The sequence below is a fragment of the Lelliottia nimipressuralis genome (genome assembly GCF_004402045.1).
GTDB lineage: Bacteria > Pseudomonadota > Gammaproteobacteria > Enterobacterales > Enterobacteriaceae > Enterobacter > Enterobacter chinensis.
The window spans coordinates 169,148-226,103 of record NZ_SOMG01000014.1 but is presented as its reverse complement, the minus strand read 5'-3'; the positions used below and the strand labels follow the sequence as shown (position 1 = coordinate 226,103).

Here is a 56,956-nt window from a genome sequence, read left to right as displayed (position 1 = left end):
AACAGGCGGGCAAAGTCGCCCTGCAGCGCGGTCCGCTGGTCTACTGCCTGGAAGAGGCCGATAACGGGGCGAACTTACATAACCTCTCCCTGCCTGCTGGCAGCGAATTTCGGGTCTTTGAAGGGCGCGGGATATTTGCACACAAGATGCTGATTCAGACAGAGGGGATGGGGGGTCACGTGAAGGATACGGATGCGCTGTGGCAGTATGATCGCTCGCCGGTACAACGTCAGCCCCAGACGCTGACCTTTGTTCCCTGGTTCAGTTGGGCAAACCGGGGAGAAGGGGAAATGCGGATTTGGGTAGATGAAGGCTGAATATCTGCGGCCTGTTGCCCTCACCCCAACCCTCTCCCACGGGAGAGGGAGTAATAAGGCGAAGCCGCCACCCGGCTTTACTGCATCAGAAACGCCAGGTCAGGCCGGTCATCAGCGCGAAGCTGTCGTCGCGGTCGATCATCGGGCTGTTCTTCACGTCGTCAGGTAATACGGTATAAACCGCGCTGGCGTTGAGATACAGCTTCTGGGTTAACTGATATTTAGCCGCCAGGCCGACGTATGGCGTCCAGCTGTCGCCGGCGGTGTATTCATCCATACCCGAGCGGCGAGACTCGCTGCCGGATACACCGTAGTAGTAGTCGTTATAGCTTTCATCGCTGTAGAAAACGCCGATCGATGGCGTCAGAGTCAGGCGTTCCATTCTGATTGGACGGAAGTACGATACTTCGCCCATCACGCCGCCGCTTTCATCCATCGCATCACCAGAGACGGCTACTTTCAGAGAACCCCAGCTCTCGTGGCGGTAGTAGGCGCCGCCGAGGAAGGCGGATGCTTTGCGCTCATCCAGCTGCTTCATCTGATGGTCGTCGTTATCATCAGGATCAAAATGCAGCGGCATCCACGACGCGGTCAGGCTGAATTCATTTTTTGCATCTTTCCACAGGATCCATCCGCCCGTGGTCTGGCGAACATAGAATCTGTCGCCTTCGTAGCTAATTAACGGTACTGCACTGGTATTTTCATTATATCCTTTGTAAGGAGACTCATTAAATACAGCCCCCGCTCCAAGTGAAAAGTCACCGGCCATTGCAGAGGATGTTGCAAATAACGTGGCAGCGATGAGTAAATTGTATTTAATAGTCATTACATGTAATCCATTTAAATGCCAAACAAGCGAGGCGAATAATAATGGTTACAAATTTGCCAATGCAACGCTGCGGTTTATATAATATTATATATAAAATCATATAGATGGGTGCGCATGATGAGTAAATTACAGCTAAAGCCACGCGAATTAAAAATTATTTCCGTCATTGCCGCAACCCACAGCATTGGTGATGCCGCCGCCCTGCTGGGCATGGCGCAGGCCAACGTCAGTAAATATCTGTCTGATTTTGAAACGCGGGTTGGGCTCAAGGTATTCGAGCGCACCACTCGTCAGCTGGCCCTTACCCAGTTTGGCGAAGCGTTACTTCCCTACGTGAATGCTACGCTGGATAAGAACAGTCAACTTGTTAACTTCATTGCTGATTACAAGCATGAAAAGCGCGGAAAAGTCACGATCTATGCCCCAACAGGTATCGTGACCTATCTTGCGCGCCACGTGATCCATCAGATAGAGGACATTGGTGACATCCGCATCTCCCTGAAAACCTACAACCTGGACCGTAATGAATTTTCAGAAGGTGTTTCCTTTCCGGATGACTGCGATATTTTAATTACCTATGCTCAACCGAAAGATGAAAGCCTGGTCGCCAGCGTGTTGACAAAATATTCCGTTACGGCATTTGCAACCGTTGAATATTTAAATAAACATCCCCTGACGGGACCTGAAGAGTTAATTAATCACTCCTGCATTCTCATTGACTCCATGCTGGTCGATGATGCAAACATCTGGCGCTTTCGCGTGCACGGCAGTGATAACGTGCATGATTACCGGGTAACCGGTAATTATATTTGCGACAATACGCAGACAGCCCTGGAGCTGGCAAGAAATAACCTTGGGATTGTTTTTGCGCCAAAAGAGAGTCTGAAAAAAGAATTAACAACAGGGATGCTGGTTCCCTGCTTCCCGCATCAGGAGGAGTGGTGGCTCGATCTGACGGCCATTTTCCGCAAACGCGAATACCAGCCCTGGCGTGTGCAATACGTTCTGGATGGCGTCCTCAACTGCCTGCGCCAGCAAATTGCTCAGGCCGCCCATGGACGGCCTGAGCTGGGCGATTAGAACAGCCCCAGCGGTTTATCAGAGTAGCTGACCAGCAGACATTTCGTCTGCTGGTAATGCTCCAGCATCATCTTATGGGTTTCACGACCGATGCCCGATTGCTTATAACCCCCAAAAGCCGCGTGTGCCGGATAGGCGTGGTAGCAATTGGTCCATACGCGCCCGGCCTGAATACCTCGACCCATTTTATACGCCAGATTACCGTTGCGGCTCCAGACGCCCGCCCCCAGGCCATACGGTGTGTCGTTGGCAATTTCCAGCGCCTCCTCCATCGTTTTGAAGGTGGTCACGGCCAGCACCGGTCCGAAAATCTCCTCCTGAAAAACGCGCATGTTGTTCTGACCGAACAGGATCGTCGGCTCAAGGTAATACCCTTCCTGCAGATCCCCACCCAGCATTTTACGGCGACCACCGGTCAGAATATCCGCGCCCTCTTTCTTGCCGATATCAATGTAGTTGAGGATAGTTTCCAGCTGTCCATGCGAGACCTGCGCCCCCATCTGCGTGACGTTATCGAGCGGGTTACCGCTGCGGATAGATTCGACGCGGCGAATGGCACGCTCCATAAAGCGCTCATAGATGGACTCCTGCACCAGCGCGCGGCTTGGGCAGGTACAGACTTCGCCCTGGTTAAACGCAAACAGCGCAAACCCTTCCAGGGCTTTATCGAAGAAGGCATCTTCTTCTTCCATCACGTCTGCGAAGAAGATGTTCGGGGATTTCCCGCCCAGCTCCAGGGTCACCGGAATGATGTTCTGCGTGGCGTACTGCATAATCTGCTGACCCACTTCCGTCGAGCCGGTAAACGCCACTTTGGCGATACGTTTTGAGGTGGCCAGATATTCACCTATCTCACCGCCCGCACCGTTCACCACGTTAATCACGCCCGGCGGCAGAAGATCGCCGACGATTTCCATCAGCAGCAGAACCGAGAGCGGGGTCAGACGCGCCGGTTTAAGCACAATACAGTTTCCGGCCGCCAGCGCCGGCGCCATTTTCCAGCTCGCCATCAGCAGCGGGAAGTTCCACGGAATAATTTGCCCGACCACGCCCAGCGGTTCATGGAAGTGATACGCCACGGTGTCGCTGTCAACCTCACTTATTCCGCCCTCCTGCGCGCGAATACAGGAGGCAAAATAGCGGAAGTGGTCAATGGCCAGCGGCACGTCTGCCGCCATGGTTTCCCGGATCGGCTTGCCGTTATCCCAGGTTTCTGCCGTCGCCAGCAGCTCCAGATTTTGCTCCATCCGGTCGGCAATTTTGAACAAAATGGCCGCACGGTCCTGAACGGAGGTATGGCCCCATTTATCTTTCGCTTTATGCGCCGCATCCAGCGCCAGATCGATATCGCGCTTGCCGGAGCTGGCTATCTCACACAGCGGCTGGCCGGTAACGGGGGTCAGGTTGGAATAGTATTCGCCGTCGACGGGAGCGACCCAGTCGCCGCCGATAAAGTTGTCATAACGGGGCTTCAGCTTGAGGGGAAAACCATACTCGCCGGGCTGGATACGCGATGAGGGAGGATTGTTTGTCATGACCGTCTCCTTGCTGTTGGTGTACAACAAGGGTAGTTCCGGCTGGCGATTTTCTCGCCAGCCGGTAACGGTGTTTACGACAGGGGTCACGGAGTTTCAGGAAATAACAGCGAATCTCGCAGGACATGATCGTTACCGCGACGGCGGGTAAAGCCGATGCGATTAAAATACTCCAGGATCTGAATCGCCAGCTTGCGGCCCACGTTCAGTCGGTCGCGGAAATCAGCGGCGCAGGTTGAACCCCGCTCCTGATCCAGCTCGCGGATCAGGTTCGCAAACGCAACAATACGATCGTTACGGTAATAACGATCTTTCACGATCGCGACTATCAGCCCCTGCTGCGCCGCATGGCGCAACACCTGACGCATCACCTGCTCGTCGGCGTTCGTTTCGCGAGCCAGATCGCGAACCCACCACGGCTCATCGCCAAACAGCGGGGCCACTTTTTGCCATATAGCCTCTTGCTCTGCGGTGAATCCGGCCTTGTGATCCGGCAGATGTAGCCAGCCGTGGTGGCTTTTGATCGCCCCACTTTCGCGCATGTTTTCAATCAGGAGCAGCACCAGCGCATCGTCTTCCATCGGCAGCGCCATGCGTCGCAGACGTTCACGACCCGGGCCAGGCTCATCCTGATGCTGTTCATGGTAAGTTGCGAGCGTGTTCAGTATCTTACGCTGCCAGTTTGCCGCAACCGGGGCGTTGAGCAAGCTGTTTCCGGCCTGAATAAAGCCCGGCTCCTGGGTCAGCTGACGTAAACCTTCCCCGCTCAGCTGGCGTGCCCATGCAAAATCCTTAAGGCTCACCGCACCGCGCTCAAGATGCACCTGTAGCGCGGCGCTATCCTCTCTGGCCTGCGCCAGCGCTGCCAGCCATTGCAGATATTCAGGTTTACGCTTGCCGCGTCGCGGTGGGTTAAGCACCACCACCCGCGCCCCGGCCAGCGTTTCGCGCGCGGAAATATCACGCAGTACCAGACGATCGTTGTCTGCAAGCCAAAGCGGCGAATCGAAAACCAGTTCGGCAAGGTCGTTTTCCAGCAGCGACACGCGCCCGGTGATATGGCTGGCCGCGTGGTGGATATGCAGCGGCTGCCATTGGCTCAGGGGCGCGTGCGTCTGCAGGGAGACAATGACGCGTTCAGACGGTTCAGGTGGGGCGTCGGCGAGCAGCCAGTCGCCGCGGTTAAGCTGCTCTTTTTCCGCATCCCCGGCAATGTTAAGCGCGATCCGCTGCCCGGCGTGGGCCTGCTCTGTGGGCTGGTTTTGCGCATGCAGACCGCGCACGCGCATCGGTTTGTTAACGCCCGTCAGCCACAGGCTATCCCCCACTTTTACTTCACCGCTCAGCGCCGTACCGGTAACCACCAGACCCGCGCCTTTGACGGTAAACGCCCGGTCAATGGCCAGACGGAAACGGTGATGGCTGGCGTGGCTACGTGACGAAAGGTGCTGTAAATGGTGGCGAAGTTCGTCGATACCTCGCCCTTCTGTTGCCACGGTGACAAAAAGCGCTGCATCGGCAAAACCATATTCTCGTAAGGTTGCCTGCACCGTTTCGCGCACCTCGCTGACGCGCGCGTCGTCCACGCGATCGGCTTTGGTCAGCGCCACGGTCAGCTGCGGGTTGCCGGTCAGCTGCAGGATCGCCAGATGCTCGCGGGTTTGCGCCATGACGCCGTCATCACAGGCCACCACCAGCAGGGCATGATCGATGCCCCCCACACCCGCCAGCATGTTAGACAGAAACTTTTCATGCCCCGGTACATCAATAAAACCCAGAACGCGACCATCGGGCTGGGGCCAGTAGGCATAGCCGAGATCGATGGTCATGCCGCGCTTTTTCTCTTCCGGCAGGCGGTCGGCATTTACGCCGGTAATCGCCTGCAGTAACGTGGTTTTTCCGTGGTCGACGTGACCGGCGGTGGCAATAATCATTTCAACAACATCTCCAGAAATCGCTCTTCATCTTCAAGGCAGCGCAGATCCAGCCACATTCGGCCGTCGTAAATCCGCCCGATAAGCGGCGTCGGCAGACCGCGCCAGCGCGACGACAGGGCGTCAAGGCGGCTGCCGCGCCCGTCACGCGGGGTGAACGTAAGCGCTTCACTCGGCAGCCTGTCCACCGGCAGCGAACCGCTGCCAATCTGAGACTGGCAAGGCTCAATGCGCACGTCAAAATCGGGGTAGTGCGGAGCTACGCGCGGCAGCAGTAACTCGGCCTGGGCGCGAATCGAGGCGGCATCACGGGTTAGCAGACGCAGCGTGGGCAGGCTGTCGGCCAGCTTCTCGGGATGCAGATAAAGCCGCAGCGTCGCGTCCAGCGCGGCAAGGGTCATTTTATCGGCACGCAGGGCGCGCTTGAGCGGATGCTGCTGCAGCTTCGCAATCAGCTCGCGTTTACCCACGATAATCCCGGCCTGCGGCCCGCCCAGCAGTTTGTCGCCGGAAAAGCTGACCAGGCTGACGCCCGCTGCAATCATCTCTTGCGGCATCGGCTCTTTTGGCAGACCGTACTGGCTCAGATCCACCAGCGAGCCGCTGCCGAGATCGGCAATCACCGGTATATTCAGTTCGCGCCCAATCGCCGCCAGCTCGGCCTCTTCAACCGTTTTGGTGAAGCCTTCGATATGGTAATTGCTGGTGTGGACCTTCATCAGCAGGGCGGTATTTTCATTCACCGCCGCGCGATAATCTTTCGCATGCGTACGGTTAGTGGTGCCCACTTCATGTAGCGTGCAGCCCGCCTGGCGCATCACGTCCGGGATGCGAAACGCCCCGCCAATTTCCACCAGCTCGCCGCGGGAAACCACCACCTCTTTGCCGCTGGCGGTGGCCGCCAGCATCAGCAGCACCGCCGCAGCGTTGTTATTCACAATGCAGGCATCTTCCGCGCCGGTCAGCCGGCACAGCAGCTCCGCCAGCGCGCGATCGCGATGCCCGCGCCCGGCGCCGTCCAGATCGTACTCCAGCGTCACAGGCGCGCGCATGGCCTGCACGACCGCAGAAATGGCCTCTTCCGCCTGCTGTGCGCGGCCCAGGTTCGTATGCAGGACGGTACCCGTCAGGTTGATCACCGGGCGTAACGCGCTTTGCGCTTTCTCGTCCAGCCGGTGTTCAACTTCCTGCTCCCACGCTGCACACCAGTCGGGTAAGGCGTTTTCTGACTGAATAGCGCTTCGGGCTTCATCCTGAAGCAGGCGTAACATCTCCACCGTCGCGGTATGGCCAAAACGCTCAACGGCAGCATGAATGCGGGGCTCGCGAAGAAGACGGTCGGTAGCGGGGATCTGGCTGTACAGCGAATGATGAGTAGTCATGAAAGCGCCTGGCGAGTAAATATCTTCCCCCCTCCCGACGGGAGAGGGAGTTAACATGTGGAGAGATTGTACCGCCTCCAGCGGCGAAGTGTTATAACCCGCATCAAGCCTTTGGTGGTTCGGTACGGGCAAAGCTCTCGCGGCTAAAAAGCGTGTCTGCAAGCTTCACCAGCAGCGGACGGTCTACGCACCAGCCAGGGGAAACGCGGCGGAAGTTGAGATAGCCAATGGCGCAGGCGATGGCGATTGTCGCCAGGTTCAGGCTGTCGGTTTCGATCTTCCCCTCCCGGATAAGCTGTTCACACCTGTCCAGGCTGCGGCTGATTTTTTCCCGCTGGCGCAGTAGTTCGTTTTCTGACTGCTGGGCGGCAGGCCTTGCCTGTTCACGCACGGAGGTGAGAGCCGCATCCATGATGCCATCGGCCAGGGCTTCAATTTGCTTCACCGCCAGCGCCGCTTTTGGGTCAGCAGGTAGCATTGCCGGGGCAACGCCCAACAGCTCGATATACTCCGCAATAATGGGGGAATCGAACCAGTATTCACCCTCGTCCGTCACCAGTGCCGGGACTTTCCCCAGCGGGTTGTACTGCGCGACGCCATTTTCGGCGTTGTAGGGCTGTTCATTGATGAATTCAAATTCAATCCCTTTCTCCAGCAGGAGAATCGAAATTTTTCGCACGAAGGGACTGGTGTAGCTGCCGATGAGTTTCATTGCCTGATCCTTGATGCCGGAAAAAACGTCAGTATGGATCAAGCGATGAAAAAAGGGCAGGTATGCGTGTCGCATTCCTGCCCTGGAGGGATTAGTGATCGAGATAGAGGTAGTGCATCCAGCTGGTCATACGCAGCAACACTTTACGCATGACCGACACGTGGGCGAAATGGTCCGAATAGACGGCCACCTGGGCATAGATACCGTCTGGCAGCGCATCGACGTCGGCGTTAGGCTCCAGCTCAATCAGCGCTTGTACGCCATCCGTACCCGGGACGACGCTCAGTGCCTGCAGCGCGCCCTGAGCCTGATACGACCCGCCAGGCACCACCGGCAGAACGCTGGTGAGCTTACCGGTGAACACCTGGCCCGGCAGCGCGTTAAACACCACTTCCGCTTCATCACCCGGCTTAAGACGCAGCAGCGAGTTCTGGCGGAACTGGGCCACGATCTGACGCTTCTGTTCAGGGATAAAGACCATCACCGGGCGCAGAGGCAGCGCGGCGGCATAGGTTCCCGGACGGATCAGCACCTGGGTGATATAGCCATTGCTCGGCGCACGCACCACGGTCTGATCCAGGTTGTATTTGGCTTCAGCAAGCTGAGCGCGCAGGGAGGCAATCTGCGACTGCTCGCCGTTCACCATGCTGTCTAACTGGCTTTGAATCTGCACCTGTTCAGCAACGGAGCCTTTTACCAGCGCATCCTGTGCCAGATAGTTCTGCCGCGCGTTGTCGATATCGCTTTCAGAGAAGGGATTCACCTTCGCCTGGCTGCCTTTCAGGTAGCGCTGATAATCTTTGTACAGGCGATCGCGCTCAGCGGAGACGCGCGTGGTATTGGCGACGGCTTCCGCCAGCTGCGCTTTCAGATTATCGATGTTGTGCGTCGCGGTCACCAGGTCAGCCTGGAGTCTGTCAACGCGCGCCTGATAACGGCCTGGATCCAGTTTAAATAACACTTCGCCTTTTTTAATGAGCTGGTTATTTTTATCGGTTACTTCACTTACCACGCCAGTCACCTGCGGCGTGATCGGAATAGAAATAACCGCTTTTTGCGCCGTAAAGGTATACGGATGGTTATAGTTCATTAGCAGAATAAGTCCGGCAACAATAAACACACCACCTAATGTCGCGGTGGCAAGCGTCCACTGGTTTACCGGAATACGGAATATTTTAAAAATCACCCAGGCAAATGCCACATAGGTCAAAATAATCAACAGATCCATGATTAGCGCTCCAGCGTGTTCTTATCAGCAGTAGGCTGTACTACGGCCAGCTTTTGTTCGAGTTCCGCCACGCGTTTGGCCAGCGCATCCATGCCCGGGACCTCATCAGGCTTTGTAATATGGTTTTGCATGCCCCAACCGCGGTCTTCACGGTACAGCGTGGCCCAAATCCACAGGAACGGCCAGATGGCATGAAGCGTAAACAGGCTAATCCACCCTGCCGTATGAATCGCATCGGCATGCGGATGGTTACGCTTTTTGGCCATATTGTAAGGTATGTCATGAATGGCGATGATTCCGTAAAAAAGGACCAGAAATACAAAAATCAATACGCCAAGCGCAAAATAGTTGAGAAACATATTCTCCTCACTTAAACAACGTCAATTCATTAAATTAATATAACAGTACGCAACCTAATTAATTTTTATAAAAACGGGGTGGTACTTATTATTTCCAGAGCCGGGGAGTATGGGTTTTTATAATATCTCCATGCAAGTTTATAAGCGTGTCAAAATATATCCTGAATAATAATAGACTTAACCTTACAATATGAGCGTAATCCACCTTTTAACTTTTCGCCATACCACACATCAAAAGTGGTTTTTTAGCTTTACGTGTTGCGCTATGCCATCCTGAAGCAGAATCGCTAAGCAAAGTTTGCCGCCGATCGCAGCTGGAGAAATCTGCATAAAAATATTTTGTGAAATCAGTCACAATCCAGAAACAAACACACAATATCAAAACGTGACAACAATCACATAAACAGGTGGTTTTTGCGTTATTTCTCGTCATCGTATTTTTTTTGTCCACTGTTTTTGTGATTCAGATCACCTCATTGAATGCCACACCCCCTACATTTACGTGATGCGCATCACACAAATTTTCGCTATCTGGACAGTTGAACGATTCAGTGCCAGATTTCACAGCATCAGAACAGGGTCCGGCTACCTCTGCCGCCGCACATTAACGATAAACCTCGGGCCGCAAGCCTAAGCGTAAACATAAGAAGGGGTGTTTTATGTCATCCGATTTCAAGATCAAAGTTCAAAGCTTTGGTCGTTTCCTCAGCAACATGGTGATGCCAAATATCGGCGCGTTTATCGCGTGGGGTATCATCACTGCATTGTTCATTCCGACAGGGTGGTTGCCTAACGAAACGCTGGCGAAACTTGTTGGCCCAATGATTACCTATCTCCTGCCGCTGCTCATCGGTTTCACCGGTGGTCGTCTGGTGGGCGGTGACCGTGGTGGCGTCGTGGGGGCTATCACCACCATGGGTGTTATCGTCGGTGCGGATATGCCGATGTTCCTCGGTGCGATGATTGCCGGTCCTCTGGGCGGCTGGGCGATTAAGAAATTCGACGTCTGGGTTGATGGTAAGATCAAATCCGGCTTCGAAATGCTGGTGAACAACTTCTCTGCGGGCATCATCGGGATGATCCTCGCGATTCTGGCGTTCCTCGGCATTGGCCCTGCGGTTGAAGTGCTGTCTAAAATTCTGGCAGCAGGCGTTAACTTTATGGTGGCGCATGACATGCTGCCGCTGGCGTCTATCTTCGTTGAACCGGCGAAAATCCTGTTCCTTAACAACGCCATCAACCACGGTATCTTCTCGCCGCTGGGTATTCAGCAGTCTCATGACCTCGGCAAGTCCATCTTCTTCCTGATTGAAGCGAACCCAGGTCCGGGTATGGGCGTTCTGCTGGCGTACATGTTCTTTGGCCGTGGCAGCGCGAAACAGTCAGCTGGCGGTGCGGCTATCATTCACTTCCTGGGCGGTATCCACGAAATTTACTTCCCGTACGTGCTGATGAATCCACGTCTGATCCTGGCCGTTATCCTCGGCGGTATGACCGGCGTGTTCACCCTGAGCGTGCTGGGCGGTGGTCTGGTTTCTCCTGCCTCCCCGGGTTCCATCCTGGCGGTACTGGCGATGACGCCAAAAGGGGCTTACTTCGCGAACATCGCGGCCATCTGTGCGGCAATGGCGGTCTCCTTCGTTGTCTCTTCTATCCTGCTGAAAACCAGCAAAGTGAAAGAAGACGACGATATCGAAGCGGCAACGCGTCGTATGCACGACATGAAAGCCGAATCCAAAGGCGCGACCCCACTGGCGGCGGGCGACGTATCTAACGACCTGAGCCACGTGCGTAAAATCATCGTTGCCTGTGATGCCGGTATGGGTTCCAGCGCAATGGGTGCAGGCGTGCTGCGTAATAAAGTGCAGGATGCGGGCCTGACCAACATCTCCGTGACCAACAGCGCCATTAACAGCCTGCCACCGGATGTTGACCTGGTGATTACGCACCGTGACCTGACCGAACGCGCCATGCGCCAGGTACCGCAGGCACAGCACATCTCACTGACCAACTTCCTCGACAGCGGTCTGTACACTAACCTGACCGAACGTCTGGTTGCCGCGCAGCGTCACGAAGACAACGAAGTGAAAGTACGCTCCAGCCTGCAGGACAGCTTTGACGAGAGCAACGCCCACCTGTTCAAACTGGGTGCCGAGAACATCTTCCTCGGTCGTACAGCGGCGACCAAAGAAGAAGCGATTCGCTTTGCCGGTGAGCAGCTGGTAAAAGGCGGCTACGTTCAGCCTGAATACGTCGACGCGATGCTGGAACGCGAAAAACTGACGCCAACCTATCTGGGTGAATCCATTGCGGTGCCACACGGAACGGTTGAAGCGAAAGATCGCGTCCTGAAGACCGGCGTCGTATTCTGTCAGTACCCGCAGGGCGTGCGCTTCGGTGAAGAAGAAGATGACATTGCCCGTCTGGTGATTGGTATCGCCGCCCGCAACAACGAGCACATTCAGGTGATTACCAGCCTGACCAACGCGCTGGATGATGAGTCCGTCATTGAGCGCCTGGCACAGACTGAAAGCGTTGAAGAAGTTCTGGCACTGCTCAACAAATAACGGTACTCCTCCCTCTCCCCCATGGGGAGAGGGCTAGGGTGAGGGGAAAAAGTTCCTCACCCCAGCCCTCTCGGGTAAAAACATTGATAAAGGTTAACACTATGAAAGCATTACATTTTGGCGCAGGTAATATCGGTCGTGGTTTTATCGGTAAACTGCTGGCAGACGCGGGCATTACGCTGACATTCGCCGATGTGAATCAGGTCGTCCTGGATGCCCTGAATGCCCGTCATAGCTATCAGGTTCATGTGGTAGGAGAAAACGAGCAGGTTGAGACGGTATCTGGCGTCAACGCGGTAAGCAGCATCGGCGAAGATGTTATCGACCTGATCGCCAGCGTCGATCTGGTGACCACTGCCGTGGGCCCGGTCGTGCTGGAGCGCATCGCCCCTGCCGTCGCAAAAGGTCTGGCAAAACGCAAAGCACAGGGCATCGACACCCCGCTGAACATCATTGCCTGCGAAAACATGGTGCGCGGCACCACGCAGCTGAAAGGCCACGTGCTCAACGCTGTAGCAGACGAAGACAAGGCCTGGGTTGAAGCACACGTGGGTTTTGTCGATTCCGCCGTGGATCGTATCGTGCCGCCGTCAGAATCCGCCACCAATGACCCGCTGGAAGTGACTGTCGAAACCTTCAGCGAGTGGATTGTCGATAAAACCCAGTTTAAGGGCGCGCTGCCGACCATTCCGGGGATGGAATTAACCGATAACCTGATGGCATTTGTCGAACGCAAACTCTTCACGCTGAACACCGGGCATGCTATAACCGCGTACCTCGGAAAATTGGCCGGTCATCAGACCATCCGTGACGCGATCCTCGATGAGAAGATCCGTGCGGTGGTAAAAGGGGCAATGGAAGAGAGCGGTGCGGTACTGATCAAACGCTACGGTTTTGATGCTGAGAAACACGCAGCATACATCCAGAAAATCCTCGGTCGCTTTGAAAACCCGTATCTGAAAGATGACGTTGAGCGCGTTGGCCGTCAGCCGCTGCGTAAACTGAGCGCCGGCGACCGCCTGATTAAGCCGCTGCTCGGCACGCTGGAATACGGTCTGCCGCACGCCAACCTGGTGAAAGGGATTGCCGCCGCGATGCACTACCGCAGCGAACAGGACCCACAGGCGATTGAGCTGGCTCAGCTGATTGATGACAAAGGCGCACAGGCTGCGCTGGCGCAGATTTCCGGTCTGGACGCCAACAGCGACGTGGTTGCGGAGGCGGTTAACGCATACAACGCAACCAAATGATGCACAATGTGGCGCAGGTTAGCCTGCGCCCAGATAACAGATTGTCAGATATGCAGGCAATAATGGAACAAACCCAGGCCTTTGAAAATCGTGTGCTTGAGCGTCTGAATGCTGGCAAAACCGTACGAAGCTTCCTGATTGCTGCCGTCGAGTTACTGACCGAGGCAGTGAATATTCTGGTGCTTCAGGTGTTTCGCAAAGACGACTACGCGGTAAAATATGCTGTAGAACCGTTACTGGACGGAGACGGACCGCTGGGCGATCTCTCCGTGCGTCTGAAGCTGATTTATGGTCTTGGCGTGTTGAACCGACAAGAGTATGAAGATGCGGAGCTGTTAATGGCGCTGCGCGAAGAGCTCAACCATGACGGTAACGAGTACACCTTTACCGACGATGAGATTCTGGGGCCCTTCGGCGAGCTGCATTGCGTTACCGCACTCCCCCCTGCTCCGCAGTTTGATAATAGCGATCCAGAGCTATATGCGATGCAAAAGCTGCGTTATCAACAGGTTGTCCGTTCCACTATGGTTCTCTCCCTGACTGAGCTGATTTCCCGAATCAGCTTAAAAAAAGCGTTTCAGAAGTAAGCCTGCTCACATTGGTGTATCCTTCCCTGTAAATTCCCCGTTTTCAGAGTTATTTGTCATGAAAGAAGTCGAAAAGAACGAAATTAAACGCCTGAGCGACCGCCTGGATCTCATCCGCCACCAGATGGCTGGCCTCTCGCTGGTCGAGTCCGCCGAGAAGTATGCCGAGCTGGAAAAAGAAGCCGCCACGCTGGAGACAGAAATCGAGCGCCTGCGCGAAGTCAAAGGCCAGAAGCTGAGCAAAGAAGCGCAGAAGCTGATGGACATGCCGCACCGCCGTGCGATCACTAAAAAAGAGCAGGCCGACATGGGCAAGCTGAAAAAAAGCGTCCGTGGTCTGGTGGTCGTGCACCCGATGACCGAACTTGGCCGCGAAATGGGCCTGAAAGAGATGACGGGTTTTTGTAAGACCGCGTTCTGATACTCTTACAACCTCTGCCTCTGGCAGAGGTTGTATTAAGCCAATCAACGCATATCGAGAACCAGGCTAATATTTGACGCAGGTATACTGCAGCGAGTAAGGACTACTCACAGTGAATATACTGTCTCTTATGTTCTTGATATTAAGCGTTAAAGTTTTATTGTCACTGGTGTTTTCTAGCCACATTTGATCAAATGTATTATCCGAGGTCGTATCAAGCGGGGCTGCGACGATTCTATTGATTTTATAAGTGAACGTATCTTTATCGATTTTAATACCATTAGAAAGATATATTGTGCGCTCGAGATACATATTTGCGTCTGGTGATTTCACATAACCATTGAAATGGATCATACCCTCTTTTCTTTCATTATAGAGCTGTAAATTTTCAACAATGGAAAAGACTAAAGGGCCATTTTGCACATCAATCGTTGCTCTGCTAAATGCCTTGCATTTCAGAGGGGACACCGTTTCATTGCTTCTCAGGAAAAGGGTAAGAGAGATCAACATAATCGTTGCCAACAATCCCACACTCAGCCATATTGTCTTCATTGCGTTTTATCCCATCTGTAGCGGTAGAAATTATCACATGAAATAACAACGCGGTCTTTCCCGGCATGGCAATACGACAAGACCTCTCTTGAATCAACTTTATCAGACAGACTCGTTTCACTGTTATAGATGATCACATCATTTTTCTTACATTGAATGCCATTATTTTTCATGATGCTCATGATTTTGCTTAATGCTTCTTTCTTTTCTTCATCAGAAATATATTTTAGATAATAAATATCGCATTCATTGTGTTGTTCATGAAGCACCGTCGCACCGTTATTTGTATCACCATAATAAAAGTATCCGAAAGCCGCCCCTATAAGCAAAGTAAGAATAATACTACCAATGAAAAAATGGCGCTGGAAATGGCCAGAAGGCGTAACAATGGATGGGGACGGGTCCGGAGAAGAAGGATCCGTTTCCAGAATCTCAATGCTGATAGCCGCATTCAGCCTGAACCCCAGTTTCGGCAAAGTAATAATGAGTTCATGACAGCCAAGCAGAGAAAGGTTACGGCGAAGAATACTGACGTATTGATTTAAGTTATTTCCAGAGGCATGCAAGCCATGCTTATCCCAGACGGTTTCCAGAAGATATTCACGCGTCAGCTCTCTTCCTTCAGACGACAAAAACGTCTCCAGCAATCGTGCAGCAGGTAAAGCCAGCCTGATTACATCCTCGCTGGAAGGCAAATGCAGGGTGCCGTCGTCGGTATTAAATACAACTAATCTATCAATGAGATATTTCATTTTGCCCTGATCTACATGCCGCATCTGCAAGAAGTATACAGGTTAAATGTCGCGATCTGAACTCTGCCATCCACTGCAATGGGAGATCGGGAATGCCTTACAAGACAAAATATAAAACCAATAAAACATAACGCACCGAAATAAAAATCTATATATTTAGTCATTCATGAATTAAATTGCTTGCAAACTGCAATTATTGTTTCCTGATCCAGCGGCTAGAACTGCAGGCGAAAGCTAAAAAAAATGCTTTTGAACGGGAACATAATTGTGAATATTGCATTAACTGATTTTTTAACTGGCTTTTCCATAGCGCTCGACCGGCTAACTCCAGAAAGTGGAAACCGAGGATTACGACGCGCTTTTATCGCTATGACTCTTTTACGTCAGCAAGGCGCCAGTGAGTCTGTACAACAAAGGGTATATGTTGCAGCATTACTTTATGAACTAGGTTCGAAAAGAAGCTGGGGTTTATCCGCTTGCCAAAAAGCTTTTATCCAGGTATCGATAATATCAGACAGTATGCCTCTTATATTTGAAAAAAATGAACCACATCCCCATTGTCGTTTACTCGACCTGGTTGATAATTTTGATCTCCTCACCTTGAATGAACATCATCCAGGTCAATATCCTACATCAGCCATTGAAACCTTGTGCGATTCTATCGGCTCCCGCTACTCACTGGATGACATCCTCTCTCTGCGTGAACTTGAATACTATCCTGACATCTGGGGGAAGCTCGCCTCACCCAGCTTATTAAATGATGTTCGGGCACTGTCTCCCTTTTCATCCCGAACGCTGACTGAGGATGACCTGAACCAGGTCGCAACTCTCATCGCCAGTATAGTTGACCTCCATTGCCTGTATAGCGTGCCCTATTCACCTCTGGTGGCTAAATATTGTGTAAAACTTGCTCAAATGTACGGCTTCTCGCAGTCGGGAATTAAGGAGCTGCGTCTGGCTGGCTTGCTTCATGGGCTAGGAAGACTTGCTTTTCCCGCCGGGCTTCTTACGAAGTCGTGCGCTTTGCCTGATAACACCATGGCATATTTAAAAGCGTACCCAATGACGACTCGCGAAATCCTTTCCTCAATACCGGGTATGTTCAGGACAGGAATGATTGCAAGTAGCCCTCATGAACAGCCTGACGGTAAGGGGTTTCCTGAGGGTTTATACGGCACACAGCTAGATCTCAGTGCCAGAATTATTTCAGTCGCCTGTGAGTATGTCTCTCTGCGTTTTAGCGCTAACGGCCGTTCACAATGCTCAACTACAGATGCAATCAGCCAGATGCAAATAAAAGCGGCAGCCGGTTCACTGGATCCTGACGTGGTTAACGCACTGAACATGGTTATTAAAGACGAAGATGTGAATGCCTATAAAAGCATCAAGTTTGATGAGTTACTGGAAGGAATAAATAATGTTAAGGATTATATTTGAAGTTTTTACGGTATTAATTTCGTTCTGGTACATCATATGGATATTGCTGATAAGTTCCGGGAAATTCTAACGCCTGCTTATGCCGCTTACCCGGTGAGCCATTAGCGGTAAAAGGCAACAAGTAATCCTTTAGTACGTGCGGTGTTCAGCCACTTTAACTGCATATGACCGACATTTCCTGGCAGGGCGAACGTCTGGTTATCTACAGAAGAAACATGATAAGAAGCCGTATGGTGTGCATTCTGTTTAGTGCAGTTTGAGCTGATATTGCCGTGTGACGTAGAAATGTGACATACCGCCTCGGTAATCATCCCCTGAAATGAGACGGATGTTTGTGATGCTGCTGAACAGTTGGTAGCGAAAGCAAAAATCATCAGGGCCAGGAAATAACGCATCATATTCATCTCTTTTAGAAAAATCTGGTTGGCTGCACTGCCAACCTCTGATGCATCTATATAACCATACATCGCCATCAAAGTGGTATCTTATGCTGCACAGCTAAAACATATAGATATTTATATTGGTTTTTAGACTGCTAACAATAAAAACAAGCATTAAATGCTTGTTTTCATCTCCTGAGAGATTGCTAAATACCACTACTCCTGGACATTTATCATCAAAATGAGTGCATCTGGAGATGTAAGGGGCGGCAAGCGAAGAAATTACCGTAACAACGTAGCCATTGTAAGCCACCGGGAAGTGATTACTGGAGAACGATACAGAGAGAACGGGCAAACTGTCTCAGATGAACAGCATCCAGGGGTATAAAAAGAATGTAGTCATCCCTCAGACTGCTGCAAAAGTGCGAGTTGTTCGGGATTTGTCAGCGGCGCTACACGTACAAAAGGCGACAAATAACAGCGCTATTTATTGATGATGATGAGAGGGGCGAGGGATGTGCCATCCGGCAAGAAAGGCGATTGATAAACTGATAACCAGGTTTGCCACACACCGCAGGGATGAATTCATCCCAGTGGTATTGTGGCTTTCATCAGAAAAAATTATTTAGTAGCCGTTGCAGGTAAAAATATAGCTGAGGGGCGTGCCGATGAGATAAAGATTCTCAGACAGGTGGTTGATATCAAGAGAAATAAGGGAACTGTCTCCTGTTAGCTCCATCAACAATGGCTCAAATTCCCGATCGCTTAACGTATCGTTTACAGATTTATGAATATTGGTAATGTTAAAGAGCCACGAGTGTTTGTAGGCTTTTTTCCCATTGTTCATGTAGATTATGCGATGCAGTTTTTTTCGTCCCTCACTCGTTGAAGCATATCCTTCCAGCGTAAGATAAGCTGTATCGTGCCCCGATACCCGTAGATCCTGATTAACCATGATTTCTTCATTCTCAAGGAAATAGCGCGTTGGCCCATTGCAGCGGAAATCCTCGTATTTATCATCACTTTTAGTTTCAAAGAATGAAAATACAACCCCCACAAGAAAAAGGGCACTCAGGAAGAGGATGGCATATTTTTTTCTATTCATGATGTCTTTTCCAGTCCGAATAAAAAAAGTCAGTACAATTTGCTAACGTTTTTCCGCTCACATTATGGCAATACGAAAAGAAAGTCCGTCCATAGTCATTTTCATCCGGGATGGGGTCGACATTGTCAAACAGAAGAGTATTTCCTGCATCGCACTTAAGTTTCAGGTCCTTAAGCATCTCATTAATTTGAACTTTCGCGCGGATTTTCTCATTCTCGCTAAATTTATGTAAATAAAGCGCTTTACAGCCCGGAGCAACTTCAACCAAATCGCTGCTGACAATATCGTAGTGGGACGTAGACTGCTTGAGGGCGATGAAAACGGCTAAGGGTACGAAAATACATAGAAAAGCGATAACCAGAATCTTAAGATCTTTACCGTTTTGTTTACGCATTGGTCTATTTTCAGGTTCATTTACCTGATCACCGGGACCACTACGCGTTTCAATCTTGATATCAGTATTAAGACGAAAACCAATTTTTGGGATAGTGATAAACAGATTATCACACCCATGATTGGCAAGCGTTCGTCTAAGCATGCTCATGTATTGATTGAGATTGTTGTTGGACCCTCTTAGCCCATTTTTATCCCATACCTCTGTCAGCAAGTAATCACGGGTAACTAACTCACCTTCCGACAAGATAAGCAGCTCCAGCAACTGACTTGCAGGTATACTGAGCTTAATAAATTCATCATTATCACCGCATTCGATCGTATGGTCGGCGGGGTTAAATAACATGTTGTCAGATATGTAATAAAGCACAGTCGCAATCACTGAAAAAAAGTGGAGTCGAACTTTATCAGATCCCCTAAGAGAGAAAACGATCGGTAGCTATACGAAACCTAAACAACAATAAACACCCTCGCTCCTTTACGCCATGAGGTAACATTCACCCACTACATTTTACAATCTCTTAATGTGGGTAGATTTATTACTACGTTTATCTTTCATGAAATACACAGATCATAAAATTTATAGAACGATAAGCAATAGCCCTCCGGTAAGAACCAATCCAGTGCCAAGCAACCTTAAACGAGACAATTTAAGATTTCCATTTAAAGCAACCCAGATCATATTCATACACAAGCAGGCGCCTGCTATGGTGATGCAGATAAGTGCAAAATCCAGGTAAGCGACATAGCTTGATAACGTATAATAAGACAACAATAAAGTGACTACATAAATAGAAAACGCCATTTTTCTGTCCAATCGCTGAGAGCCGGAGAGCAATGCCACCCCTAAAGAACGCGTCATGATGGTAACAATAAAATAACAGGTTAAATGTACGGTTTGCATCAATTAAAATCTTCTACTTTTGTCTTCATCAGGATGAAAAAACCAGCCAGTAGCATTATCCAGGCCAGACATGCTCCTGGAGACGGTTTTATATCGAAGAATACATAGTTAGCCACGACTGCCGTAAGCATTATTGCCCCGGTAATAATTGCGCAACTAACAATGCTGCCTTCCCGATCGTCTTTTTTCTTCGACCATGAAATGACGTAACCACCGCTCATCTGGACAAATGCACTGCACCAAAAAAAGAGATCGCTGGAGGAATAAACGGCCCACGCCATCAGGCACGTTGCCACAACGCTGCTGAAGATGGTGATAAGTAAGCCATATTTACTACTACTTAACCACATGATAGCTCCCAGAATTATCATTTTCGTCGGGCTCAAATAACACCACTGGCCGCTGCTTACAGCAAGATAAAAAGGTCCATCGAATATAATTAGATTTTTATCCTGTATTTAGAACATGATTTACAAATTAGCTCTGATGTTATGAGGAGATAACAGAATCCAGTACCAGCACAAGAACGTATGCCATCCAGGATGACATACGATTTAACTGATTGATTTTTGTTCTACTTGAGCGTGATGAGAACCGTGGCATCAGCGGAAAATCTTCCGTAATGGGCGGTCTCTCCGGGGACAGTAATTAAACGCGCGCGATAGGAAAAGGACGGGGAAGCATGGCTGATCACGGTATTAAACACCACCGGCATATTGTGGTCATCGGCAATCTGAATGCCAATATTGCCAAGTTGAGTCGGTAGCGTATTGCTATCGATAAGATCGCCATGGTAGGTGAACTGTAGATCAACTTTTCCATAATCATTGGGGTTCAGGCAAATAACGGGGATTTTAAAGCCGACACTGGGTAAATTTTCTCCGTTCTTATTTAGCGTGAAGGACGGGAAAGTGACTTTGATTCGCTGAGTTGTCACCCCGCAAAGCGTGGTATTAACAATCAACGCGGGTGGGTTTATGCGCAACAGCGGATGTGTCTTACCGTAGATGCTCAGTGACGGTATCGCGTACCGTCCCCCATGGAGATTACCAATTTTATAGAGACGAAGAGAGAGACTTTCTCCTGGGATCCAGTCTGAAAGACTCGAAATACATCGATTGTTGTCTTTATCGCAAAGGCTGAAACCAATTCCCGGTACAGTTGTTTTAAAAATACTTCGTGAGGTGTCCCACATCCCGGCATCGGTGGCAATGGAAAGCTGTGTTTCATTTAACGCACTGGCAGCCAGGGAAGAGAGGGGTAATGTTTTTAACAGGGTTCCATCCTCTTGTCCTGCCATATTTTGCAATGTTATTGCTGGCATATTTTGCATCAGAGTCGTGGCAGAGGTGGAGAATGAGACAACCAGCGCCAGCAGAGCGCCGTTTTTTATCGGCATTGTAATTCCCATATGTGCTTTTTCTTGTTAACTCCATTGAGATCAATAGTACAGACGGCATGAGTAGACGAGTCGCTGGCATGATAGGGCCAGCGATGTTGAAGAATATCCAGCGCGATTAATCCCCCGGCTGAAACGATCCCGACACGTTGATTATCAGCATCATAAATTTGCGACCCAAACGGTTCAGGATCGCCCTTCGTACTGTAAATGTGCGCATATTGAATCTGTACCCGCCTGGCTTTGGTATCGACTTCCACAATGGCCCCCGCGCGTGGAGCGGTTTGATAGATGTTACTGTCGATCTCGATCTGTTGATTTAGCCCCTCGGAAGAGAGTGATGTTTCGTTATAGCGATATGGTGAGACGTCATTCACAATCGCGTTGCCGAAATAATCCGTCGTGACGTCATTAACGTCAGTGATATGCAGCCCTGATATACGATCGGTGTGGACTAAGATGCTACTCACACCAAGGGGTTGTCCAAAGGTAATGCCATGATGATGAACGACCATGGAGCCATTCAACCCGATGCTCAGCTCTTTGCTGTCTCCCCCCTGGCTCCAGCCCGCGCTGAGGTTTCCTTTACTGGCGCTCCAGTTCAGCGAGGAGTCATATTGCTGCTGCCCCGCCGTTGACGATACGCCAGAGTCGAAATTCAGGCTGTCGTCATCGAGCAAACTCCCCGAGAGCGAAAGGCGGCTATCTGTTGCTGTCCCATGTGACTGGCTATAGTTGACGTAATATTTTTCCTCTTTACCCAGCGGTATTGAGGCATTGAACGAGACACTGTTTTCAGAACTGTCGCCATAGCGATGGGTAATATTGGCAATGAATTGCATATCCCGGAGACTAAAGACCATGCTGCCGCCCATCTCCCTGCTCGTTTCACGCTTAAATCCATACTGCTGCGTGTAGTTTAGCGTCAGGTTTACAGCGCCTAACTGCTGGCTGAGCTGTAAGGCATATCGCGATTTATAATCACTTTTAGGCGAAGCCCTTACCGCATCTTCGAAGTCGGAATAGCCCTGGGATAATTTATTTTCCGCGGTAAAATAGAGATAGCTGTCTGTCAGGCCAATGCTATGCGTCAGGCCAGATTTAATGACATAACCTTGTTTCTTCTGTATGAAATCACTTTGGCTTTTATTTAACGTCGCGTAAATACCACCCAGCCATCTGATATTTGCTCCCGTGCCAGCAGCAACATTCAGGTAGTGGTTTGCATATTGAAAACCGTTGATGAGTGTTATCGCGTTCGAAACACCGTACAGGCCATTAGCTTCGAGTAATTGTGGAGCAGAGGATAACGTCCGGTTACGTCCAAGGTAGACGCTGTAGCGAAAGACGTTTTCAGGCACCAGAACGTTGACGGAATTGTAAGGCTGGATGAAGTGTCGGTTTTCGCCGTTTGCCTCGATAACTGAAATATCCAGATCCCCTGCATTTGACGAGGCTGGGATATCTTTTAAGGCAAAGGGACCAGGCGTGACCTTCCGTGTAGCGATTACCAGGTCGTTTTGCTTAATAATGACAGTAGCATTCGATTTTGCTACGCCCGAAATCACCGGAGCATAGGTTCGCTGAGCGTTCGAGAGCATATCAGTGCTTGTGGCGAGTTTCACACCACGAAGATTCTGGGAGGGAAACAGATCGCCCGAGGTAAAGAAATCACCGGCAACGGCTGTACTTCGTAATGCATCCACATCATGACTGATATAACTTGTGCTGCTGACGTAATGCATTCCAGAGTCGTCGGATTTTGTCATAAATCCGTTGTTTCTGAACTGAAAGCTAGCCAGATTAATACCATTAGTAAAATTTCCGTAAAATGATTTAACATGCGTCGTGCTACGCGTATCATCGTAATTAAGGTTATAGGTGGTAAACGCTGAATTGATACCATCCTGCCATTTTTCAGGAGGCGCGATATCATTTATCGAGGTAATATTTAGGTATTTCTGCGGGATCGTAATTGAGAGTGTGTTTTCACCCTGATCCAGTTGCATGCTGGTTTCTGGAATATAATCCTCTAGCGGTCTGGGATCGTCATAGCAGTGTTCAATTACCACGCCCCACTGCTTGAGGGTGTTACAGGAAAAAACTGCGCTAATTTTATCAGCGCTGATTTTTTTATATGTAATCTGTTGCTCCGGTAGTTCTTTATCATTCAGATAGACGGTCAGGGAATATTCACCTGGTAACACGTCATTTCCTTTATCAAACTCAGCAGCATCCTTTATGCTTACACCGCCAACATCCTCGAAGAAAGAGAGGTCATATTTTTCTTCTGAGTGGGCGGTTGAAAAAATAAAGAAAACAAGAGAAAAAATAGCATTTTTCTTCATGTGATGCTGTTCAGCTTAAATATTAATCAGGTACAGAAGAGCAGCAAATAACCCTGCCGCTTACGTGGCAGGGGCCATCCGTTTATTTATAATATATTTCAAATACAGCATCGGTAGCGAGTTTACCACCAGTAACATCGCCCGATGCACGAACGTATTTCGTGCTAAGTTGAAGTGTATTATCATTGTTCAGGAAGGCGTTAGTGAGGCCTGCAGTATCGCTATTTAGCTCTTGCCCGATTGGCAGGACGGTATTTCCGTCGCCGCTAAAGATCTGCAGCCCCATTCCTTTCGCTGTACCGTGGGTATTTTCAAGAATATTGTTCTCTCCTTGCCCCGTAATTTTCATATGCATCCTGCTGGCTTGAAATTGATCTGCACATGAAATATGGAGAGAAAAATCTTTCTTTTGCGTATTTAATGCTGGCTGTCCCTCTGCCAGTTTATCAAATGCCGCAGTACTCACCACAGGCAGCACCACCTTCATCGATTTACCTTTAAAAGAACACGTCGGTTCTTCAACTAACCCGTTAAAATGAACGGTAGTTGAAGCGTGCAGAGCTGTCGCATTGGCGTTGTCTGTCGACGTGCCTGCAAAAGCAGAACCGGCAACACCAGTGAGAGCAAACGCCATTGCCAAAGAAGTCAATTTTTTCATTATATATCCACTTTTTTATAAAGAACTCATCGAATTTGTGATGAAGCCATCTCTGTTACGTCACCAAAATCGCTGATAGCGTTCCAGGAGATAGAATTAACTTTTGCCATACCTTGCAGCTGCACAGCTTTTGTTGAAAAGGGAGAAATCATATCGACGTCAATCTTTGTATGACCATCAATCATCGCGTGATCAATGGTGATAAAATAAGGGGTCGGATTATTTACCTCAATGTTTTTACCCGCGCGCCGCCACGTTAATTTTTTCCATGCGTCGCCAGATTCAGGTTCAATACCTGCAGGGCGATAAAATACTTTTATCTTTGTTTGCATCGCCAATAACAGTTCAGAACTCGAAGAGTTGGCATCAACACGAGGGATCTCTTTCACGTTGAGCCAGAAGAGTTGCTCACTTTTATTATTTTTTAAAGCTGGGTCGACCAGGCTAAATCTTAACTCAACTTTATGATTAGCTTTTATTTGTGCGACAGGCGGCTCAACCAAAATATCTTGCTGCGGTTTACCTGCGCCATCTTCCACCCAGCTCTGCATTAAATAATCATTGTCTGTCGGGTTATCAACTTTTATTGACACCTGGTTTTCGCTTGCCGGAAATATAACCCTTGTTCCACTCAGCACCAGCGCCGCTCTGGCGTTAAAAAACGGCAGCAGCACCGCTATAACCAGCAGTGCTCCGTTGCGTAAACGTTTCCAAGAAAACATATCGTTAACCTATCTAAATACCGGGAAGATGCCTGGAAGCAGTTCGCTCTCATCACAAAATAGAAATTTCGCCTTTTAAGCAGAATAGGTCTTTCGGAAAGAAGTTTCCTAAACGATTCAAAAATAGTTTTTATGGAGGCTGTGCCGGGTGAACGTTTATCAGCATAAGTGAAACTATCAATACCTAAATGTTAAAAAAATCGCACTACGAAAACATGCCATCCTGATATTGGTCCTACCAATAGACGAAAAAAATCCCCATGATTCACAAAACCATCGTTTACATCACAAAACCATTGCCGACATTCAACATTTAGTTAACCATTTATTGTCATTAACCCTACAACACAACATTGGCAGGACCACTTTTACACAGGCTGTGACGCAGAGATGAGCGGAGACTCGCCCGCAGCGCAGGCTGTCTGGTCCCCAGGAGACCTGCATGAGCCTCTGGCAACAAAACTACGACCCGGCCGGCAATATCTGGCTCTCGAGCCTGATCGCATCGCTTCCGATCCTGTTCTTCTTCTTTGCGCTGATTAAGCTCAAGCTGAAGGGCTACCTCGCCGCGACATATACCGTTGCCATCGCCCTGATGGTGGCGCTGTTCTTCTACAAAATGCCGGTCGAACGCGCGCTGGCCTCTGTCGTTTATGGTTTCTTCTACGGCCTGTGGCCGATTGCGTGGATCATCATCGCGGCGGTGTTTGTCTATAAAATCTCGGTGAAAACCGGGCAGTTCGACATTATCCGCTCGTCGATTCTCTCCATCACGCCGGACCAGCGCCTGCAGATGCTGATTGTCGGCTTCTCCTTCGGAGCGTTTCTGGAAGGGGCGGCAGGTTTTGGCGCGCCGGTGGCGATCACCGCTGCGCTGCTGGTTGGCCTGGGCTTTAACCCGCTGTATGCCGCGGGCCTGTGTCTGATTGTGAACACCGCGCCTGTAGCGTTTGGCGCGATGGGTATTCCGATTCTGGTCGCAGGCCAGGTGACCGGGCTGGACAGCTTTGAGATTGGTCAGATGGTTGGCCGCCAGCTGCCATTCCTGACCATTATCGTCCTGTTCTGGATCATGGCGATTATGGACGGCTGGCGCGGCGTGAAAGAGACCTGGCCTGCGGTAATGGTGGCGGGCGGTTCGTTCGCTATCGCGCAGTACCTCAGCTCGAACTTCCTCGGCCCGGAGCTGCCGGACATTATCTCTTCGCTGGTCTCTCTGGTCTGTCTGACCCTGTTCCTGAAACGCTGGCAGCCGGTACGTATTTTCCGCTTCGCCGATATGGGTGCTTCGCAGGTGGATCAAACCCTGGCGCGTACGGGCTATACCGCAGGCCAGGTGGTACGCGCCTGGTCGCCGTTCCTGTTCCTGACCGCAACGGTCACGCTGTGGAGCATCCCGCCGTTTAAAGCCCTGTTCGCCCCGGGCGGCGCGCTGTACGACATGGTGATTAATATCTCTGTGCCGTTCCTCGACAAGATGGTCGCTCGTATGCCGCCGGTGGTGCACGCCACCACGCCGTATGCCGCGGTCTATAAATTTGACTGGTTCTCTGCCACCGGTACCGCCATCCTGTTTGCCGCACTCCTTTCCGTGGTGTGGCTGCGCATGAAGCCTGCAGCCGCGGTGCAGACCTTTGCGGCGACCATTAAAGAGCTGATGCTGCCGATTTACTCCATCGGCATGGTGCTGGCGTTCGCGTTTATCTCGAACTACTCCGGCCTGTCATCGACCCTGGCACTGGCGCTGGCCCATACCAGTCACGCCTTCACCTTCTTCTCGCCGTTCCTCGGCTGGCTGGGGGTGTTCCTGACCGGGTCAGATACCTCGTCTAACGCCCTGTTTGCCGCCCTGCAGGCTACAGCCGCACAGCAAATCGGCGTATCAGATGTGCTGCTCGTGGCGGCTAACACGACCGGCGGCGTGACCGGCAAGATGATTTCGCCGCAATCCATCGCCATTGCCTGTGCGGCGGTAGGTCTGGTCGGTAAAGAGTCGGATCTGTTCCGCTTTACCGTGAAACACAGCCTGATATTCACCTGCATGGTTGGGGTGATCACCACCCTGCAGGCCTATGTCTTAACCTGGATGATCCCATGATAGTGATGCCCAGACGCCTGTCCGACGAGATTGCCTCTCGCGTGCGGGCGCTGATTGAAGAACAACAGCTGGAAGCGGGCATGAAATTGCCCGCCGAACGCCAGCTCGCTGCCCAGCTTGGCGTATCACGTAACTCATTGCGTGAAGCGCTGGCCACGCTGGTCAGCGAAGGGGTACTGGTGAGCCGTCGCGGCGGCGGCACCTTTGTGCGCTGGCAGCATGACGACTGGTCCGAGCAAAACATCGTTCAGCCGCTGAAAACGCTGATGGAAAACGATCCGGACTACAGCTTCGATATCCTTGAAGCGCGTCACGCCATCGAAACCAGTACCGCCTGGCACGCGGCCATGCGGGCAACCGACGCCGACAAAGAGAAGCTCATCGTCTGCTTTGAGGCCACGCAAAGCAGCAACCCGGATATCGCCTCCCAGGCGGACGTGCGCTTTCACCTGGCGATTGCCGAGGCGTCGCACAACGTGGTCCTGCTCCAGACCATGCGCGGATTCTTCGACCTGCTGCAATCCTCCGTGAAGCAGAGCCGCCAGCGCATGTATCTGGTTCCGCTGGTGTTTGCCCGGCTCACAGAACAGCACGAGGCGGTGCTCAACGCCATTCTGGCGGGTGATGCCGAGGCCGCGCGCAAAGCGATGATGGCGCATCTGGGCTTCGTGCACACCACGATTAAACGATTCGATGAAGACCAGGCCCGACAGGCGCGTATTACCCGCCTGCCTGGCGACAGTGATATTTCCAGGGAGAACAAAGCATGATCATTTCAGCAGCCAGTGACTATCGCGCCGCGGCGCAGCGCATTTTGCCGCCGTTCCTGTTCCACTATATCGACGGTGGTGCGTATGCCGAATACACCCTGCGCCGCAATGTGGAAGACCTGTCTGAGGTGGCGCTGCGCCAGCGCGTGCTGAAGAATATGTCCGATCTGAGCCTTGAGACAAAACTGTTTAACGAGACGCTCTCCATGCCCGTGGCCCTTGCGCCCGTTGGTCTGTGCGGCATGTACGCCCGCCGGGGCGAAGTCCAGGCGGCCGCAGCGGCGGATGCCAAAGGCATTCCGTTTACCCTCTCTACCGTGTCCGTCTGCCCGATCGAAGAGGTCGCCCCGACCATCAAGCGCCCAATGTGGTTCCAGCTGTACGTCCTGCGCGACCGCGGCTTTATGCGCAACGCGCTGGAGCGCGCCAAAGCGGCGGGCTGCTCCACGCTGGTCTTTACCGTCGATATGCCGACACCCGGCGCGCGCTACCGCGATGCGCACTCCGGCATGAGCGGCCCGAATGCCGCCCTGCGTCGTTACTGGCAGGCAATGACCCACCCGCAGTGGGCCTGGGATGTCGGCCTGAACGGTCGTCCTCACGATCTCGGGAACATCTCGGCTTACCTCGGGAAACCTACCGGGCTTGAAGATTACATCGGCTGGCTGGCAAACAACTTCGATCCGTCCATCTCGTGGAAAGACCTGGAGTGGATCCGCGAATTCTGGGACGGCCCGATGGTGATCAAAGGGATCCTCGACCCGGAAGATGCCCGCGACGCGGTACGCTTTGGGGCAGACGGGATTGTGGTTTCTAACCACGGCGGACGCCAGCTTGACGGGGTACTCTCTTCCGCACGCGCCCTTCCGGCAATTGCTGATGCGGTAAAAGGCGATATCGCTATTCTCGCCGACAGCGGCATTCGTAACGGGCTTGATGTGGTGCGCATGATTGCACTCGGCGCGGACAGCGTACTGCTGGGCCGGGCGTATCTGTATGCGCTGGCGACGGCGGGCCAGGCAGGCGTGGCAAATCTACTTAACCTGATCGAAAAAGAGATGAAGGTCGCGATGACGCTGACCGGTGCGAAAACGATCGGTGAAATCAGCAAAGACTCTCTGGTGCAGGAATTAAGTCAGTTACCGGCGGCGCTGGCTCCGCTTGCACAGGGTAACGCGGCCTGAATTGTCCCACCGTTAACACCTCTTTTTCACGCGCCCGATTCCCCATCGGGCGCTTTTTTATGCCAAAAATAACATCCAGATAACATATTGGATAAGAAAATTTGACATCCACCTGCCGTCCGCAATTGTATAGACAAGCAAATACAAGAACACAAAAACAACATCAGATTGGAGGGGAGCGCATGACGTATTCAGGTAAGGTGGATATTCAGCAGGTAATCGACGACAGTCCCTTTTCACGGTTTCACTGGCTTCTCATCGTGCTGGGCTTTCTCGTTCTGGCGATCGATGGTTTTGATACAGCGGCGATGGGCTACATCGCGCCTACGCTGTCGGCAGAATGGGGGATACATAAACAGGATCTGGGTCCGGTACTGAGCGCTGCGCTGTTGGGGCTGTCGCTGGGTGCGCTGATCGCAGGTCCGGTATCGGACCGGGTGGGACGCAAGCGCGTGCTGGTTTTCTCCTGCCTGTTCTTCGGCCTCGCGAGCCTGGGGACAGCCTGGGCGCAAAGTCTGAATACCCTGACGCTGTGGCGCTTCCTGACCGGCCTGGGGCTGGGTGCCGCCATGCCGAACGCCATTACGCTTATCTCCGAGTTTGCCCCCCAGCGCTGCCGCGCCATGGCGATTAATACCATGTACTGCGGCTTCCCTCTGGGTGCGGCGGGCGGCGGCGCGATCTCTTCCTGGCTTATTCCTCACCATGGCTGGCGAAGCGTGCTGCTGACCGGCGCAATTGCTCCGCTGATTCTAACGCTGCTGCTGGCGCTGTTTTTGCCGGAGTCGGTGAAGTTTCTGGTGCAGCGCGGGAAAGACGTCATGCAGGTTCGTCGTATCGCCAGTCGATTCTCCCGCAGCACGCTGGAGAGCGTCACGCGCTTTTTCCTGGCAGAGGAGAAAGTCACGTCTAAAAAAGGGAGCGTGACGCAGCTGTTTTCCATGCCCTGGCTGCCCGGCACCCTGATGCTGTGGGTGACCTATTTTATGGGACTGGTGATTTACTACGTCCTGCTGAGCTGGATGCCGACGCTGATGCAGGGAATGGGTTATGCTCTGGCGGAATCCGCATGGCTGACTTCGCTGTTCACCTTCGGCGGTACCGCAGGCATTCTGCTTGCAGGCTGGATGATGGACCGCTGGGAAGCGCACAAAGTGGTCGCGGGCGGGTTTGTCCTGACGATGGGGCTGATCCTGCTGCTCGGCATGGAGCATAATCATATCGCCCTGTTTGGCGGGCTGATCTTCCTGATGGGGATCGCGATGAACGGCGCGCAATCGGGCATGCAAACCCTGGCCGCCACCTTTTACCCTACCGAGTGCCGTGCGACGGGCATCGCCTGGATGCAGGGGATCGGCCGCTTTGGCGGCGTGGCGGGAACCATGACCAGCGCTCAGCTTCTTTCCATGCAGTGGCAGGCAGACAGTATTTTAATGATCCTCAGCGTGCCCGCACTGGTGGCTGCTGCGGCAACTGTCTACAAAATGCTGTATAGCCGCTCGCAGGAACCCGGCGTCGCGTAGTCCTTCTCTTTTCTGCTATTCTGCCCCCGCAATTAAGGGGGCAGCATGCTTAACATCGTTTTATTCGAACCAGAAATTCCGCCGAATACCGGCAATATCATCCGCCTGTGTGCAAACACCGGTTTTCGCCTGCATATCATTGAGCCGATGGGCTTTACGTGGGACGACAAACGCCTGCGTCGCGCGGGGCTGGATTATCATGAATTTACCGCCGTGGTTCGCCATCATGATTACGCCGCATTTCTGGAAGCCGAAAAGCCACAGCGCATGTTCGCTCTGACCACCAAAGGTACGCCAGCACACAGCGCCGTGAGCTATCAGGACGGTGACTATCTGATGTTTGGTCCGGAAACGCGCGGCCTGCCAGCCACTATTCTGGATGCCCTGCCCGCTGAGCAGAAAATCCGTATTCCAATGATGCCGGACAGCCGCAGCATGAACCTGTCGAACGCGGTGTCGGTGGTGGTCTATGAAGCATGGCGCCAGTTGGGTTACCCGGGCGCCATATTACGGTAGGCCCGGTAAGCGCAGCGCCACCGGGCAAAATCTCAGATGCCGTCACCATACTCGAACGTATGGTGGATGCCGTTGAAGTGCTGATCCATGTCCATGGACGGCTTATCGCTGTCGGGTTTACCAACGATGCGCGCCGGCACGCCAGCGGCAGTAGTGTGCGGCGGCACAGGCTGGAGCACAACAGAGCCCGCGCCGATCTTCGCGCCGCGTCCTACTTCGATGTTGCCGAGGATTTTGGCCCCCGCGCCAATCATCACCCCTTCACGAATTTTCGGATGGCGATCGCCGCTGGTTTTACCGGTACCGCCCAGCGTTACCGATTGCAGAATAGACACGTCATCTTCAATGACCGCCGTTTCACCGACAACAATCCCGGTGGCGTGGTCAAGCATGATCCCGCGGCCGATTTTCGCCGCCGGATGGATGTCGACCTGAAAGGTCACGGAGACCTGGTTTTGCAGGAAGATCGCCAGCGCGCGGCGGCCCTCGTTCCATAACCAGTGGCCGATGCGGTAGGCCTGTAAGGCGTGAAAGCCTTTCAGGTACAGCAGCGGCGTAGAATATTTGTCGACTGCCGGGTCACGCGTGCGCACGGCCTGGATATCACAGGCGGCAGAGGCGATCATTTCCGGGTCTGCGGCGTAAGCCTCTTCCACCACTTCACGAATAGCGATAGCAGGCATGATCGAGGAAGCCAGCTTGTTGGCGAGCATATAGCTCAGCGCGCTGCCGAGATTTTCGTGCTTAAGTAGCGTTGCGTGGTAGAAACTGGCCAGCATAGGCTCGCAGTCGGCCAACGCCCGGGCTTCGGCTTTAATATTGTTCCAGACGATATCCAGTTCTTCACACGGCATTGCTTACTCCAGACGATAGTTAATGACCAGCCAGTTCTGCGCTGGCTGGGTCATTCAGGTGACAACGGTTCCGACTAGTTACTGCTGCGCTCGTCCTTTCGCGCACGACCTAATAAGGTCAATGCTGCCTCGCGCGCATTTTTTCCGCAATACAATACCTGATAAATTTCCTCGGTTATTGGCATTTCGACACCAAACCGGTGCGCCAACTCGCGAACTTCTTTGGTATTGCGGTAGCCTTCAACCACCTGACCAATCTTCTCCTGCGCGCCTTTTACATCGCTGCCCTGTCCGAGCATCATGCCAAAGCGGCGGTTACGAGACTGGTTGTCGGTACAGGTCAGCACCAGGTCGCCCAGGCCCGCCATCCCCATAAAGGTGGCCGGATCGGCGCCCAGCGCTTCGCCCAGGCGGGACATCTCGGTCAACCCTCGGGTGATCAGTGCAGTCCGCGCGTTGGCTCCGAAACCAATGCCGTCGGACATCCCGGCACCAATCGCAATCACGTTCTTCACCGCACCGCCCAGCTGTACGCCGATAAAATCGGGGTTGCTGTAAACGCGGAAGCTCTTGCCGCAGTGCAGCAAGTGTTGCAGATCGTCGGAGAAGGTCTGATCGGTTGATGCCAGCGAAATCGCCGTTGGCAGGCCAGCGGCCAGCTCTTTGGCAAAGGTCGGGCCGGAGATCACCGCCAGCGGGATATCCTCACCCAGCGCTTCGCGGGCAACATCCTGCAGCAGGCGTCCCGTTTCAGCTTCCAGTCCTTTTGTCGCCCATACAATGCGCGCATCCAGGCGCATCAGCGGCTTAATCTGACGCAGCACTTCGCCAAATACATGGCTCGGGACCACAATCAGAATGTTGCGGCTGGCCGCCAGCGCGGTCGCAAGGTCGCTTTCAAGGTGCAGGGAGTCGGGGAACGGAACGTCCGGGAGAAACGCGACGTTGCAGCGGTCGCGCTGCAGCGTGGCGATATGTTTTGGATCGTGGCCCCAGAGAACCACTTCGTGACCATTTCTTGCCAGCGTGATGGCAAGAGCGGTGCCGTATGAGCCGGCACCGATCACAGTCATTGACGCATTAACAGTACTCATCAGGCATCCTGATGTTGTTCAGTACCTTCGCCAGCTTGCTGCTGCAGATAGTTCATGAACAGCGCATCAAAGTTAACTGGCGCAAGGTTCAGTTGCGGGAATGTACCGCGAGAAACCAGGCTGGTGATGCATTCACGCGCGTACGGGAACAGGATGTTCGGGCAGTACGCACCCAGGCAATGCGCCATCTGGTTGCCTTCGATACCGCCGATAGAGAAGATGCCGCCCTGCTGTACTTCACACAGGAATGCAGTTTCTTCGCCCAGAGACGCGGTAACGGTCACACGCAGTACGACTTCATACACATCATCTGCCAGTTGGGTAGATGCGGTATCCAGATCAAGTTTAACCTCTGGCTGCCAGTCTTTCTGGAAAACATGTGGTGCATTTGGCGCTTCATAAGAAACATCTTTGGTGTAGATGCGCTGGATCTGGAAAGTCATTTCGGTGTTGTTTTGTTCTGACATGGAAAAACCCTTTTAAATTGTCCTAAAGTCTCTTAGCTCAGCAGCGGATCGAGTCCACCACGAGCGTCGAGCGCATACAAGTCATCACAGCCGCCAATGTGCTGCGCATCAATAAAAATCTGCGGAACCGTCGTACGACCACTACGTTTGATCATCTCTTCGCGTTTGATCGCGTCACCGTCGATTGGCAGTTCCTGGAACGTCACGCCTTTGCTGTTCAGCAGCGCTTTCGCACGATGGCAGAACGGGCACGTCGCTTTGGTATAGATCTCAATATTGGCCATGACTGAACTCCTTATTTACCGCGTACCAAAGGAAGATTTTCCCCGCTCCAGCCGGAAATACCTTCTTTCAGCACCGTTACGTTTTCGAAGCCTGCTTTATGAAGCGCGCTGGCAGATTCCTGTGCCTGCATGCCGGTCGCATCAACAACGATAATCGGCTGGGCTTTGTGTTTCTCAAGCTCACCGACGTTGTTCGCTTTGATTTCAGCTGGCAGCAGGTTGATTGCGCCCGCAATGTGACCTTTGCGGAAATCGTCACGCTGACGCAGATCGACGACGACGGCATCTTCTTTGTTAATCAGACGCGTCGCTTCACCACGGGTGATAACCTTAATCTTAGACGTCAGGCTCTTAAATGTGGTGAACAGCACAGCAGCCAGCAGGCCAATCCACGCGATGCTCAGAACCGGATGGCGGCTAACGAATTGCATAATTTCTTGCATGGAGGGTAACTACTCCCGACTAAGTGATAAAAAAAACCAGGACAGGAGTATACCTGTGCGTTCTGGCAAATACAGCCAGCGACCATAACCTAATCCATTTTCTGCGGCATGCCACCTAAAAAATGCCTCAAAATGGTCTGGTCTCCCCCTTGCCCCTGCGCTTTCTTTGATCTTCTGCGGCTATTTGATCGATTCAGCTGTAGTAAAATTACGCAAATTTTGACTCTTGAGCATGAGGTTGTCGCAATGTCGGTTTCTAAAAAACCTATGGTACTGGTGATTCTGGATGGCTATGGCTACCGTGAAGACAGCCAGGATAACGCTATTTTCAACGCCAAAACTCCGGTCATGGATTCGCTGTGGGCAAAACGTCCGCATACGCTGATTGACGCATCTGGCCTGGAAGTGGGCCTGCCGGACCGCCAGATGGGCAACTCGGAAGTGGGTCACGTTAACCTGGGCGCCGGGCGTATCGTGTATCAGGATCTAACGCGTCTGGACGTTGAAATTAAAGAACGTACCTTCTTCTCCAACCCAACGCTGTCTGGCGCGGTCGATAAAGCCGTCGCTGCTGGCAAGGCCGTACACATCATGGGTCTGCTCTCTGCAGGCGGCGTACACAGCCACGAAGATCACATCATGGCGATGGTTGAGCTGGCCGCTGAGCGTGGTGCTGAAAAAATCTATCTGCACGCCTTCCTCGATGGCCGCGATACCCCCCCGCGCAGCGCGAAAGGTTCTCTGAAAGCCTTCGAAGACAAATTTGCCGCACTGGGTAAAGGCCGCGTGGCATCCATTATTGGTCGTTACTACGCCATGGACCGCGACAATCGCTGGGATCGCGTAGAACAGGCCTATGACCTGATGACCTTGGCAAAAGGTGAATTCCAGTTCGCGACCGCCGTGGAAGCGCTTGAAGCCGCTTACGCGCGTGATGAAAATGACGAGTTTGTGAAAGCGACCGTTATCCGTACTGAAGGCCAGGCCGATGCCGCCATGGAAGATGGCGACGCGCTGATCTTCATGAACTTCCGCGCTGACCGCGCGCGCGAAATTACCCGTGCGTTCGTCAACAGCGACTTCGATGGTTTCGCCCGTAAGAAAGTCGTAAATCTCGACTTCATCCAGCTGACCGAATACGCCGCCGATATCAACGCCCCATGCGCTTACCCGCCGGCCTCGCTGGCAAACACCTTCGGTGAGTGGATGGCGAAGAACGATAAGACACAGCTGCGTATCTCTGAAACCGAGAAATATGCGCACGTGACCTTCTTCTTTAACGGTGGCGTTGAAGAGCCGTTCAAAGGCGAAGACCGCATTTTGATTAATTCGCCTAAAGTCGCCACTTACGATCTGCAGCCAGAAATGAGCTCTGCCGAACTGACTGAAAAACTGGTTGCGGCCATTGAGAGCGGCAAGTACGACACCATCATCTGTAACTACCCGAATGGCGACATGGTCGGCCATACCGGGGTAATGGAAGCCGCGGTTAAAGCGGTTGAAGCGCTGGATCACTGCGTTGAGCAGGTCGCGAAAGCTGTTGAATCCGTTGGCGGCCAGCTGCTGATCACCGCTGACCACGGTAATGCTGAACAGATGCGCGACCCGGCGACCGGCCAGGCGCACACGGCCCATACCAACCTGCCTGTTCCGCTGATTTATGTTGGTGATAAATCACTGAAAGCAGTGGAAGGCGGTAAGCTTTCAGACATCGCGCCAACCATGTTGACGCTGATGGGGATGCCGATCCCTGAAGAGATGACTGGTAAGCCGCTGTTCATCGTGGAATAATCGCTCCCCATGAGGGGAAAGGCGATTTTTTCAATCACATGGGTCGTGAAGCCGCTTAGGTTATCAGTCAGACCTCTGTTTTACGCCAGCGCACTCAGCGCTGGCGTATTGCTGTGCGCCGCATCCGCCCACGCGGATGACCGCGACCAGCTGAAATCCATTCAGGCCGATATCGCCGCCAAAGAACGTGCGGTACGCCAGCAGCAACAGCAGCGCGCCACTCTGCTCGCCCAGCTTAAGCAGCAGGAAGAAGCCATCTCCGCCGCCGCACGTCAATTACGTGAAACGCAAAACACCCTAGCCCAGTTGAATAAACAGATCGACGAGATGAACGCGTCGATTGCCAAACTGGAACGTCAGCGTGATGCACAGGAGCGCAATCTTGCGGCTCAGCTTGATGCCGCATTCCGCCAGGGTGAACACACCGGCCTGCAACTGATCCTCAGCGGTGAAGAGAGCCAGCGCGGCCAGCGCCTGCAGGCCTACTTTGGCTATCTGAACCAGGCGCGTCAGGAAACGATCGCGCAGCTGAAGCAGACGCGTGAAGAAGTCACCACGCAAAAAGCCGAGCTGGAAGAGAAGCAGAGCCAGCAGCAGACGTTGCTCTACGATCAGCAGGCTCAGCAGGCGAAACTTGAGCAGGCACGCAACGAGCGTAAGAAAACCCTTTCTGGTCTTGAGTCCTCCATTCAGGAAGGACAGAGCCAGCTGAGCGAAATGCGCGCTAACGAATCAAAATTGCGTAACAGTATCGCCCGTGCGGAAGCCGCGGCGAAAGCGCGCGCCGAAAAAGAGGCCCGCGAGGCACAGGTCGTTCGCGACAAGCAGCAGGAAGCGTCCCGCAAAGGGACCACCTACAAGCCAAGCGAAAGCGAACGTTCCCTGATGTCGCGTACCGGCGGTTTAGGCTCTCCTCGCGGTCAGGCTTTCTGGCCCGTTCGCGGCTCAATTCTGCATCGCTATGGCGAACAGCTGCAGGGTGAGCTACGTTGGAAAGGGATAGTTATCGGTGCGTCTGAAGGTAGCGAAGTAAAAGCCATCGCCGATGGCCGCGTGATTCTGGCCGACTGGCTGCAGGGTTACGGACTGGTGGTGGTGGTCGAACACGGTAAAGGTGATATGAGTCTTTACGGCTACAATCAGAGCGCGCTGGTCAGCGTCGGCACTCAGGTGCGCGCAGGTCAACCCATCGCCCTTGTAGGCAGCAGTGGCGGTCAGGGCCGCCCGTCACTCTATTTCGAAATTCGTCGCCAGGGTCAGGCGGTCAATCCACAGCCGTGGTTGGGAAGATAAGTTTTGCTTCAATTTCGTCGAATGGTTCTCTCCGTCGTCAGCGCACTGGCGCTGGCTGCACCGGTATACGCAGGCAAGCTCGCTATCGTGATTGATGACTTCGGTTATCGTCCGCACTATGAAAACCAGGTGCTGGCGATGCCGTCAGCCATCTCAGTCGCCGTCCTTCCGAATGCGCCCCACGCACGTGAGATGGCGACCAAAGCCCACAACACTGGGCATCAGGTTCTCATCCATCTACCCATGGCCCCGCTCAGCAAGCAGCCGCTGGAAAAAGATACCCTGCGCCCGGATATGAGCAGCGATGAGATCGAACGCATCATCCGCGACGCCTACAATAAAGTGCCGTATGCCGTGGGGCTGAACAACCATATGGGCAGCGCGATGACATCGAGCCTGTACGGGATGCTTAAAGTGATGCAGGCGCTGGAGCGTTACAACCTCTATTTTCTCGACAGCATGACCATCGGCAACAGCCAGGCGATGCGTGCCGCTCAGGGAACGGGCGTAAAAGTGATTAAGCGCAAGGTGTTTCTGGATGATACCCAGAACGAAGCCGATATTCGCATGCAGTTTAATCGCGCGGTACAGTTGGCCCGCCGTAATGGCTCTGCCATTGCCATCGGTCACCCGCACCCGTCCACCGTTCGCGTCCTGCAGCAAATGCTGCCGACCTTGCCTGCCGATATCACGCTGGTTCGCCCGAGCGATCTGCTGAACGAGCCGCAGGTGGATACTTCTACACCGAATTCTGCACAACCCGCCCCGACAGCACCACGTAATCCGTTCCGCGGCGTGAAGCGCTGCGTACCGAAGCAACCGCTTGAACCGGTCTACGCGACCCGCTTCTTCTCTGTTATCGGAGACAGCATCAGCAACAGTACGCTGGTGAAATATGTCCAGCAGCAGTGGCAGGGATGGGGTAAGAAAGTGTGATAATAAAAAAGCCACCGTCATGGTGGCTTTTTTATTACTAAAGGTGGAAGGAGCCCTCGAGGATCTGGCTGTATACTGTCGGCTGGCCGTTGTCTGCAGTACGGTATTGCTCTTTGTGCGAGAGCTTATAAATGCCCACGGGATCATTATTTAGCGCCTTCATCGCCGCTATATCAGGTTTCGCTGAGATGAACTGGCGAATTAAAAACCGATTATTCCCGGTGACCGGTTGTTGATCCATGACCTGACGAAACTGCGGATAGCGCTCGCGCGCATATAAGAAACTGTAATCGATCAGGAAGTACTCAATCAGGGTATTGTGGTGCTGCCAGTAGCGATACAGAATATCCCGCACCATCTTCACCAGTGGGTTTCCCTTTTGGGCTGCAAAAAAATAGGCCGTCCAGTAACCCTCACTCAATGCGTTTTCAGACGGTTCAAAACGTAGCGATGAAAAGGTCTTCTCAAAAAATGTTTCCGGTAACGGCTTCGTCATGAACACCGTGGCGTCCATCCAGATCCCGCCATATTGATACAGCAGCGAACAGCGAACAATATCAGAGTATTGCGCCTTACTGATAAGACCGGCCTGGTATTTCGTTTTGATGTGTTCAGGGAGAGTGAGATGGTCTGGAATATTCTCATCCGTCAGGATAATGACCTGCGCATCCGGCGTGTTACGTTGTACGGATGCAATGCAGCGTTTCACCAACTCAGGTGCACTATCCAACCCCTGGAACCAGCAGATCCAGATAATGCGCGATTGCATCGGTTCCGTTGCGTACGCATCGTCAGGCTGAACCTTTAGATCATCAATAACGCTAAAAATCGTCTCTTTTTTCTTCCGCTCAAAATGGCTGGCCGCACGCTGGAAAAGAGAAAAACCCGTTTTTTTGTGCCAGCGTCGGGTTTTCTTGATGAGCTTATTCGTTGCATTAAGATTCATCATTTCACCTTGTTAATTTCAGAATAGCTCTTTTAGCGTACGGCGAAAAAGTTTCATTTTTAATTTAGCGTCTTTTTTACGCCCACGTAATAAGCAATTCATACGCGTTGATTTAAAACCTCGAAACGACATAAGCTGGAACAAATTATTACTGCGAGTCACTTCAGACATATGCTGGCGATATTTAAAATAGAGCTTACGGTACGCATTATATTTTTTTACTTGTGACGTAATGCGATTACTCCCGTGTTCAGCATCCACCATCGCCGTACTGAAGCTGTATTTGATACCTGGACCATATTTCAGAATTAATTTAATCCAGACATCGCGATCTTGCTGTTGTTTTATTTCAGGAGAAAACCCGCCTACACCTAACAGTTTTTCTCTTGTGGTCAATACCTGATTGCCCACCACGTTTTCGCACAAAATATCCTGCAGCTCAATGATCCTTTTATCATCAGTATCCGGATAGGTGCGGTGGGTTTTGTCCAGCCTGGCGGGAGTATCCGTCACGAAAGCATACTTATCATCATACCGCTCAGCGAGTTTCGTCAGACGTTCTGGCAAGAAATAGTCGTCGTCATCGAGTCCCGTTACAAACACGCCGTGCGAAAGCGCATAGCCCCGGTTACGGCAGAAGTTAGAACCGCTGTTCTTTTCATTACGTTCGTAGATGAAATGCACAAAACGCGCTTCACACTCTGCGCGCATACGCTCGATGAGTTGAGCGGTTTTATCATTAGAACAATCATCAACAATAATCAATTCTACCGTGGGGTATGTCTGAGCAATAACTGAACGAATTGCACGTTCCAGCAACTCCTCTCTGTTGTAGGTGGTGATGATTACTGAAATCAGTTCGTTCATGGCGTGCTCGTCTGGTAAAAGGTATTTCTCCATCGGGAGAATACCTTTTTCCCGATGGAGAATCAAAACGATTACTTAATGACCGTACGGTGTTTGTTTTGCTCCAGGAAAACAACCGACATTATCAGCGTTAGCATCCAGGCAACAGGGGTTGTTTTTGAATAGAACATCACGCCACCCACACCGAACATAACAATCGAAACCAGGAAAGCGAATAGAATAATACTTTTACGTTTGCGTAATGCATACCAGCCAAGCGATATCACAAACAGAATATAAAGAATAACGCCTGAAGGACCTTTTACAGAAAGCGTTTCAACGATTTCATTATGAAGATGGCCGCGAATGTAACCCAGCGCGCCTGACAGGCTTGGGTCTTTATTAACTTCTGCGATTATCTTTACGTTTCGCTCATCAGTAGACTGCCATAAATAATTGTTTTTAGAGGCAGCCAGCCCCGTCTTCCACATCGCTAAACGGGCACCAACCGACGTGGCACTGTTCGCTTTATCATAGGAAACAATGTCATTGTTAAAGTCGTCATAACGCTTAACCAGGTTGTCTTTCATCATAAAGGCGCCAGCCAGCAGCGCAATCAGGAAAACAGCAACCCCCTTCCACGGGATATGCTTTTCCTTGTACAACTTCACCACCAGCAATGCGAAGAAAATAATCGGATAGGTCAGAATGGCTGCCCGAGTTTCTGTCGCCACCAGTACCAGGAAAGTAATAAAAAAGTGTCCGAGTATAAACAGCTCTTTCCATCTGCTTGAACTGTGCTGGAGCACCAGAATCGTGTAGAACGAGATAAATGCAATGGTATAAGCGGCCCCTGTCGCATCCGTCCCACCGGCAAGGGAGAGTGTAACCCTTTGGTTTTCAAGAAACAGGTGTTGGTACCCTGCGTAGACAACAATCATCACCTGCAGCGCGATGACCAGCAACATATGAATCTTATTGCTGCCGACGTTGAGCTGATTTCTGTTTACAAACACGAAGATGGAGAATGCCCCGAAAACGCAGATTTTCCCGACTTCCAGATAGGCGCGATACGAGTTGATCGCCTCACTGTCAACCTTATACATCCGGTACCAGACCAGATCGCAAATCCCGATAATCAGCAGGACCAGACAAAGCCAGAATGCATCGTTCTTTCTGAAGTTTTTAATATTCAATAAGAAAATAATGAATGCGGTAACACCCGCCAGGCCCAAAATTTTGGCGGATAAATTAGGAGAAACAACTACGCAACCCAAAGCAATAGCACACAGTCCGAAGAGTAGCTGCAGCAATACAAACTGGACCTTATCTCGTTCTACATTAATCATCATCATTCCATTTACTAAAAGGCAAAGCAGGCTAGCACACTGCAAAAAACAAGTTTATCGCACCTGTGTTAACGAATATTACGCCAGTCATAGGACTTCCCGGTCGTGTCCAGCACGGTTACGTTTTTATTGTAACCGGCAAGCCATGACTGTACCGACAGGACAGGTTCTCCCTGACGATGGATCCCAAGCCAAAGCTCAGCCAGCGTATTAATATCATCAGCAGACCAGACGGTATTGTAATCTCCGGTGAACTGCTTATCGGAATCTACCCGATGTCCGTACCAGATAAACACCGGGATATGCAGAGCCTCTCGCGGAGGATTAACATTGCCGTGGGAGTAAGCTACAGCACGCTTCGGATCGCGAATCAGGCCATGATCGGAAAAATACATGACGGATGAGCGCGAGTTTTCGAGCAGGCTAAAGATCTTACCCATTAACGTATCCGTGTATCGCACCGAATTGTCATAGCAATCATCGGCTTCATTATCACCGTGCAGCAGCGCCTGGCTGGCTGGGAAACGTCGGCAGGAAGGCTCGTGGCTTCCGTACAAATGCAGAACAATCAATTTTTTGCCCGGCGTTTTTAGCGCACTCTGCAACAGCGGCAGAAGGTCTTCGTCGTAGCCCCCGTCAATCCACTCATGCTGTTTCGTGTTCAGGGCAATACCGGTAATGACGTTGTTATGCGCCCCACCTTTGCCCTGGCGACTAAACCAGTAAGTACCATACCCTGCTTTGTTAGCGATATTGACGACGTTATCGCCATATTTGCGCGGATCGCGGGCATTCACGGTATCCGCAGTCAACGCCAGCGGTACCGCCATAATCGTGACAGGTGCAGGTGTAACGGCATTGCGGAACAGTAAGAGTTGCGATTTTTGCTTCTCCAGCTCCGGAGTAGTATCTCGTTGATAACCATAGATACCCATATTTGCCGTACGCTCGGACTCGCCAACAATCAGCACATAGTTCTCGATGCCGGTATCAGATAGTGTGATTTTATAATCAGGAATATTGTTACCGATGTTGGCCACCACTGCATTATCCTCAATGGCCTGCATAAAGACTTTGGACGTGCTAACAGGCGTAGCCTGAACCACGCGCTGCGCCAGGCTTTCAACACTGCTTTTTCTGAGTTGATGCTGCAAAGCCTGACCATAAAAAGCCAGCAGCGTGACGGCAAGCGCAATGGCGGGCCAGCGACGGAAACGCGGCGCAACAGGCCACATCCCGGTATTGGCGGTATAAATGAACAACGCAGAGAGGGCGACAAAAATCAGGCAATCGCGCCAGTATAGGCCGAGCATCGAACTTGCTTCACCCGGTGTCGTATTAAGTACGCTCAGCGCAAACCCATAACTAAACGCAGAATTGAAATTACTCCAGGCATATAACTGTAAAGTAATATCTGCCGCAACCGGAATTAATAAAATAATCGCCAGTACATTTCTGATTAATTTATTCTTTATACATTTTAACGTCAGCAATATCAGCGCGAAGACCAGCGCACGGTTAATTACCGCGTTATATTTAGCATGTATAATATTAACCCCAATGACTATTAGCAGAGAAATAACCACTGTAAAGAAAGCGGTAAATCGCGAAGGAGTCTCAACCAACTTCTGTGAAAACAGTGTGGACATAATGACCTGATTAGCCTGGCAACATCTTTCCTGACGTAATCATTTTGACTGCAAGAATGAACGTGCGGAGAAGACAGGATGGAGAAAATTTCGCCAAAAGTTAACAAGTAACTTCTGGAAAGTCAAACCGCTAAGAAAAAGCGCTGGCACCCGTAAAAGCGGTGCCAGCAGGCAGGTTTAATCCCAGCTCAGAATAACCTTCCCGGACTGCCCTGAACGCATCGCGTCAAAGCCTTTCTGGAACTCATCAATGGAGAAACGATGAGTGATAATCGGGGACAGATCCAGACCAGACTGAATCAACGCCGCCATCTTGTACCAGGTTTCAAACATCTCGCGGCCATAGATGCCTTTGATGAACAGCCCCTTGAAGATGACTTTGTTCCAGTCGATAGACATATCCGACGGTGGAATACCCAGCATTGCGATGCGGCCGCCGTGGTTCATGGTATCCAGCATTGTGCGGAACGCCGGTGGCGCACCGGACATCTCCAGACCCACGTCAAAACCTTCGGTCATGCCCAGCTCTTCCATCACGTCGGTCAGGCTCTCTTTCGAGACATCCACCGCGCGGGTCACGCCCATTTTGCGCGCCAGTGACAGACGATATTCATTTACATCGGTAATCACGACATTACGCGCACCGACGTGCTTCGCGACCGCTGCCGCCATAATGCCGATGGGGCCCGCACCGGAGACCAAAACATCTTCACCGACCAGATCGAAGGAGAGCGCCGTGTGAACCGCGTTACCGAACGGATCGAAGATGGAGGCCAGATCGTCAGAAATATTGTCTGGAATTTTGAACGCGTTAAAAGCCGGGATCACCAGGTATTCCGCGAAGCAACCCGGACGGTTCACGCCCACGCCGATGGTATTACGGCACAGGTGGGTACGCCCACCGCGGCAGTTACGGCAGTGACCGCAGGTAATATGGCCTTCACCGGAGACGCGGTCGCCAATTTTGAAGCCTTTCACTTCCTGACCAATACCCACCACTTCGCCGACATACTCGTGACCGACAACCATCGGTACCGGAATGGTTTTCTGTGACCACTGGTCCCAGTTGTAGATGTGAACGTCAGTACCGCAGATAGCCGTTTTACGAATTTTGATCAGCAGATCGTTATGACCGACTTCCGGCTCCGGCACGTCGGTCATCCAAATCCCTTCTTCCGCTTTCAGTTTGGATAACGCTTTCATCACACGTCCTCAGGCAATTACGCCCAGCTGTTTGCCGATGCGGGTAAAGGCTTCCACCGCACGCTCAATTTGTTCAGGCGAATGCGCCGCAGACATCTGGGTGCGGATACGCGCCTGACCTTTTGGCACCACCGGGAAGAAGAACCCGGTGACGTAAATCCCTTCTTTTTGCAGCTCGCGGGCAAACGTCTGCGCAACGACCGCATCGCCCAGCATGACCGGAATGATCGCGTGGTCAGCACCGGCCAGGGTAAACCCTGCAGCGCTCATTTTTTCACGGAACAGACGGGCGTTGGACCACAGGCGGTCGCGCAGCTCAGCGCCGGACTCCACCATCTCCAGCACTTTGATGGAGGCAGAAACAATCGCCGGTGCCAGGGAGTTGGAGAACAGATACGGGCGAGAGCGCTGGCGCAGCCACTCCACCACCTCTTTGCGCGCAGCGGTGTAGCCGCCAGATGCGCCGCCGAGCGCTTTGCCCAGCGTACCGGTGATGATGTCCACGCGGCCCATCACATCACAGTATTCGTGGGAACCACGGCCGTTTTCGCCGACAAAACCAACCGCGTGAGAGTCATCGACCATCACCAGCGCATCGTATTTATCCGCCAGGTCACACACGCCCTTCAGGTTGGCGATCACGCCGTCCATCGAGAACACGCCGTCGGTGGCGATCAGCACATGGCGAGCGCCTGCTTCGCGCGCTTCTTTCAGACGCGCTTCCAGCTCCGCCATGTCGTTGTTGGCGTAACGGAAACGCTTCGCTTTGCACAGACGCACGCCGTCAATGATGGAAGCGTGGTTCAGGGCGTCGGAGATAATTGCATCTTCTGCACCAAGCAGGGTCTCAAACAGACCGCCGTTGGCGTCGAAGCAGGAGGAGTACAGAATCGCGTCTTCCATCCCTAAGAAGTTCGCCAGCTTTTTCTCAAGCTGCTTGTGGCTGTCCTGGGTACCGCAGATAAAGCGTACGGAGGCCATACCGAAACCGTGGGTGTCCATGCCGTTTTTCGCAGCGGCAATCAGCTCAGGGTGATTCGCAAGACCTAAGTAGTTGTTCGCACAAAAGTTGATCACATGGCTGCCATCGGCAACGGTGATGTCCGCCTGCTGAGCAGACGTGATAATACGCTCTTCCTTGAACAACCCTTCCGCACGTGCGGTGTCGAGGTCGCTGTTTAACTGTTTGTAAAAATCACCACGCATTGCAATTCTCCAGACTCGGCAAATTTCGGGACATATTACCCAAACCTATAGTTCATGACGAGATGACACATTATCTCTTGTCGTTTTTGCAGCATAAATCACGCGTACCCCTGCCCTATGAAGGTGAATGGCTGAAGGGCAGCCATACTAATGATATGATAGAAACATTAGCGTCCGGGATTGTCCCCGGGCTTCACACTTCAAAGGTTACAGTTATGATCATCGTTACCGGCGGCGCAGGCTTTATCGGCAGCAATATTGTTAAGGCTCTCAATGACAAAGGCATCACCGACATCCTGGTGGTTGACAACCTGAAAGATGGCACCAAGTTCGTCAACCTGGTGGATCTGAACATCGCTGACTACATGGATAAAGAAGACTTCCTTATCCAGATTATGGCAGGCGAAGAGTTCGGCGAGATCGAAGCTATCTTCCATGAAGGTGCCTGCTCTTCCACCACCGAGTGGGACGGCAAGTACATGATGGACAACAACTATCAATACTCCAAAGAGATCCTGCACTACTGCCTCGAGCGTGAAATTCCCTTCCTGTACGCCTCTTCTGCGGCAACCTACGGCGGCCGCACGTCGGACTTCATCGAGTCCCGCGAATATGAGCAGCCGCTGAACGTCTACGGTTACTCCAAGTTCCTGTTCGACGAATACGTCCGTCAGGTTCTGCCAGAAGCGAATTCCCAGATTGTGGGCTTCCGTTACTTCAACGTCTACGGGCCGCGTGAAGGCCACAAAGGCAGCATGGCAAGCGTAGCGTTCCACCTGAACACCCAGCTGAATAACGGCGAAAGTCCAAAACTGTTCGAAGGCAGCGACGGCTTTAAGCGTGACTTCGTCTACGTAGGCGACGTTGCCGCAGTGAACCTGTGGTTCTGGGAAAACGGCGTTTCCGGCATCTTCAACCTCGGTACCGGCCGCGCGGAATCCTTCCAGGCGGTGGCTGATGCCACGCTGGCGTATCACAAAAAAGGCAGCATTGAGTACATTCCTTTCCCGGACAAGCTTAAAGGCCGTTATCAGGCGTTCACTCAGGCCGATCTGACCAACCTGCGTGCAGCGGGTTATGACAAGCCGTTCAAGACCGTTGCCGAAGGCGTAACGGAGTATATGGCCTGGCTGAACCGCGACGCGTAAGTATGAGAATTCTGGTGATCGGCCCGTCATGGGTGGGCGACATGATGATGTCGCAAAGTCTCTATCGCACGCTCAAGGCGCGCTATCCCCAGGCGATAATCGACGTGATGGCACCCGCATGGTGCCGTCCGCTGTTATCACGTATGCCGGAAGTTAACGAGGCGATCCCGATGCCGCTTGGCCACGGGGCGCTGGAAATTGGCGAACGCCGCAAGCTCGGCCATAGCCTGCGCGAGAAGCGCTATGACCGCGCGTATGTCCTGCCAAACTCCTTTAAATCTGCCCTTGTGCCCTTCTTTGCAGGCATCCCGCACCGTACCGGCTGGCGCGGTGAAATGCGCTACGGCCTGCTGAACGATGCGCGCGTACTGGATAAAGAGGCCTGGCCGCTGATGGTGGAGCGCTACGTGGCGCTGGCCTATGACAAAGGCGTGATGCGCAGCGCGAAAGACCTGCCACAGCCGCTGCTCTGGCCACAGCTTCAGGTTAATGACGGTGAAAAATCCCAGACCTGCAACGCGTTTGGGCTTTCGTCTGAACGCCCGATGATTGGCTTCTGCCCTGGCGCCGAGTTCGGCCCGGCAAAACGCTGGCCGCACTATCACTATGCGGAGCTGGCGAAACAGCTGATTGACGAAGGCTACCAGATAGTCCTGTTCGGTTCGGCAAAAGACCACGAGGCAGGCAATGAAATCCTCGCGACGCTCAGTAACGAACAGCAGGCATGGTGCCGCAACCTGGCGGGAGAAACCCAGCTTGAGCAGGCGGTTATCCTGATTGCCGCCTGTAGCGCCGTGGTCACCAACGACTCTGGCCTGATGCACGTCGCCGCTGCACTCAACCGCCCGCTGGTTGCGCTGTATGGCCCAAGCAGCCCGGACTTCACGCCACCGCTTTCTCATAAAGCGCGCGTCATTCGCCTGATCACCGGCTATCACAAAGTGCGCAAAGGCGATGCCGCAGAAGGCTATCACCAGAGCCTGATCGACATTACCCCGCAGCGCGTTCTTGAAGAGCTTAACGAACTGCTGTTAAGCGAAGAAGGATAACGAATGCGGGTATTGATCGTTAAAACTTCGTCAATGGGCGATGTTCTGCATACGCTGCCGTCACTGACGGACGCCATGCGGGCCATTCCCGGTATTCGTTTTGACTGGGTGGTGGAAGAGGGCTTCGCGCAAATCCCCACCTGGCATGAAGCGGTCGACCGCGCGATCCCGGTGGCGATTCGCCGCTGGCGCAAAGCGTGGTTTTCTGCGCCGATTAAAGCCGAACGCAAAGCCTTCCGCGAGGCAGTGCAGGCGCAACGTTACGATGCCATCATCGACGCGCAGGGGCTGGTCAAAAGCGCCGCGCTGGTAACGCGTCTGGCGCACGGCGTAAAGCACGGCATGGACTGGCAAACCGCCCGTGAACCGCTGGCGAGCCTGTTCTATAACCGCCGCCACCACATCGCGAAGCAACAGCACGCGGTGGAACGTACCCGCGAGCTGTTTGCAAAGAGTCTTGGTTATGCAAAGCCCGAAATGCAGGGTGATTACGCGATTTCTCAGCATTTCCTGCACAGTTCGCAACAAACAGACTCGCCTTATCTGATTTTTCTTCATGCGACGACCCGCGACGACAAGCACTGGCCGGAAGCGCACTGGCGGGAACTGATCGGCCTGCTGGGGAATGCTGGACTACGTATCAAACTTCCATGGGGCGCGCCACATGAAGAAGCACGCGCCAAACGTCTGGCAGCAGGGTTTGATTACGTGGACGTTCTGCCGCGCATGAAACTTGACGGCGTAGCCCAGGAGCTGGCAGGCGCTGCGGCAGTGGTCTCCGTGGATACGGGCCTCAGCCACCTGACGGCGGCGCTGGATCGACCTAATATTACGCTTTACGGCCCAACGGACCCGGGTCTTATCGGCGGCTATGGAAAAAATCAATATATCTGCCGCCCGGAATACTCATCGCAGCTGAGCGACCTCAGTGCCGCTGCGGTATTTGCGCAATTAGAGCCTTTGCTGGCAGCAGAGAGAGCCTATGTCTGATTTTTTCTCAGCGGAGCGTCCACCAAAGCGCGTGCTGATCGTTAAGTTGCGTCACCACGGTGACGTTCTGCTTACTTCGCCGGTGTTCACCGTGTTGAAGAAGAACTGGCCGAACGTGGAAGTCGATGCGCTGGTCTATGACGACACGCAGGCGATGTTGACCAGCCACCCGCATATCGACCAGGTCCATACTATCGGGCGCAACTGGCGTAAAAAGGGGTGGTTTGAACAATTCCGCCTCTACCGCGCGCTGCTCAATACCCTGAAAGGCCGTCAGTATGACGTGCTGATTAACCTGACCGAACACTGGCACGGCGCGCGTCTGGCGCGTCGCCTGAAACCGCGCGTCTCCGTCGGCTTTAAGCCGGATAAACGCGGGGGCCTGGCGCGTCGTCGCTGGGTGAAATCGTTCACCACGCTCTACCCGGCGATTCAGGACAACAGCCGTCATATGGTGGAGGTTAATCTGGACGCCCTGCGCCGGATCGGCATTCATCCACAGTCCGACGAAGACAAACATACCCTCTTTGTGCCTGGCGACGCGGCAGAAGCCTCTGTTGCCGAAAAACTGGCCGGGTTTGGGCTCGCGAGTAAATCCTACATTCTGGTTCACCCGACCTCGCGCTGGATGTTTAAGGCCTGGGATATCAAAAAGCTGGCAGCCACTATTGATAACCTGGCGGCGCGCGGCCTGCCGATTATTCTCTCCGCCGCACCGTCAAAAGAAGAGAAGGCCTACATGGATGAACTGCGCGCTGCCCTCACCCAGCCGGTCTTTGATTTAAGCGGTCAGTTGAACCTGAAAGAGCTGGGCGCGCTCATGAAGCACGCGCGGGTGTACTTCGGTGTGGATTCTATGCCGATGCACCTTGCAAGCGCCGTCGGTACGCCGACCGTCGCCATCTTTGGCCCTACCGGTGCCATCAAGTGGGCACCGTGGGGGGTAAACTACCGTGTGATTGTGGCCGGGTTTACCTGTCAGCCGTGCGGCAAAGCGGGCTGCGGAGACAGCGGTGTTTCAGACTGCATCACCGCCATCACCCCGCAGCAGGTGCTGAGCGCCATTGATACGATGCTCCTGGAAACGGGAACAGCTGCATGAAGCTGGCGATTGTTCGACAGACCTACAACCCCAACGGTGGCGCAGAGCGTTTCGTCTCACGTGCGCTTAACGTGCTGGCGCAGGATACCTCGCTTGACGTCACGCTGATTGCCCGCCAGTGGGAAGATGCCGCAGGCTGGAAAACGCTGACGGTCAATCCGCCGTTTCGCAATCGTATCGCCCGTGAATCCGGCTTTGCCACCGAAGCCGCCGCGCATTTTGCGCAGTTTGATATTGTGCAAAGCCACGAACGCATACCGGGAGCGACCATCTTCCGGGCGGGTGATGGAGTTCACGCCACCTGGCTTGAGCAATATGGTCGTATTCTGTCGCCGCTGGCGCGCTGGGCGCAATCTCTGAGCCGCTATCACCGCTACATTCTGCAGGCTGAGACGCAGATGTTTACCCATCCGCAGCTGCGCAAGGTGATCTGTAATTCGAAGATGGTGCGCGACGATATCGCCCGCCGCTTCGGGCTGTCGGATGACAAGCTGACGGTGATCTATAACGGCGTCGACACTGCCCAGTTCAACCCTGACGTGCGCTCCCTTTCGCAGCGTGAAGCGCTGGGCATTCCCCCTGCCGCGCCGCTGCTGGCGTATGTTGGGTCAGGTTTCAGCCGTAAAGGTGTTGCCACCGCGCTGCGCGCCATTGTGGCGCATCCTGACGTCTGGCTGCTGATTGCCGGGCGCGATAAACATGCGCGGAAATTTGAAAAACTGGCGCAAGCGCTGGGAGTCGCCTCACGCGTAAAGTTCCTGGGGCCCGTTGCCAACGTGCGCGAAGTGTATGGCACGGCGGATGCGCTTATCCTGCCGACGCTCTACGATCCCTTCCCGAACGTCTGCGTGGAAGCGCTGGCCTGCGGTTTGCCGCTGCTCACCAGCCACGGCTGTGGCGCGGCAGAGTGGATAACCGAGGGTCAAAACGGCTGGGTGCGCGATGCGCTGGACAGCGAAGGCTACCAGCAGGCCATCTCTCTGTGGCTGAAAGGCCGCGAACAGGGTGTCGATTACTCCGCTGCTGCACGTGCAACTGCGGAGCCTTTCACCCTGGACAGAATGGCGCGAGAGCTACAAACGCTTTATCGCGATTTGCTACGCTGAGCGGCATCGGAGAAGACCTTCTCCATCGCGTCCAGCATACATTCGCGGGTAAAGTGCGTGCTCAGGTAGTCATACCCCTGTTGCGCGAGTGTCTCGCGAAGGGCTGAGTCGTCATAGAGTTTTAATATGGCATCGTGCAGTGCGTTTTCGTCGCGCTGCGCGATCAACAATCCCGTCTGCCCGTTAATCACCGCATCTCCCGTTCCACCGGCATCCGTTGCAATGGTTGCAATACGGGAGGCTAACGATTGCAGCACGCCCTGCGGGACACCTTCCATATCGTGCGAAGGGCTCAGCGCAATATCAAACGCCGGGAACCAGCGTTCTGGCTCGGTTTGATGTCCCGCCATCACCACGCGTTGCTGTAACCCCAGCGCTGTAATTTCCTGTTCCAGCGTCGCTTTGTGCGGGCCTTCGCCGACAATCGCCAGCTTGATCTGCGGATTGTCGATTTTCGCCAGGGCACGCAGCAGTACGCTGTGACCTTTGTTCGGACGTAAATGCGACACCACGCCCAGCCAGAAATCTGACTCAGATAAGCCACAATGCGCGCGGGCTTCGTGCTTATCTCCCGGGTGAAAACGCTGCGTATCGACACCGCTTGGCACCGACGTACTCTGGGGCATCGGCACACCAATATTTGCCACCTGATGACGTAACGCCTCCCCTGTGGTCACGATATGCGCGCAGGCCGTGCGGAACAGCCAGCGAGTCGTCCAGTTGTTGCGCGGTACACCTGATGCATGACGGGTGCGGACCAGCGGCACGGGGTTGGAGAGCGTCAGATTTGCCAGCGCCACCAGCCAGGTATCGGCGGAGTTATGGCTATTAATGACGTCAATCGACTGGCGATTATCCTTCAACCAGCGACGCAGCAACTGTAGATTTTTAAGGTTCTTGCGCTTCAACGGCATCGTGACAACCGTCAACCCGGCATCGCGCGCCAGCGCGTGCAGCGGCGCAGTTTCCGGACAAAGGATAGTCACCTGATGGCCACGCTGAATCATCCCTAGCGATTCGTTGATAATACGCAGAGGCTGTCCGCCTTTGCCGCCGTCTGCTTCAGTGTGAACAATATGCATACATTTCCTGTTAAGAATCTCGTCCGCGTGACGCTAATTTGCCGCCTGAAAGGATCTTTGTCCCTCCAGGCATATGTTTTTAGTATCCACCAGATATAATACAGCACGAATGGTATCACCATATTGGGTGGCCTGCCCTGAACACAACGGAGAAAGCATGTCCGACAAACCTTTATTGAGCCTTGTAGTCGCCGTCTATAACGGTGAAAAATTCCTCAGTGCATTTTTCGACAGCATCAAAGCTCAACATCTGGACAGTCTGGAACTGGTCGTTGTGAACGACGGATCAAGCGACAACTCCTCCGCCATCATTGCTCAGTACGCCGGAGAATTTCCGTTCTACAAGGTCATTGACCAGGCTAACCAGGGCGTCTCAGCGGCCCGTAATACAGGTCTCGCGCAAGCAACAGGCGAGTATGTTGCATTCCCGGATATCGATGATGTCATTTACCCGGGTATGTATCCGCGCCTGCTTGAGATGGCTAAAAAGAACGATCTCGATGTGGCGACCTGCAACGGCACGTATATCTACGATGACGGCAGGCCGTCGAAGAAAATCTTTCCGTCCGACAAACTGCAATCCACAGACGTACTGGATGGCCCAACGTGGCTACAGCGCGCGCTGGCGTCGCGTAAATTCCTGCACGTTACCTGGCTGAATATTTATCGCCACGCGTTCATTAAAGAGCAGGGTTTCACCTTTGAACATGGGCTGCGACACCAGGATATCCCGTGGACCACCGAAGTGCTGCTGACGGCCAAACGCGTGCAGTACACTGACGAAACCTTCTATGACTACCTGATTCATTCCGCCTCCGTCTCGCACACGCCAGGGACAGATGACACGCGCATGCGTAACGCTCGTCACTACATGAAAATCCTGGAAATGCTGGATGTTATCAACCAGCGTTACCCGGAAGCCGTACGCCGGGTACCGGCCTGCCGGTGGCAGATTGCAAAAGAGGGGCTGGGCATTCTGCACGCCATTAACAACATCGGCGATCTCAGTAAAAAACGCGAAATTATTCGTGAATTGTTCGACCGAGGTATCTGGGCACTCATCTGGAAAAATGCCCGTGGGCTGCGCCAGCACTGGCGACTTGGCCGCCGTTATTTCCGTTTGAAACGGTATCTGGCATAAGAGATAGCTTTACCCGGCTTAAATGCTTAGAATTTGCCCGCCGAAACTAAAAAAACGGATAATCGCTTGGAATTGTTGTATACCGCTCTGCTCTACATCATTCAGCCACTGGTGTGGCTGAGACTGTTGCTTCGTAGCCGTAAAGCGCCTGCGTATCGTAAACGCTGGGCTGAGCGCTATGGCTTCTGCCGCAATAAAGTCTTACCGGACGGTATTTTGCTGCATTCCGTTTCTGTCGGTGAAACGCTGGCGGCGATCCCGCTGGTTCGCGCCCTTCGCCACCGCTACCCGTCTCTGCCGATCACCGTCACGACAATGACGCCGACCGGCTCGGAGCGCGCGTTATCCGCTTTTGGCAAAGACGTTCAACACGTCTATCTCCCTTACGATCTGCCCTGCGCCATGAATCGTTTCCTGAATACCGTTCGCCCGAAACTGGTGATCGTGATGGAAACCGAACTGTGGCCGAACATGATTTCCGCCCTGCATGCCCGTAAAATCCCGCTGGTGATTGCCAACGCACGCCTGTCAGAGCGCTCGGCGAAAGGTTACGGCAAGTTAGGTAAATTTATGCGCCGCCTGCTCAGCAAAATTACGCTGATTGCCGCGCAAAACGAAGAAGATGCAGCACGCTTTGTCTCTCTCGGCCTCAAACGCAACCAGCTTGCGGTAACGGGCAGCCTGAAATTTGATATTTCGGTTACCCCTGAACTCGCCGCCCGCGCGATCACACTGCGTCGCCAGTGGGCCCCGCGACGTCAGGTCTGGATTGCGACCAGCACCCACGACGGCGAAGAAGAGATCATCCTCCAGGCGCACCGTAAGTTGCTGGAAAAATTCCCCGATTTACTGCTGATCCTCGTTCCACGTCATCCGGAGCGTTTTAAAGATGCCCGCGACATGGTGCAGAAAGGCGGTTTCAGCTACACCCTGCGCAGCAGCGGTGAGATCCCTTCCGGCAGCACTCAGGTAGTGATTGGCGATACCATGGGCGAGCTGATGCTACTTTATGGCATTGCCGATCTGGCCTTTGTTGGCGGCAGCCTGGTGGCGCGCGGCGGTCATAACCCGCTGGAGCCAGCAGCCCACGCCATTCCGGTGCTGATGGGACCACACACGTTTAACTTCAAAGATATCTGCGCTAAATTGCAGCAGGCCGATGGTTTAATTACCGTGACCGATGCGGATTCGGTGGTCAAAGAGGTCTCGACCCTTCTGACTGACGAAGATTATCGCCTGTGGTACGGGCGTCATGCCGTCGAGGTGCTGCATCAGAACCAGGGCGCACTGACCCGTCTGCTGCAACTTCTGCAACCTTATCTGCCTCAGCGGAGCCACTAATGTCAACGCGTCTGTCGGTCGTGATGATCGCCAAAAACGCCGCCGACCTGCTTCCGGATTGTCTGGCCTCCGTCGCCTGGGCTGACGAAATCGTCGTGCTCGATTCCGGCAGCACGGACAATACGGTGGACGTTGCCCGCGCAGCGGGCGCAAAGGTCTTTATCAACACCGACTGGCAAGGCTATGGAATCCAGCGCCAGCGCGCGCAGGGATACGCCACTGGCGATTATGTTCTGATGCTCGATACCGACGAACGCATCACGCCAGAACTTCAGCAGGCCATTCAGGCGGTGCTTTCCTCGCCTCAGCCTGGTGCGGTCTACAGCATCGCCCGCCGCAACTACTTCCTCGGCCGTTTTATGCGCCACAGCGGCTGGTATCCAGACCGCGTGATGCGCCTCTACGAGCGCGAGCGGTATCAGTACAACGACAACCTGGTCCATGAGTCCCTGGCTTGCGATAGCGCCCAGGTGATCCCTCTGGCGGGCGACCTGTTGCACCTAACCTGTCGGGATTTCGCCAGCTTTCAGCGTAAACAGCTTAACTATGCCACCGCATGGGCGCAGGAGCGCCACCAGCGCGGCAAGAAGGCCACGCTGAGCGGTATCTTCACCCATACGCTGGGCGCGTTTCTGAAAACGCTCCTGCTGCGTGGTGGCGTACTGGACGGTAAACAGGGGTGGTTACTGGCAGTGGTGAATGCCCAGTATACTTTCAACAAATACACCGAGCTGTGGGCGCTCTGCCGCGGCTACTCAGAGAAAACGTGAGCCATGAGCACAAAAGCGATTTATCCGGGTACCTTCGATCCGATCACTAACGGTCATCTTGATATCATCACCCGTGCGGCGTGCATGTTCGACAAGGTGATCCTGGCCATTGCCGCCAGCCCCAGCAAAAAACCGATGTTCGATTTGCACGAGCGCGTACAGCTCGCCACCAATGCCATTTCGCACCTGCCGAACGTTGAGGTTGTCGGGTTTAGCGATCTGATGGCTAACTTCGCCCGCGCTCAGCAGGCAAACATCCTGATCCGTGGTTTACGCGCGGTGGCAGACTTCGAATATGAGATGCAGCTGGCGCACATGAACCGCCATCTGATGCCGGAGCTGGAGAGCGTATTCCTGATGCCCTCCAAAGAGTGGTCGTTTATCTCTTCCACGCTGGTAAAAGAGGTGGCGCGTCATCACGGCGATGTCACCCATTTTCTGCCGACTAACGTCCACCAGGCGTTGATGGAAAAGCTAAAGTAGCGCTATTTCTGGCACTGGCGGCAGTAGAACGTCGCGCGCTGGGCGTGCTTCGTGGCAATAACGGGCGTGCCGCAGACTCTGCACGGTTCGCCTTTGCGCCCGTACACCTGCAGCTCCTGGGCAAAATAGCCCGGCTTGCCGTCACTTTGCAGGAAGTCCTTCAACGTTGTCCCGCCCTGCTCAATCGAGCGCAGTAATACGGCTTTAATCACCCGGACCAGCAGTTCACACTCCTTCGCCGACAGCGAAGAGGCCAGCCGATCGGGATGGATCCCGGCCGCAAACAGCGATTCGCTGGCGTAGATATTTCCCACGCCGACCACCAGCTTATTGTCCATCAGCCAGGGCTTAATCGGAGTCTTCTTCTTCGCACACTTCGCTTGCAGGTATTCCGCGTTAAACGCGTCTGAGAGCGGCTCCGGGCCCAGATGCGCCAGTACGTTATGTCCTTCCAGCTCCTTCGTCCACAGCCACGCACCAAAGCGCCGTGGGTCGGTGTAACGGAGCACTTTACCGTTGCTCATCACCAGATCGACGTGGTCGTGCTTTTCCGCAGGCAGCTCTTCGGTCAAAATGCGAAGGCTACCGGACATCCCCAGATGGATAATAATCCAGCCGTCGGGCAGTTCCAGCAGCAGGTATTTAGCGCGGCGCTGCACGCTAAGAACGGGTTTATCGCTCAGGGCATGGATCTCATCGGATACCGGCCAGCGCAAGCGCCCATTACGGACAACCGCGTGAAGAATAGTCGCGCCGACCAGATGGGGCTCAATGCCGCGGCGGCTGGTCTCTACCTCAGGTAATTCAGGCATGGTTCCTCCGTTGAGATGCAGAATGCAAAAAACCCCGCAGTTGCGGGGTTTTTCAATACAAGGAGACTAAAATTATTTGATTTTAGCTTCTTTGTACAGTACGTGCTGGCGTACAACTGGATCGAATTTTTTCAGTTCCAGTTTTTCCGGCTTAGTACGTTTGTTCTTCGTGGTGGTGTAGAAGTGACCTGTACCAGCAGAAGAAACCAGCTTGATTTTCTCACGAATACCTTTAGCCATGATTTATTTCCTCTTTAAGTACTTAGTACTTTTCGCCACGGGCACGCAGTTCAGACAGAACTGTATCGATGCCTTTCTTATCGATTACACGCATACCTTTAGCAGATACGCGCAGGGTGACAAAACGCTTCTCGCTCTCAACCCAGAAACGGTGAGAGTGCAGGTTCGGCAGGAAACGGCGTTTAGTCGCGTTCAGTGCGTGGGAACGGTTGTTACCGGTCACCGGACGCTTGCCAGTAACTTGGCAGACTCGGGACATGTCTATTCTCCAAAAATCAAATTAGCTCGAGCTTCGTATGGGGTATCGGCGCCTCGTCAGGCTTTACAGCCCGGTCATCGCATAGTTCTAAGTGAACTCTCGATTGCCAGGCCCAAATGCCAAACCCGAG

Annotated in this window: 57 protein-coding genes (1 of these 57 only partly in view); 24 read left to right on the top strand and 33 right to left on the bottom strand. The window is 53.0% G+C overall.

Annotation, left to right across the window (positions count from 1 at the left end):
- Positions 1-317 carry the end of a glycoside hydrolase family 127 protein gene (locus E3U32_RS08255; protein ID WP_134348382.1) on the top strand. Its footprint begins 1,633 nt before the window's first position, so the window shows 317 of its 1,950 coding nt (coding positions 1,634-1,950); the start codon falls outside the window, past its left edge; its stop codon occupies positions 315-317.
- Positions 318-402: 85 nt separating this feature from the next.
- Here the strand turns inward: E3U32_RS08255 and E3U32_RS08250 are convergent, their stop codons facing one another.
- Complete coding sequence (locus tag E3U32_RS08250) at positions 403-1,143, bottom strand: MipA/OmpV family protein (RefSeq protein WP_134348381.1); 741 nt, start codon at positions 1,141-1,143, stop codon at positions 403-405.
- Positions 1,144-1,260: 117 nt separating this feature from the next.
- Between E3U32_RS08250 and E3U32_RS08245 the strand changes: the two genes are divergently transcribed.
- A complete protein-coding gene (locus E3U32_RS08245) occupies positions 1,261-2,226 on the top strand; it encodes a LysR family transcriptional regulator (protein ID WP_134348380.1) in 966 nt (321 codons plus the stop codon).
- Here the strand turns inward: E3U32_RS08245 and aldB are convergent.
- The 6 genes from aldB to E3U32_RS08215 form a co-directional block, all read right to left on the bottom strand.
- Complete coding sequence (aldB, locus tag E3U32_RS08240) at positions 2,223-3,761, bottom strand: aldehyde dehydrogenase AldB (protein WP_134348379.1); 1,539 nt, start codon at positions 3,759-3,761, stop codon at positions 2,223-2,225. The two genes, E3U32_RS08245 and aldB, sit on opposite strands and share 4 nt — an antisense overlap.
- An 86-nt stretch (positions 3,762-3,847) precedes the next feature.
- A complete protein-coding gene (gene selB, locus E3U32_RS08235) occupies positions 3,848-5,695 on the bottom strand; it encodes a selenocysteine-specific translation elongation factor (RefSeq protein ID WP_134348378.1) in 1,848 nt (615 codons plus the stop codon).
- Positions 5,692-7,077, bottom strand: a complete 1,386-nt coding sequence (gene selA / locus E3U32_RS08230) for an L-seryl-tRNA(Sec) selenium transferase (RefSeq protein ID WP_134348377.1) — start codon at positions 7,075-7,077, stop codon at positions 5,692-5,694. The genes selB and selA overlap by 4 nt, the downstream gene beginning before the upstream one ends.
- Before the next feature lie 103 nt (positions 7,078-7,180).
- Positions 7,181-7,789 carry a glutathione S-transferase gene (locus E3U32_RS08225; protein ID WP_134348376.1) on the bottom strand — a complete coding sequence of 203 codons (609 nt, stop codon included), beginning with the start codon at positions 7,787-7,789 and terminating at the stop codon, positions 7,181-7,183.
- Between the two features lie 91 nt (positions 7,790-7,880).
- Positions 7,881-9,017, bottom strand: coding sequence for an HlyD family secretion protein (locus E3U32_RS08220; RefSeq protein ID WP_134348375.1), 1,137 nt, complete (start codon positions 9,015-9,017; stop codon positions 7,881-7,883).
- 2 nt (positions 9,018-9,019) lie between these two features.
- The gene (locus tag E3U32_RS08215; RefSeq protein ID WP_134348374.1) at positions 9,020-9,376 is read right to left on the bottom strand and encodes a DUF3302 domain-containing protein; all 357 of its coding nucleotides are present in this window, start codon (positions 9,374-9,376) and stop codon (positions 9,020-9,022) included.
- Positions 9,377-10,035: 659 nt separating this feature from the next.
- Here E3U32_RS08215 and E3U32_RS08210 point away from each other — a divergent pair.
- The 4 genes from E3U32_RS08210 to E3U32_RS08195 all read left to right on the top strand — a co-directional run bounded on the left by E3U32_RS08210 (position 10,036) and on the right by E3U32_RS08195 (position 14,201).
- Positions 10,036-11,943 (top strand): PTS mannitol transporter subunit IICBA, encoded by a 1,908-nt coding sequence (locus E3U32_RS08210; protein ID WP_134348373.1) that lies wholly within the window; start codon positions 10,036-10,038, stop codon positions 11,941-11,943.
- 101 nt (positions 11,944-12,044) lie between these two features.
- Complete coding sequence (gene mtlD, locus E3U32_RS08205) at positions 12,045-13,193, top strand: mannitol-1-phosphate 5-dehydrogenase (RefSeq protein ID WP_127729151.1); 1,149 nt, start codon at positions 12,045-12,047, stop codon at positions 13,191-13,193.
- Positions 13,190-13,780: a mannitol operon repressor MtlR gene (mtlR, locus tag E3U32_RS08200; RefSeq protein ID WP_134348372.1), complete on the top strand. Its 591-nt coding sequence runs from the start codon at positions 13,190-13,192 to the stop codon at positions 13,778-13,780. The genes mtlD and mtlR overlap by 4 nt, the downstream gene beginning before the upstream one ends.
- A gap of 58 nt (positions 13,781-13,838) precedes the next feature.
- Entirely contained in the window at positions 13,839-14,201 is a 363-nt protein-coding gene (locus tag E3U32_RS08195; protein WP_029742228.1) for a YibL family ribosome-associated protein, read from the top strand.
- 66 nt (positions 14,202-14,267) lie between these two features.
- Here the strand turns inward: E3U32_RS08195 and E3U32_RS08190 are convergent, their stop codons facing one another.
- The gene (locus E3U32_RS08190; RefSeq protein ID WP_134348371.1) at positions 14,268-14,753 is read right to left on the bottom strand and encodes a FidL-like protein; all 486 of its coding nucleotides are present in this window, start codon (positions 14,751-14,753) and stop codon (positions 14,268-14,270) included.
- Positions 14,750-15,505: a winged helix-turn-helix domain-containing protein gene (locus E3U32_RS08185; RefSeq protein WP_134348370.1), complete on the bottom strand. Its 756-nt coding sequence runs from the start codon at positions 15,503-15,505 to the stop codon at positions 14,750-14,752. The genes E3U32_RS08190 and E3U32_RS08185 overlap by 4 nt, the downstream gene beginning before the upstream one ends.
- Positions 15,506-15,772: 267 nt before the next feature.
- Here E3U32_RS08185 and E3U32_RS08180 point away from each other — a divergent pair, with 267 nt between their 5' ends.
- On the top strand, positions 15,773-16,942 hold the full coding sequence (locus E3U32_RS08180) for an HD-GYP domain-containing protein (RefSeq protein WP_166790917.1): 1,170 nt from the start codon (positions 15,773-15,775) through the stop codon (positions 16,940-16,942).
- A gap of 101 nt (positions 16,943-17,043) precedes the next feature.
- On the opposite strand, the gene E3U32_RS08175 is transcribed toward E3U32_RS08180, so the two are convergent.
- From E3U32_RS08175 to E3U32_RS08135, 9 genes are all read right to left on the bottom strand, one after another.
- Positions 17,044-17,415: a hypothetical protein gene (locus tag E3U32_RS08175; protein ID WP_134348368.1), complete on the bottom strand. Its 372-nt coding sequence runs from the start codon at positions 17,413-17,415 to the stop codon at positions 17,044-17,046.
- 532 nt (positions 17,416-17,947) lie between these two features.
- A complete protein-coding gene (locus E3U32_RS08170) occupies positions 17,948-18,427 on the bottom strand; it encodes a FidL-like protein (protein ID WP_134348367.1) in 480 nt (159 codons plus the stop codon).
- Positions 18,420-19,166 carry a winged helix-turn-helix domain-containing protein gene (locus tag E3U32_RS08165; protein ID WP_134348366.1) on the bottom strand — a complete coding sequence of 249 codons (747 nt, stop codon included), beginning with the start codon at positions 19,164-19,166 and terminating at the stop codon, positions 18,420-18,422. The genes E3U32_RS08170 and E3U32_RS08165 overlap by 8 nt, the downstream gene beginning before the upstream one ends.
- Positions 19,167-19,400: 234 nt before the next feature.
- Entirely contained in the window at positions 19,401-19,724 is a 324-nt protein-coding gene (locus E3U32_RS08160; RefSeq protein WP_134348365.1) for a hypothetical protein, read from the bottom strand.
- Positions 19,724-20,074 carry a hypothetical protein gene (locus tag E3U32_RS08155; protein ID WP_134348364.1) on the bottom strand — a complete coding sequence of 117 codons (351 nt, stop codon included), beginning with the start codon at positions 20,072-20,074 and terminating at the stop codon, positions 19,724-19,726. Before E3U32_RS08155 ends, E3U32_RS08160 begins: the two co-directional genes overlap by 1 nt.
- A gap of 224 nt (positions 20,075-20,298) precedes the next feature.
- Complete coding sequence (locus tag E3U32_RS08150) at positions 20,299-21,135, bottom strand: fimbrial protein (protein WP_134348363.1); 837 nt, start codon at positions 21,133-21,135, stop codon at positions 20,299-20,301.
- A complete protein-coding gene (locus E3U32_RS08145) occupies positions 21,114-23,471 on the bottom strand; it encodes a fimbria/pilus outer membrane usher protein (RefSeq protein ID WP_134348362.1) in 2,358 nt (785 codons plus the stop codon). The genes E3U32_RS08150 and E3U32_RS08145 overlap by 22 nt, the downstream gene beginning before the upstream one ends.
- Before the next feature lie 82 nt (positions 23,472-23,553).
- Entirely contained in the window at positions 23,554-24,129 is a 576-nt protein-coding gene (locus tag E3U32_RS08140; RefSeq protein WP_134348361.1) for a fimbrial protein, read from the bottom strand.
- 26 nt (positions 24,130-24,155) lie between these two features.
- Entirely contained in the window at positions 24,156-24,851 is a 696-nt protein-coding gene (locus E3U32_RS08135; protein WP_134348360.1) for a fimbrial biogenesis chaperone, read from the bottom strand.
- 442 nt (positions 24,852-25,293) lie between these two features.
- Between E3U32_RS08135 and lldP the strand changes: the two genes are divergently transcribed.
- From lldP to trmL, 5 genes are all read left to right on the top strand, one after another.
- Positions 25,294-26,949, top strand: coding sequence for an L-lactate permease (lldP, locus tag E3U32_RS08130; protein ID WP_134348359.1), 1,656 nt, complete (start codon positions 25,294-25,296; stop codon positions 26,947-26,949).
- Complete coding sequence (lldR, locus tag E3U32_RS08125; RefSeq protein ID WP_134348358.1) at positions 26,946-27,719, top strand: transcriptional regulator LldR; 774 nt, start codon at positions 26,946-26,948, stop codon at positions 27,717-27,719. Before lldP ends, lldR begins: the two co-directional genes overlap by 4 nt.
- Positions 27,716-28,903 carry an FMN-dependent L-lactate dehydrogenase LldD gene (gene lldD / locus E3U32_RS08120; RefSeq protein WP_134348357.1) on the top strand — a complete coding sequence of 396 codons (1,188 nt, stop codon included), beginning with the start codon at positions 27,716-27,718 and terminating at the stop codon, positions 28,901-28,903. Before lldR ends, lldD begins: the two co-directional genes overlap by 4 nt.
- Before the next feature lie 182 nt (positions 28,904-29,085).
- Complete coding sequence (locus E3U32_RS08115) at positions 29,086-30,426, top strand: MFS transporter (RefSeq protein ID WP_134348356.1); 1,341 nt, start codon at positions 29,086-29,088, stop codon at positions 30,424-30,426.
- A 45-nt stretch (positions 30,427-30,471) separates the two neighbouring features.
- Positions 30,472-30,942 (top strand): tRNA (uridine(34)/cytosine(34)/5-carboxymethylaminomethyluridine(34)-2'-O)-methyltransferase TrmL, encoded by a 471-nt coding sequence (gene trmL / locus E3U32_RS08110; RefSeq protein ID WP_134348355.1) that lies wholly within the window; start codon positions 30,472-30,474, stop codon positions 30,940-30,942.
- A gap of 32 nt (positions 30,943-30,974) precedes the next feature.
- On the opposite strand, the gene cysE is transcribed toward trmL, so the two are convergent.
- From cysE to E3U32_RS08085, 5 genes are all read right to left on the bottom strand, one after another.
- Positions 30,975-31,796, bottom strand: a complete 822-nt coding sequence (cysE, locus tag E3U32_RS08105) for a serine O-acetyltransferase (protein ID WP_008502718.1) — start codon at positions 31,794-31,796, stop codon at positions 30,975-30,977.
- Between the two features lie 74 nt (positions 31,797-31,870).
- Complete coding sequence (gpsA, locus tag E3U32_RS08100) at positions 31,871-32,890, bottom strand: NAD(P)H-dependent glycerol-3-phosphate dehydrogenase (protein WP_134348354.1); 1,020 nt, start codon at positions 32,888-32,890, stop codon at positions 31,871-31,873.
- Entirely contained in the window at positions 32,890-33,357 is a 468-nt protein-coding gene (gene secB, locus E3U32_RS08095; protein ID WP_106995460.1) for a protein-export chaperone SecB, read from the bottom strand. Before secB ends, gpsA begins: the two co-directional genes overlap by 1 nt.
- Positions 33,358-33,389: 32 nt before the next feature.
- Positions 33,390-33,641 carry a glutaredoxin 3 gene (gene grxC / locus E3U32_RS08090; RefSeq protein WP_023309914.1) on the bottom strand — a complete coding sequence of 84 codons (252 nt, stop codon included), beginning with the start codon at positions 33,639-33,641 and terminating at the stop codon, positions 33,390-33,392.
- An 11-nt stretch (positions 33,642-33,652) separates the two neighbouring features.
- Positions 33,653-34,084, bottom strand: a complete 432-nt coding sequence (locus E3U32_RS08085; protein WP_023309913.1) for a rhodanese-like domain-containing protein — start codon at positions 34,082-34,084, stop codon at positions 33,653-33,655.
- A gap of 246 nt (positions 34,085-34,330) precedes the next feature.
- On the opposite strand from E3U32_RS08085, the gene gpmM reads away from it, so the two are divergent.
- From gpmM to E3U32_RS08070, 3 genes are read left to right on the top strand one after another with little or no spacing between them, the layout of a single operon-like run.
- The gene (gene gpmM, locus E3U32_RS08080; protein ID WP_134348353.1) at positions 34,331-35,875 is read left to right on the top strand and encodes a 2,3-bisphosphoglycerate-independent phosphoglycerate mutase; all 1,545 of its coding nucleotides are present in this window, start codon (positions 34,331-34,333) and stop codon (positions 35,873-35,875) included.
- A 33-nt stretch (positions 35,876-35,908) separates the two neighbouring features.
- The gene (gene envC / locus E3U32_RS08075; RefSeq protein WP_286164255.1) at positions 35,909-37,168 is read left to right on the top strand and encodes a murein hydrolase activator EnvC; all 1,260 of its coding nucleotides are present in this window, start codon (positions 35,909-35,911) and stop codon (positions 37,166-37,168) included.
- A gap of 3 nt (positions 37,169-37,171) precedes the next feature.
- Positions 37,172-38,104, top strand: a complete 933-nt coding sequence (locus E3U32_RS08070; protein ID WP_208527906.1) for a divergent polysaccharide deacetylase family protein — start codon at positions 37,172-37,174, stop codon at positions 38,102-38,104.
- Between the two features lie 37 nt (positions 38,105-38,141).
- On the opposite strand, the gene E3U32_RS08065 is transcribed toward E3U32_RS08070, so the two are convergent.
- From E3U32_RS08065 to kbl, 6 genes are all read right to left on the bottom strand, one after another.
- Entirely contained in the window at positions 38,142-39,053 is a 912-nt protein-coding gene (locus E3U32_RS08065; RefSeq protein ID WP_286164248.1) for a capsular polysaccharide synthesis protein, read from the bottom strand.
- A 15-nt stretch (positions 39,054-39,068) separates the two neighbouring features.
- Positions 39,069-39,917 (bottom strand): glycosyltransferase, encoded by an 849-nt coding sequence (locus E3U32_RS08060; protein WP_134348351.1) that lies wholly within the window; start codon positions 39,915-39,917, stop codon positions 39,069-39,071.
- 71 nt (positions 39,918-39,988) lie between these two features.
- Positions 39,989-41,251 (bottom strand): O-antigen ligase family protein, encoded by a 1,263-nt coding sequence (locus E3U32_RS08055; RefSeq protein WP_353620363.1) that lies wholly within the window; start codon positions 41,249-41,251, stop codon positions 39,989-39,991.
- Positions 41,252-41,313: 62 nt separating this feature from the next.
- Entirely contained in the window at positions 41,314-42,894 is a 1,581-nt protein-coding gene (locus E3U32_RS08050; protein WP_134348350.1) for a phosphoethanolamine transferase, read from the bottom strand.
- 177 nt (positions 42,895-43,071) lie between these two features.
- Positions 43,072-44,097, bottom strand: a complete 1,026-nt coding sequence (gene tdh / locus E3U32_RS08045) for an L-threonine 3-dehydrogenase (protein WP_134348349.1) — start codon at positions 44,095-44,097, stop codon at positions 43,072-43,074.
- Between the two features lie 9 nt (positions 44,098-44,106).
- The gene (kbl, locus tag E3U32_RS08040) at positions 44,107-45,303 is read right to left on the bottom strand and encodes a glycine C-acetyltransferase (RefSeq protein WP_134348348.1); all 1,197 of its coding nucleotides are present in this window, start codon (positions 45,301-45,303) and stop codon (positions 44,107-44,109) included.
- Positions 45,304-45,518: 215 nt separating this feature from the next.
- Here kbl and rfaD point away from each other — a divergent pair, with 215 nt between their 5' ends.
- Genes rfaD through E3U32_RS08015 form a run of 5 tightly spaced genes read left to right on the top strand, consistent with a single transcriptional unit; the run spans position 45,519 to position 50,698 of the window.
- Positions 45,519-46,451, top strand: a complete 933-nt coding sequence (gene rfaD / locus E3U32_RS08035) for an ADP-glyceromanno-heptose 6-epimerase (RefSeq protein WP_008502707.1) — start codon at positions 45,519-45,521, stop codon at positions 46,449-46,451.
- 2 nt (positions 46,452-46,453) lie between these two features.
- On the top strand, positions 46,454-47,500 hold the full coding sequence (gene rfaF / locus E3U32_RS08030) for an ADP-heptose--LPS heptosyltransferase RfaF (protein ID WP_134348347.1): 1,047 nt from the start codon (positions 46,454-46,456) through the stop codon (positions 47,498-47,500).
- A gap of 3 nt (positions 47,501-47,503) precedes the next feature.
- The gene (gene rfaC, locus E3U32_RS08025) at positions 47,504-48,490 is read left to right on the top strand and encodes a lipopolysaccharide heptosyltransferase RfaC (protein WP_134348346.1); all 987 of its coding nucleotides are present in this window, start codon (positions 47,504-47,506) and stop codon (positions 48,488-48,490) included.
- Complete coding sequence (rfaQ, locus tag E3U32_RS08020; protein ID WP_134348345.1) at positions 48,483-49,592, top strand: putative lipopolysaccharide heptosyltransferase III; 1,110 nt, start codon at positions 48,483-48,485, stop codon at positions 49,590-49,592. The genes rfaC and rfaQ overlap by 8 nt, the downstream gene beginning before the upstream one ends.
- Positions 49,589-50,698 (top strand): glycosyltransferase family 4 protein, encoded by a 1,110-nt coding sequence (locus E3U32_RS08015; RefSeq protein ID WP_134348344.1) that lies wholly within the window; start codon positions 49,589-49,591, stop codon positions 50,696-50,698. Before rfaQ ends, E3U32_RS08015 begins: the two co-directional genes overlap by 4 nt.
- On the opposite strand, the gene E3U32_RS08010 is transcribed toward E3U32_RS08015, so the two are convergent.
- Entirely contained in the window at positions 50,677-51,780 is a 1,104-nt protein-coding gene (locus E3U32_RS08010) for a glycosyltransferase family 4 protein (protein WP_134348343.1), read from the bottom strand. The genes E3U32_RS08015 and E3U32_RS08010 overlap by 22 nt on opposite strands.
- A 157-nt stretch (positions 51,781-51,937) precedes the next feature.
- On the opposite strand from E3U32_RS08010, the gene E3U32_RS08005 reads away from it, so the two are divergent.
- From E3U32_RS08005 to coaD, 4 genes are all read left to right on the top strand, one after another.
- Complete coding sequence (locus tag E3U32_RS08005) at positions 51,938-52,921, top strand: glycosyltransferase (protein WP_047347568.1); 984 nt, start codon at positions 51,938-51,940, stop codon at positions 52,919-52,921.
- A 66-nt stretch (positions 52,922-52,987) separates the two neighbouring features.
- Positions 52,988-54,262, top strand: a complete 1,275-nt coding sequence (gene waaA / locus E3U32_RS08000; RefSeq protein WP_134348342.1) for a lipid IV(A) 3-deoxy-D-manno-octulosonic acid transferase — start codon at positions 52,988-52,990, stop codon at positions 54,260-54,262.
- Positions 54,262-55,032: a glycosyltransferase family 2 protein gene (locus E3U32_RS07995; RefSeq protein WP_134348341.1), complete on the top strand. Its 771-nt coding sequence runs from the start codon at positions 54,262-54,264 to the stop codon at positions 55,030-55,032. The genes waaA and E3U32_RS07995 overlap by 1 nt, the downstream gene beginning before the upstream one ends.
- A gap of 3 nt (positions 55,033-55,035) precedes the next feature.
- Positions 55,036-55,515 carry a pantetheine-phosphate adenylyltransferase gene (coaD, locus tag E3U32_RS07990; RefSeq protein ID WP_134348340.1) on the top strand — a complete coding sequence of 160 codons (480 nt, stop codon included), beginning with the start codon at positions 55,036-55,038 and terminating at the stop codon, positions 55,513-55,515.
- Between the two features lie 2 nt (positions 55,516-55,517).
- Here the strand turns inward: coaD and mutM are convergent, their stop codons facing one another.
- The 3 genes from mutM to rpmB form a co-directional block, all read right to left on the bottom strand.
- Positions 55,518-56,327, bottom strand: a complete 810-nt coding sequence (gene mutM, locus E3U32_RS07985) for a bifunctional DNA-formamidopyrimidine glycosylase/DNA-(apurinic or apyrimidinic site) lyase (RefSeq protein WP_134348339.1) — start codon at positions 56,325-56,327, stop codon at positions 55,518-55,520.
- Positions 56,328-56,399: 72 nt separating this feature from the next.
- Entirely contained in the window at positions 56,400-56,567 is a 168-nt protein-coding gene (rpmG, locus tag E3U32_RS07980) for a 50S ribosomal protein L33 (RefSeq protein ID WP_003024094.1), read from the bottom strand.
- 22 nt (positions 56,568-56,589) lie between these two features.
- Positions 56,590-56,826, bottom strand: coding sequence for a 50S ribosomal protein L28 (rpmB, locus tag E3U32_RS07975; protein WP_002436699.1), 237 nt, complete (start codon positions 56,824-56,826; stop codon positions 56,590-56,592).
- Positions 56,827-56,956 lie beyond the last annotated feature (130 nt).

What these genes read in the sequence shown, in the direction of transcription:
- E3U32_RS08160 (WP_134348365.1), bottom strand. Translation starts at nt 19,724, where the DNA reads ATGCAAACCGTACATTTAACCTGTTATTTTATTGTTACCATCATGACG.
- gpmM (WP_134348353.1), top strand. Translation starts at nt 34,331, where the DNA reads ATGTCGGTTTCTAAAAAACCTATGGTACTGGTGATTCTGGATGGCTAT.
- E3U32_RS08185 (WP_134348370.1), bottom strand. Translation starts at nt 15,505, where the DNA reads ATGAAATATCTCATTGATAGATTAGTTGTATTTAATACCGACGACGGC.
- E3U32_RS08150 (WP_134348363.1), bottom strand. Translation starts at nt 21,135, where the DNA reads ATGGGAATTACAATGCCGATAAAAAACGGCGCTCTGCTGGCGCTGGTT.
- lldD (WP_134348357.1), top strand. Translation starts at nt 27,716, where the DNA reads ATGATCATTTCAGCAGCCAGTGACTATCGCGCCGCGGCGCAGCGCATT.
- E3U32_RS08140 (WP_134348361.1), bottom strand. Translation starts at nt 24,129, where the DNA reads ATGAAAAAATTGACTTCTTTGGCAATGGCGTTTGCTCTCACTGGTGTT.
- trmL (WP_134348355.1), top strand. Translation starts at nt 30,472, where the DNA reads ATGCTTAACATCGTTTTATTCGAACCAGAAATTCCGCCGAATACCGGC.
- cysE (WP_008502718.1), bottom strand. Translation starts at nt 31,796, where the DNA reads ATGCCGTGTGAAGAACTGGATATCGTCTGGAACAATATTAAAGCCGAA.
- tdh (WP_134348349.1), bottom strand. Translation starts at nt 44,097, where the DNA reads ATGAAAGCGTTATCCAAACTGAAAGCGGAAGAAGGGATTTGGATGACC.
- rpmG (WP_003024094.1), bottom strand. Translation starts at nt 56,567, where the DNA reads ATGGCTAAAGGTATTCGTGAGAAAATCAAGCTGGTTTCTTCTGCTGGT.
- selB (WP_134348378.1), bottom strand. Translation starts at nt 5,695, where the DNA reads ATGATTATTGCCACCGCCGGTCACGTCGACCACGGAAAAACCACGTTA.
- E3U32_RS07995 (WP_134348341.1), top strand. Translation starts at nt 54,262, where the DNA reads ATGTCAACGCGTCTGTCGGTCGTGATGATCGCCAAAAACGCCGCCGAC.
- mutM (WP_134348339.1), bottom strand. Translation starts at nt 56,327, where the DNA reads ATGCCTGAATTACCTGAGGTAGAGACCAGCCGCCGCGGCATTGAGCCC.
- E3U32_RS08015 (WP_134348344.1), top strand. Translation starts at nt 49,589, where the DNA reads ATGAAGCTGGCGATTGTTCGACAGACCTACAACCCCAACGGTGGCGCA.
- rfaC (WP_134348346.1), top strand. Translation starts at nt 47,504, where the DNA reads ATGCGGGTATTGATCGTTAAAACTTCGTCAATGGGCGATGTTCTGCAT.
- rfaD (WP_008502707.1), top strand. Translation starts at nt 45,519, where the DNA reads ATGATCATCGTTACCGGCGGCGCAGGCTTTATCGGCAGCAATATTGTT.
- grxC (WP_023309914.1), bottom strand. Translation starts at nt 33,641, where the DNA reads ATGGCCAATATTGAGATCTATACCAAAGCGACGTGCCCGTTCTGCCAT.
- E3U32_RS08210 (WP_134348373.1), top strand. Translation starts at nt 10,036, where the DNA reads ATGTCATCCGATTTCAAGATCAAAGTTCAAAGCTTTGGTCGTTTCCTC.
- E3U32_RS08005 (WP_047347568.1), top strand. Translation starts at nt 51,938, where the DNA reads ATGTCCGACAAACCTTTATTGAGCCTTGTAGTCGCCGTCTATAACGGT.
- rpmB (WP_002436699.1), bottom strand. Translation starts at nt 56,826, where the DNA reads ATGTCCCGAGTCTGCCAAGTTACTGGCAAGCGTCCGGTGACCGGTAAC.
- E3U32_RS08135 (WP_134348360.1), bottom strand. Translation starts at nt 24,851, where the DNA reads ATGTTTTCTTGGAAACGTTTACGCAACGGAGCACTGCTGGTTATAGCG.
- E3U32_RS08065 (WP_286164248.1), bottom strand. Translation starts at nt 39,053, where the DNA reads ATGATGAATCTTAATGCAACGAATAAGCTCATCAAGAAAACCCGACGC.
- E3U32_RS08085 (WP_023309913.1), bottom strand. Translation starts at nt 34,084, where the DNA reads ATGCAAGAAATTATGCAATTCGTTAGCCGCCATCCGGTTCTGAGCATC.
- lldP (WP_134348359.1), top strand. Translation starts at nt 25,294, where the DNA reads ATGAGCCTCTGGCAACAAAACTACGACCCGGCCGGCAATATCTGGCTC.
- gpsA (WP_134348354.1), bottom strand. Translation starts at nt 32,890, where the DNA reads ATGAGTACTGTTAATGCGTCAATGACTGTGATCGGTGCCGGCTCATAC.
- E3U32_RS08010 (WP_134348343.1), bottom strand. Translation starts at nt 51,780, where the DNA reads ATGCATATTGTTCACACTGAAGCAGACGGCGGCAAAGGCGGACAGCCT.
- E3U32_RS08155 (WP_134348364.1), bottom strand. Translation starts at nt 20,074, where the DNA reads ATGTGGTTAAGTAGTAGTAAATATGGCTTACTTATCACCATCTTCAGC.
- E3U32_RS08050 (WP_134348350.1), bottom strand. Translation starts at nt 42,894, where the DNA reads ATGTCCACACTGTTTTCACAGAAGTTGGTTGAGACTCCTTCGCGATTT.
- kbl (WP_134348348.1), bottom strand. Translation starts at nt 45,303, where the DNA reads ATGCGTGGTGATTTTTACAAACAGTTAAACAGCGACCTCGACACCGCA.
- E3U32_RS08195 (WP_029742228.1), top strand. Translation starts at nt 13,839, where the DNA reads ATGAAAGAAGTCGAAAAGAACGAAATTAAACGCCTGAGCGACCGCCTG.
- aldB (WP_134348379.1), bottom strand. Translation starts at nt 3,761, where the DNA reads ATGACAAACAATCCTCCCTCATCGCGTATCCAGCCCGGCGAGTATGGT.
- mtlR (WP_134348372.1), top strand. Translation starts at nt 13,190, where the DNA reads ATGATGCACAATGTGGCGCAGGTTAGCCTGCGCCCAGATAACAGATTG.
- E3U32_RS08220 (WP_134348375.1), bottom strand. Translation starts at nt 9,017, where the DNA reads ATGGATCTGTTGATTATTTTGACCTATGTGGCATTTGCCTGGGTGATT.
- E3U32_RS08175 (WP_134348368.1), bottom strand. Translation starts at nt 17,415, where the DNA reads ATGGCGATGTATGGTTATATAGATGCATCAGAGGTTGGCAGTGCAGCC.
- E3U32_RS08245 (WP_134348380.1), top strand. Translation starts at nt 1,261, where the DNA reads ATGATGAGTAAATTACAGCTAAAGCCACGCGAATTAAAAATTATTTCC.
- E3U32_RS08170 (WP_134348367.1), bottom strand. Translation starts at nt 18,427, where the DNA reads ATGAATAGAAAAAAATATGCCATCCTCTTCCTGAGTGCCCTTTTTCTT.
- coaD (WP_134348340.1), top strand. Translation starts at nt 55,036, where the DNA reads ATGAGCACAAAAGCGATTTATCCGGGTACCTTCGATCCGATCACTAAC.
- mtlD (WP_127729151.1), top strand. Translation starts at nt 12,045, where the DNA reads ATGAAAGCATTACATTTTGGCGCAGGTAATATCGGTCGTGGTTTTATC.
- E3U32_RS08115 (WP_134348356.1), top strand. Translation starts at nt 29,086, where the DNA reads ATGACGTATTCAGGTAAGGTGGATATTCAGCAGGTAATCGACGACAGT.
- E3U32_RS08190 (WP_134348371.1), bottom strand. Translation starts at nt 14,753, where the DNA reads ATGAAGACAATATGGCTGAGTGTGGGATTGTTGGCAACGATTATGTTG.
- selA (WP_134348377.1), bottom strand. Translation starts at nt 7,077, where the DNA reads ATGACTACTCATCATTCGCTGTACAGCCAGATCCCCGCTACCGACCGT.
- E3U32_RS08055 (WP_353620363.1), bottom strand. Translation starts at nt 41,251, where the DNA reads ATGATGATGATTAATGTAGAACGAGATAAGGTCCAGTTTGTATTGCTG.
- rfaF (WP_134348347.1), top strand. Translation starts at nt 46,454, where the DNA reads ATGAGAATTCTGGTGATCGGCCCGTCATGGGTGGGCGACATGATGATG.
- E3U32_RS08250 (WP_134348381.1), bottom strand. Translation starts at nt 1,143, where the DNA reads ATGACTATTAAATACAATTTACTCATCGCTGCCACGTTATTTGCAACA.
- E3U32_RS08215 (WP_134348374.1), bottom strand. Translation starts at nt 9,376, where the DNA reads ATGTTTCTCAACTATTTTGCGCTTGGCGTATTGATTTTTGTATTTCTG.
- E3U32_RS08165 (WP_134348366.1), bottom strand. Translation starts at nt 19,166, where the DNA reads ATGTTATTTAACCCCGCCGACCATACGATCGAATGCGGTGATAATGAT.
- E3U32_RS08060 (WP_134348351.1), bottom strand. Translation starts at nt 39,917, where the DNA reads ATGAACGAACTGATTTCAGTAATCATCACCACCTACAACAGAGAGGAG.
- E3U32_RS08145 (WP_134348362.1), bottom strand. Translation starts at nt 23,471, where the DNA reads ATGAAGAAAAATGCTATTTTTTCTCTTGTTTTCTTTATTTTTTCAACC.
- lldR (WP_134348358.1), top strand. Translation starts at nt 26,946, where the DNA reads ATGATAGTGATGCCCAGACGCCTGTCCGACGAGATTGCCTCTCGCGTG.
- secB (WP_106995460.1), bottom strand. Translation starts at nt 33,357, where the DNA reads ATGTCAGAACAAAACAACACCGAAATGACTTTCCAGATCCAGCGCATC.
- rfaQ (WP_134348345.1), top strand. Translation starts at nt 48,483, where the DNA reads ATGTCTGATTTTTTCTCAGCGGAGCGTCCACCAAAGCGCGTGCTGATC.
- E3U32_RS08225 (WP_134348376.1), bottom strand. Translation starts at nt 7,789, where the DNA reads ATGAAACTCATCGGCAGCTACACCAGTCCCTTCGTGCGAAAAATTTCG.